The sequence below is a fragment of the Amycolatopsis sp. NPDC051071 genome (genome assembly GCF_040682875.1).
In the GTDB taxonomy this organism is placed as follows: Bacteria; Actinomycetota; Actinomycetes; order Mycobacteriales; family Pseudonocardiaceae; genus Amycolatopsis.
The window spans coordinates 1-56026 of sequence record NZ_JBFBBY010000038.1 but is presented as its reverse complement, the minus strand read 5'-3'; the positions used below and the strand labels follow the sequence as shown (position 1 = coordinate 56026).

Here is a 56026-nt window from a genome sequence, read left to right as displayed (position 1 = left end):
TCTGCTCCGGCGGCATCATCGGATCGGGCGTTGGCAGGAATGAGTCGCCGGTCCGCTGGCGTACCGCCGGCCGCATGGTGATCGCCTGGCTGTTCACCCTTCCGGCAGCGGCCATCGTCGGTGCCGCCGCCGGCCTCGTGACCTCGACAGGCACGGTAGGCACCGTCGGCGTCGGTGTCGCGGGCCTGGCGGTCGGCGTCGCGATCTACCTCCTTTCGCGGCGGAGCCCCGTCAACGCGGGCAGCTTCACCACTCCCGCACCAACCACTCCTGAACCCGAAGTCGGCAGGATCGCGGCCTAGCGATAGCAGGGGACCTTTGCTATCGCCAGGCGCCTGGCGATAGCAAAGGTCCCCTGCTCCCTTGCGCGTCCATCTGGTCACGGGTGCCAGGGCGACTACGGTGGAAGCCGATGGTTGAGCGCGCCAGGCCGACCGCTTCCGTGGCGAGGTACGGCTTCACCGATCCCCGAGCCGACGGGCAGCTGCGTGCTGCCGGTTGGTGGACCGAAGCCGGCCCGGATGCCTCCACTGCCGACGTGCTGTCAGCGCTTTCCCGGGCGGCTGATCCCGATCTCGCTTTGAGCGGGCTCGACCGGATCAGGGAGGCCGATCCGGTTGCCTGGATCGAGCTTGACCAGGCACTTCGCGCAAATCGAACCCTTCGTGGCCGGTTGCTCGGCGTCTTGGGTACGTCGAGCGCGCTCGCGGACTTTCTGGTGGCGAACACGGCCTGCTGGAAAACACTTCTGGGTGACAAGTGCACCGAGCCGGATCAGTACGCAAGCCGCCTTCTGGACTACCTCCGGCCGGAAAGTGAGGTGCTCACCGGCCTCGACTCAGAGCAGGCGCTCCGCGTCGCGTACCGCGAACTGCTTCTCGGAATCGCGGCTGCCGACCTCGGTCACCTCGTCGAACCCGGGCTGTACCAGCCCCCTTATGCCGAGATCGGCGCTCAGCTCACCACGCTGGCCGAAGCCGCGTTGACGGTCGGACTTCTGGTCGCCGAGGCGGAAGTGGGCGCCGGCGTCGAGGGCCGACTGGCCGTGATCGCGATGGGCAAGTGCGGCGGCCGAGAGCTGAACTATGTCAGTGACGTCGACGTCATCTTTGTCGGCGATGGCGATCTTTTGACCGCGACACGGCTTGCCAGCACGATGATGCGCGTAGTCGGCAAAGCCTGCTTCGAGGTCGACGCGGCGTTGCGCCCGGAGGGCAAAGCGGGCGCGTTGGTCCGGACTCTCGACGGACACGCCACCTACTACCAGAAGTGGGCCAAGACCTGGGAGTTCCAGGCTCTGCTCAAAGCGCGGCCGGTCGCCGGCGACGCCGAGCTCGGGCGCCAGTACGCGGAGATGGTCGCGCCCATGGTGTGGTCCGCGGCCGATCGGGACAACTTCGTCCCTGAGGTGCAGAAGATGCGGCGCCGCGTCGAAGGTCATGTGCCTACCGCGCACGCCGAGCGAGAACTGAAACTGGGACGTGGTGGCCTCCGCGACGTCGAGTTCGCGGTGCAGTTGCTGCAACTGGTCCATGGTCGGATCGACGCCGAGCTGCGTTCCCCGTCCACGATGGACGCGCTCGCCGCCTTGGGGGAGGGCGGATACGTCGGCCGCATGGATGCCGCGGAACTCGGGTCGTCGTACGAGTTTCTCAGGACCATCGAGCATCGGCTCCAGCTCCGGCGGCTACGGCGTACGCACCTGTTCCCGGCCGCTTCGGATGCGAGCGAGCTGCGCACCATCGCGAGGGCGAGCGGGGTGCGGCCTGCTCGGGGAAGGAGTGAGGGGGACGTACTGCTGGCGGAGTTCCGGCGTCACCTCCAGAGCATTCGACGGCTCCATCAAAAGCTCTTCTACCGGCCGCTGCTGCAGTCCGTCGCGAATGTGCCGACCGAGGCGCTGCGGCTGACGACGAAGCAGGCGGAAAGCCGTCTTGCCGCGCTCGGCTATGCCGCGCCGGATGGGGCGTTGCAGCACATCAAGGCCTTGACCGCGGGTATGTCGCGGCGGGCGGCCATTCAGCAGGCCCTGCTGCCGGTGCTGCTGGAACTTCTCGCCGACACGCCAGACCCGGACCGCGGGCTTCTGTCCTATCGCAAGGTCTCCGAGGCACTCGAAGAAACACCTTGGTACCTCAGGGTTCTTCGAGACGAAGGCGCTGTCGTCGAGCGGCTCGCCTTGTTGCTGGGGACGTCACGGCTGGTACCGGACCTGCTGTCCAGAGCGCCGGAAGTCCTGCAACTGCTCGGTGATCCCGCGCGGCTGGCCGGTCGCACCCCGGCCGAAGTCGCTACGTCGCTGCGGGCCGCCGTTCGCCGGCAGCCGGGTCTGAACGCGGCTGTCGCCGCCGCGAGATCGCTGCGCAGGCACGAGATGCTGAGGGTCGCATCAGCCGATCTGCTGGGGCTGCTCGACGTTCCGTCGGTGTGCGCGGCATTGTCGAGTGTGTGGGTCGCCGTGTTGCAGGGTGCGTTGGCCGCCGCATATCGCCAGCGGCAGGCGGAGCTCGGCCGGACGCCCGCGACGATCGCGGTCATCGGCATGGGTCGCCTCGGCGGCGCCGAACTCGGCTATGGGTCCGATGCGGACGTCTTGTTCGTATGTGAGCCCGCTGAAGGCGTGTCCGATTCCGATGCGGCGAAGTTCGCTTCTTCGGTCGCTGAGACCGTTCGCAAGATTCTCGGTGCGCCCAGCCCCGACCCAGCCTTGGTCGTCGACGCCGATCTCCGTCCAGAGGGGCGGAGCGGTCCGCTGGTCCGGACGCTGGAGTCTTACCGCAGCTACTACGGCCGATGGGCCGAGGTCTGGGAATCGCAGGCGCTGCTTCGGGCCCGGTTCATCGCCGGCGACGACGACCTCGGCGCGCGGTTCATCGAAATGATCGACCCCATTCGGTATCCGGAGGCCGGTCTCGACGCGGTTCGGGTGCGAGAGATCAGGCGGATCAAGGCACGGGTGGAGACGGAGCGGATGCCCAAGGGCGCGGACCCGACCCGGCACACGAAACTCGGACGAGGCGGGCTCGCCGACGTCGAGTGGACCGCGCAGCTCATGCAACTGCGTCACGGGCACAAAATACCGGGGCTCCGGACCACGTCGACGATCGAAGCCCTGAATGCCGCGGTGGAGGCGGGGCTCGCCGAGCCCGCCGAAATCGAGTCCCTCATCGAGGCGTGGCTGCTGGCGACGCGGGTCCGGAACGCCGGGATGCTGGTCAGGGGGAAGGCGGTCGACGAGATCCCCAGCTCTGGTCGAGATCTCGCCGCTGTCGCTCGTGTGCTCGGCTACTCCGCCGATGACGACCCTGGCGAGTTCCTCGACGCCTATCGTCGGACCACGCGCCGCGCGCATGCGGTGGTGGACACTCTCTTCTACCAGGACAAATCGCTCTGACCTGCGGGAAGGAAGCAAGGGACCTTTGCTATCGCCTGCTGCGCGTGGACGAGGGCAGTAGCAAAGGTCCCTTGCTACCGCCCGGCGTCGCGAGCGTTGAGCTGCCTTTACAGTGGACCGGTGACTGTGCGCGAGCCGTTTCGCACCCGGATCAAGGTGCGCCACTACGAGCTGGACACCCTGGGCCATCTCAACCATGCCATCTACCACTCGTACGGCGAGGTTTCCAGACTCGAGCTGATGGAGCTCGCCGGCGGCCTGAACTCGGGTCTGAAGGACGCGAACCTCGCCTTCGTGCTGCTCGAGTCCCACATCGTGTTCCGGCGTGAGCTGCGAGCCGGCGACGTCGTCGACGTGACCTGCGATACCAAGTTCGGTGCAGGCAAAACTTTCCACATGGACTCGAACATCTACAAGGCCGACGGCACGCTGTCCGCCGAGATCACTTGCACCTTGGGGCTGATGGATCTCGAGCGGCGCAAGCTGGTGGACGATCCGCGCGGCCGTGTCGAGCGCGCCGGCGTCGACCTGAAGGTTCTCTCCACTTCGGAGTAGCCGCACCGGCCGCTCCAACAGAAACGCCGGTGGTGAGGGCGTTTCCGCACCTCACCACCGGCGTGCTCTTGGTGTTACCGCCGCACGATCACACGTCGTAGTACAACGAGAACTCGTACGGGTGCGGGCGCAGCCGCAGCGGGTCGATCTCGTTCTCACGCTTGTAGGAGACCCACGTCTCGATCACGTCGGGGGTGAACACGCCACCCTCGAGCAGGTAGTCGTGGTCGGCCTCGAGCGTGTCGAGAACCGCGCCAAGGTCGCCAGGAACGAGCTTGACGTTCTTGGCCTCCTCGGGCGGGAGCTCGTAGAGGTCCTTGTCGATGGGCTCCGGCGGCTCGATCTTGTTCTTGATGCCGTCGAGACCGGCCATCATCATCGCCGAGAACGCCAGGTACGGGTTGCCGGACGAGTCCGGGCACCGGAACTCGGCACGCTTGGCCTTCGGGTTGTTGCCCGTGATGGGGATACGGACACAAGCCGAGCGGTTCCGCTGCGAGTACACCAGGCTGACCGGCGCCTCGAAGCCCGGAACGAGCCGGTGGTACGAGTTGACGGTCGGGTTGGTGAACGCGAGCAGGCTCGGCGCGTGCCTGAGCAGGCCGCCGATGTAGTGGCGGGCGGTGTCGGACAGCCCCGCGTAACCCGACTCGTCGTGGAACAGCGGCGTGCCGTCCTTCCACAGCGACTGGTGGCAGTGCATGCCCGAGCCGTTGTCGCCGGCGAGCGGCTTCGGCATGAAGGTCGCGGTCTTGCCGGCGGAGAACACGGTGTTCTTCACGATGTACTTGAACAACTGCAGGTCGTCAGCAGCGTGCAGCAGCGTGTTGTACTTGTAGTTGATCTCGGTCTGACCGGCGGTGCCCACCTCGTGGTGCGCGCGCTCGATCTCGAAGCCGGAGCCCTGCAGGTTGCGGACGATCTCGTCACGCAGGTCGGCGAAGTGGTCGACCGGCGGGACGGGGAAGTAGCCCCCCTTGAACTTCGTCTTGTAACCCTGGTTACCACCCGGGACGTCGGCGCCGGTGTTCCACCAGCCCTCGACGGAATCGATCTCGTGGAACGAGGCGTGCTCGGCGGAGTCGAACCGGATCGAGTCGAAGATGTAGAACTCGGCTTCCGGGCCGAAGAACACGTTGTCGGCGACGCCGTACTCGGAGATGTACTGCTCGGCCTTACGCGCGATGTTGCGCGGGTCGCGGCTGTACGCCTCACGGGTGAACGGGTCGTGCACGAAGAAGTTCAGCGAGAGCGTCTTCGCCTTGCGGAACGGGTCGATACGCGCAGTCTCAGGGTCCGGGAGGAGCAGCATGTCGGATTCGTGGATCGACTGGAATCCACGGACCGAGGAGCCATCGAAGGCCAAGCCTTCTTCGTATGCCTCTTCGTTGAACGCCTTCGCCGGAACGGTGAAGTGCTGCATAACGCCGGGCAGGTCGCAGAACCTGACGTCGACGACCTCTACGTTTTCGTCGGCGATAAGGCGCTGAATGTCGTCTGGAGTAGTGGGCACCCTCGGTGACTCCTTCTCGTTCGTTGCCGGCGGCAGTACTCTCTTCGGCTCACGCTAAGAGCGCGGTGTTGCCCGACCGTCACCCGTATGTTTCGCCGGTGTTAACGGGTCGGCGATATCGGGTAGTCGACCAGGGCGAATGTGGTCAGCGCCACCGGCATACCCTGGATGGGTGGCGAGATGGACCGGAGAATGGCTGCCCGGAGCCGGGGACGAGACGACGGCCGGTGGCGAGCGCACGCAGAGATGGCGTGGCGAGCGACTCGACTTGCCCGAATCGGGTGTCGGTTCGGTGGCAGGCGGCGGGCCGCGCCTCCTGGGATTGATCATCGACCTGGCCCTCGCCTCTTTGGTGACCACGCTCTTCGTGAAGCCCAGCCTTCAGGATCCGGCCGTCATGCAGACGTTCAACCTCTGGTCGGTGGGGGTCTGGGCGGTCATCACGATCATTCCCGCGGCGTTCTTCGGCTTCACCCCGGGCATGGGGGCGGTCGGAATCCGGGTGGCCAGGTTGGACGGCACGCAAATGGTCGGTGTGTGGCGCGCTGTCGTGCGGACGGTGCTGACTTCCGTGATCATCCCGGCCGCGATCCGGAACATCGACGGCCGAAGCTGGCTCGACCGGCTGACCGGCACCGTCGTGATCCGCATGCGGTGACTTGCCGGAGAGGTAGCAAGGGACCTTTGCTCTCTTCCCGGGCACCGGTTGCCGAACCGGCGGTGGTCAGGCAGCCGGTGCCGTAGGAGCGCCACCGAGTTGCGGAGGCGGCCGCTGGCGAGCGCGACGGTGAGCTTCCTGCAATTCCCGGATCACGACCAACGGCTGATCCCGTAGCTGCGCCGGACTTACCTCGACGACGATGAGGCCGGCGGCAACGAGGGCGGGCGTCGTGGGGACCTTGCCAGGTTCGAGAGCGACTTCGTCGTAGTGGATCTGCATGGCGACGCCGGCTTCCTGCCACCAGACCTCGGCTATGCCGACGACCTGCCCGTCCGGGGTTCGCAGCTCGGCTTTCCTCGTCGGCGTCGGCAAGCCGGTTTGCGCGAGCACGCCCTGCAGCCACTGCTCGACGGCACAGCTGATTCCGTCTTCAAGGGCGCCGACAACGAGGCGGGGCAGCGCAGAGCCGATCGTGCTGGCCTGTGCCAGCTCGTCTCGCAGTTCCTCCGGAGTGCAAAGCCTGCGGTGGACCGCATCGTGGATCATCGCTCGCACGGCCTTCAATTCGCTCATGCGCCGGGCGGCGTCGATCAAGGCCCGGGCGAGGGGTGCCACCGGCAGCCCCTCGATCTCCACTGGTTCCGGCAGGTGGATTGTTCGTTCGACGACGGCGAACCCCCAGGTGGCGACCTTGCTTTGATGGGGGATCAGAGTGTGGGCCCGACTTTCGGGCGGGAGTCTTCGGACTCCATATAGCCGGGCCGCCTGAACCCCGGTGAGCATCGCTTCCGGGCCGGCGTGGGTCAGGGCGGCCCTCAGGAGCTGGTGTCTGGTCGGCGTGGCGTCCGTCAGGAGGATCACGCCGGGAATCGGACGCCGCCACGGGCCGCTTTCACGACATTGGCGGGAGATCCAGGAGTGGGAGTGTCCGAGGGCGACAAGTTCCTCCCGGGCGGCCACGCCGTCCGGGTAAATCGCTGCCAGCGCCTTCTGCCGGGCGCTACTGGTTCCGTCCACAACAGTGATCATGCGACCACCCACCGACAGTTTTTCGTCGCGGAAAGCATCAGGGGTCCTTTGCTATCGCCTGGCGATAGCAAAGGACCCCTGATACCGGTTTTGGTCAGCGTCGGCGGATGGTGCGCTGGACGTTGCGCATCTTCGCGCCGGCGGGCATCGGGCCCTTGGGCATCGCGGCGCCGCGGCTGCCGAGAGCGGCCAGCTTCGCCTCCAGCGCGTCGACCTGGGCAGGCTTGAGGTTGCGGGGCAGCTTCATGAGGTAGCTCTGAAGCTTCTTCAGCGACACCTGATGCTCTTCGTTCCCGATGATCACGTCGTAGATCGGGACTTCACCGATCAAGCGGGCCACGCGCTTCTTCTCCTGCGCGAGCAGGGACTTCACACGGTGCGGCGCGCCCTCGGCGACAAGCACGACACCCGGTCCGCCCAGCACCCGGTGCACGGCGTCGAGCTGGGTCGTGGCCGCCACGGTCGGCGTCACCTTCCAGCGGCCCCGCATGTTCTCGAGCGCCCACGCCGCGGCACCCGGCTGTCCGTCGGCCTTCGAGTACACGGTCTTCTGGACCCGCCTGCCGAAGATGATCACGGCGGCGAGCGCGCCGAGCAGGATGCCCAGCGGCAGCACGACCCAATGGACGTCGAAGATGAACCCGATCCCGAACACCACACCGGTGATGACCAGGAGCGATCCGACCATCCAGGGGATGAGCGCCTTGTCTTCCTTGCGCTGCATCTTGAAGGCTTCGAAGATTTGCCCGCGGCGAGCCTTGCTCGCGGCGCGCTTCTCCTTCTTCGCCAGCTTGGCTGCTTCCTTGTCCTGCTTTCCCGCCATGTGACCAGGATACGGCCGCGTGCCCCGCGCCGATCCCGTCGGGCCCTCTGCGAGGATCGGGAGCGTGGTTAGCGCATCGTCCCCCAAGAGTCGTCCAGGCCTGCTCGATGGGCTCGACCCCGAGCAACGTGCCGCCGCCTGCGCGCCGAGGGGGCCGGTGTGCGTCCTCGCGGGTGCGGGGACCGGCAAGACGCGGACGATCACGCACCGCATCGCCCACCTCGTCCGGTCCGGGCATGTCGCCGCTGGTCAGGTCCTCGCCGTCACCTTCACCACTCGTGCCGCAGGCGAGATGCGCGCACGCCTTCGGGGCCTCGGTGTCGACGCCGCCCAGGCCCTCACCTTCCACGCCGCGGCTCGTCGGCAGCTTCGGTACTTCTGGCCTCAGGTGATCGGTGACCGGCCCTGGGATCTGCTCGAGAACAAGTTCCGCTACGTCAGCCAGGCCGCGAACAAGGCCGGGCTCGGCACCGAGACCGAGCTTCTGCGCGACCTCGCCAGTGAGATCGAGTGGAGCAAGGCCTCTTTGGTATCGCCGGACGACTACCCGGCTGTGGTATCGCGCACCCAGCGGGACACGCCGGCGCCCGCGTCGCAGGTCGCGGAGGTCTACCGCAACTACGAGAAGATCAAGAACACCGCGCAGGTCCTCGATTTCGATGACCTTCTCCTGCACACCACCGCCGTTCTGGAGGAGCACACGGTGGTCGCCCAGGAGTTCCGCGAGCGCTACCGCTGTTTCGTCGTCGACGAGTACCAGGACGTCACCCCTCTCCAGCAGCGGTTGCTCGACGCCTGGCTCGGCGGCCGCGACGACTTGACCGTGGTCGGCGACGCCAACCAGACGATCTATTCGTTCGGCGGCGCCTCGCCCCGGCCGCTGCTGGAGTTCACACGGAGGTTCCCCGACGCCACGGTCGTCCGGCTCGAGCGGGACTACCGCTCGACTCCCGAGGTCGTGGCGCTCGCCAACCAGGTGATCGGCGCCGCACGCGGACGCCCGGCTGGGTCGAGGCTGAAGCTCGTGGGGCAGCGTCCTTCGGGGCCCGTGCCGCGCTTCGCCGAGTACGACGACGAGACCGCCGAGGCCGCCGCTGTCGCACGCAGGATCCGTGACCTTCTCGACGGTGGTGTGGCGGCCAGTGAAATCGCGGTGCTCTACCGCGTCAACGCTCAATCCGAGGCTTACGAGCAGGCACTCGCCGAGCTGAGCATCCCGTACCTGGTCCGCGGCGGCGAGCGGTTCTTCGCCAGGACCGAGGTCCGGCAGGCGATGTCCGCGTTGCGGATGGCGTCGACCGACGCCGACACCGGCGAATTGGTGACGAGGGTCCGCTCAGTGCTCGCGAAGGTGGGACTCACCGATCAGCCGCCCGCCGGAGGCGCGGCGAAGGAGCGGTGGGACGCGCTCCTGTCGATCGTCGAGCTGGCCGAGGAGCTGGCGTCCGCTGTCGAGGACGCGGATCTGCCCAGGTTCGTCGCGGAGCTCGAACAGCGAGCGTCCGCACAGCATCCGCCGACCGTGGAGGGCATCACCTTGGCCTCACTCCACGCGGCGAAGGGCCTGGAGTGGGACGCCGTGTTCCTCGTGGGGCTCGCCGAGGGAACCGTGCCGATCCTCCACGCAGACGGAGACGACGCGGCCATCGAAGAGGAACGCCGTCTCTTCTACGTCGGCGTCACCCGTGCACGGGAGCACCTTTCGTTGTCGTGGGCCTTGGCCAGGACAACGGGTAACCGGCGCAACCGGCGGCGCAGCCGGTTCCTCTACGGCCTGATCCCCGAAGACCATCCGGCGGCGAGGGTCGCCCAGGCTCAGCGGCCCAAGCAGTCCGGTAGCAAGGCGCGATGCCGCGTATGCGGAGGGCCGCTGCTGGAGACCCTGGACATCAAACTGGGACGCTGCTCCCGCTGCCCGTCCAATGTGGATGAGCAGCTGCTCGAGAAGCTGAAAAGCTGGCGAGGGGAACGGTCTCGCGAACTCAAGGTGCCGGCCTTCGTCGTCTTCACGGACGCGACGCTGGTCGCCATCGCGGAACAGCGGCCGACCGATGACACAGCGTTGTGCGCCATCTCCGGGATCGGCGCGACGAAGCTCGAACGCTTCGGAGCGGAGGTTCTCGACGTTGTGCGGGCCTCGGTGGAGTCTTGACCGCGTCTCGGGCTTGATCTACGCGGCGAACCCGCTGCTCAGAGCCGATCTTCGTAGCTTCGACGGTTTTTCTGGAAAATAAGTTGCCCCGGTGTGGTCAGGGGCAATAACCTGCTGGTACCGGGCGGGAAGCGCCCGGCTGGGGAAGAACTTCTACAACACAGCGTAGACCGCAGGACGGTTCGCGCGCGACAGAGAAAGGTGGTGTCGGTGAAATGACGATCAACATGATGCTCACGAACCCGGGCACCCGTCTGTCTTGCGTCGTGGAAGTCCCGCAGGCTCAGCGCCAGGGCGCCTTTGCGCCCGTGAGCATCCTCGCCGCCCGCGGCACCTTGCGCCTCAACCGGCGCTGGGTCACCGCCGACGAAACCATCGCGCACGCCACCGCCTTCGGCGGCGGTTACTCGCTGGTTGCCGTCGATCTGCCGGTCATCAAGCAGTTCCGTGTTCCGTTGTCCATACGGGAGCGAAGTTCCTGACCTAGTCAGGACCAGAGGCTCACGAAGGCCGCGGAACCGGTAACCCGGATCCGCGGCCTTCGTGTTTTTGCTGCACAAAAACAAGTTGGCTGCACAACCTAATTGGGGTTCAGCGTTGTCCAGTTCCACCGTCAGTTCGAAAACCGTTACGGGACAAAGGAGTGCACGTATGTCATCGGCCATAGCTTTCGCGCCGGGGGAGGCTCTTCCCTTCGTCGACGCCGGCGTCGTCGACCTGCTCGACGCCATCGACTCGCCTGAGTCGATGCTTCCCTGCCGTTCGGGCGACGCGGACCTTTGGTTCGCCGAGTCTCCGGCTGAACTCGAGCGCGCGAAGGCGTTCTGCGCGGACTGCCCGGTCCGTTCCGCTTGCCTCGCGGGCGCACTCTCTCGGCGTGAGCCGTGGGGCGTCTGGGGTGGCGAGATCTTCGAGCGCGGCGTTGTCGTCGCACGGAAGCGGCCCCGTGGCCGCCCCCGCAAGAACCCGGTCGTCGAGCCCGCTGTCGAGGCTCGTCCCGCCGCGCGCAAGGTCGAGCGGAGCGCAGCGGCATGACCGTCGAACCCATCACCACCAGGGATTACGAAGCGCGATCGGGAAACCGGACACTCGCGCCCGCCAAGCTGAATGAGATCAAGGTCGAGGAGACCAGCGAAATGTTGCTTTATGAAGAACTGTCCAGAGCCCGAATACGAGACCTCGAGGAAGGAGTCCGCGCGCAGCGGGCTCGAAGCGGCGCACGCGCCGCGCGAAGGTGGAACAGGGTCGCCCGCTGGGCGAAACGGCGAGCCGAACGCTTGCAGGCCTGACCTATCGGGGGAGCAGGGGACCTTTGCTATCGCCACGCGATAGCAAAGGTCCCCTGCTTCCTTTTGGGTGTGGGTGCGGCGCGGGTGGTGTTCACTGGGGGAATGGCTGTATACGCGCATGACGACATCGACTGGGCGGAGCGCCTTCGATCGCTTCGCATGGCCGAGGCACTCGACGCCGAGCCGACGCGAGTGGCAGCTCGGCGGCTGTTGGAAGGGCTGCCGGAGGCTCCGACCATCGTCGACGTCGGCTGCGGCGCGGGCGGGATGGGCGTGCTCTTCGCCGAGGAGCTCGCTGTCGCCGGTGCCAAGTTCGTGCTGGTCGACGCGACCGAGCACCTGCTCACCGAGGCTCGACAAGTAGTCGTCGCTGCCGCGGGAGATAAGGCTATCGTCGAGACGGTTCATGCCGACGTCGCCGACAAAGGGCTGCCTGACAAGCTTCCTCCCGCGGATCTGGTCTGGGCGTCGCGCGTGGTTCATCACCTGCCCGACCAGCAGGCGGCTCTCGACACCCTCACCCGGCTCGCTCGCCCTGGCGGAATGGTCGCCATTGCCGAGGGTGGCTTGGACTTCAACTGTCTTCCCTGGGATCTCGGCATCGGCAGGCCAGGGCTCGAGGGGCGTCTGCTGGCGGGCCGAAGCGAGTGGTTCGCCGAGATGCGCGCGGGCCTTCCCGGCGCGGTCTCGATGCCCTACGGCTGGAACACCGGACTTCAGCAGGCAGGTCTCGACGCCGTCGATTCGTTCGGAGTGCTCATCCACCACCCGTCGCCCGGGCCGGAACTGCTGCGCGAGTTCGTCATCGAGCGCGTGAGCTGGTTCGCCGACGTGGCCGGTGACTGGTTGGCCTCCGACGATCGCGAAACCGTGGCCGCCCTGCTGGATCCGGCGAACCCCGCGTTCCTCGGCGCGCGTCAGGACCTGTTCCTGCTGGGCGTGAAGACCATCCATTGTGGACGCCGCCGTGAGTGATCAGGTGAGTTGCTCGTTATGTGGCAGGATCCGCGGCGCCGACGAGGAGCCCGCGCAGACCCTCGCCTGGGCTTCCACCCGGGACAAGGACATCGTGCGCTGGATGTGCCCCGCCTGCGCTCGCCGCCATACCCGCGACATCGAGGGAAGGCTTCCCGACGAGTACTGGTGAGCGCCTCCTCACGCGGCGCTGTCGATCCGGCTGATCGCGCGGACGTGCGGACGAGGCGTCCGGGCCGCTTCGGTGAACGCCGTGACGAGCTCGGCCGCGACCTCCATCGGAACCTTCTTCAGCTGATCGATGGTGCAGCGGACCAGCACCGTCCCGGTCGCGGTCAGCGCCAGCGGATGGAAGTTCGCGGTGCCCTGTTCCGGGGTGCGGAACTGCCACGCCAGCCCGATGTCGTCCCACCAGGCGTCGGCTGAGCCGATGGGCCGTCCCCGCCGGTCGCAGATCGACACGTTCCACGACGGCGAAGGCAGCGGGCAGCCCTCGACGACCTTCTTCGCCAGTCCGTGCGCATAGGTCTCTTCGGGATCGACCCGGCGTAGTGCCGAACGGACCGCGGCGGAACCTCGCCGGTTACCGGCGTCGAGTTCTTTGCTGAGGTCCTCGTGCGTGCAGAGACCCCAGTACAGCGGCAGCGAGATCAGCTCGTCGATCCGCGCCGGATCGAGTTCCTGCCGGGCCAGATCGAGCGCCGCGCGAGCGGGCGGGGCGAACGGGACGCCGTTGATCCAGGTGGCCGACGGCATCCGTGTGGTTCTTCGAGGCAGCATGCCCGGTTCCGCTGGCATCCGCCGATAGTCGGGGACCAGGAGGTGGACCTCCCGGGTCACCGGGCAGTCGACGCCACGCGCGCGAAGCGCGTCGGCACCCGTCACTGCCACATCCGGACCGAACCGCGCGACGGCGGCTTGCAAGAGCTGAAGCCGGGTGGGCGCGGAATCGCGCAACAGGATCACACCCGGCATGAGCCTTCGCCAGGGACCGCCAGGGCCACACAGCTTCGCGGCGTAACGGGCTGTCACGCCTGCCTTGCGAAGCTCGCGGCTGGTAATGATCCCGGACTCGCTGGTGTTACTGAGCGTCATGAGACGAGCGCTTCGTGTAATGTTCATAGATCGAGGATGACCGTTGGGCCGTCCGGGTGGAACCACTTCGGGCAAGTTGTGGATAACTCGCCCGAACGACCCTGTTTTCGGCTCAGTCCCCACGATCCCTGTGGATAGATTTTCAGGCGGCGAAGCCCGGTTGCCACCGTTCGACGATCGCGCGGGCAGGGATCTCCGCATCGAGCTGGCAGAGGATGCCGGTCGATCCGGCGGTCACCCGGTGGATCATCAGGTACTCGGGCGGCAGGTTGAGCGAACGGCCGATCCGGAAATCACGGCCGCGGGTGTCACCGACCCGGCCTGCCTGACGCTGCATCCAGCGGCGGGTGAAGTGGAACGTCTCGCCCGCCAGCGGCTCGGTGAACGGCGCCAGATAGGCGAGCACGTCGTCGGCCCGCAAGTCCGCGTCCCCCCGGATGAAACCGGACTCCCGAAGAAGCCGCATCAGCTTGGCGGACTCGCCGTCGAGTGCCAGCCTGGTCATCTCGCCCAGGTGCTGAGGAATGCCCTCGGGCAGCCGGGACACCCCGCCGAAGTCGATCACGCACAGCCTGCCGTCGGCGGTCAGCATGAAATTGCCGGGATGCGGGTCGGAATGCAGCAGCCGAGCCCGTTCCGGCGACGAGTAGTGGAACTCGGTGAGCAGGCTGCCGGCGCGGTCCCGGGCCTCCTTGTCGCCGTCGGCGATGATCTTCGACAGCGGGGTGCCGGTGACCCATTCCGTGACGACGACCTTGGGCGCGCTGGCGACCACTCGGGGGATCAGGAAGCCTGGGACGTCCTCGAACGCTTTGACGAAAGAACGCTGGTTCTGGGCTTCCGCCTGGTAGTCGAGCTCTTCGTTCATCCGCTCGGCGAGCTCGGCCAGGAGGGGTTTCACCTCGGTTCCCGGTACGAAGGCCTGGAACAACCTGCTGAAGCGTTGAAGCTGGCGAAGGTCGCTTCGCAGTGCGTCGTCCGCTCCGGGGTACTGCACCTTGACGGCGACTTCGCGGCCGTCGTGCCAGACCGCGCGGTGGACCTGGCCGATGCTCGCGGCCGCGGCCGGTTCGTCGTTGAATTCGGCGAAGCGCTGTGTCCAGGTGCGTCCCAGCTGCTCGGCGAGGACCCGGTGGGTCTGCCGGACGGGCATGGGAGGCGCCGCGGCCTGGAGCTTTGTCAGGGCCTCGCGGTAGGGCTTCGCCATCTCGTCCGGCACCGCGGCCTCGAAGACGCTGAGTGCCTGGCCGAACTTCATCGCGCCGCCCTTGAGGGTGCCGAGGACCTCGAAGAGCTGCTCCGCTGCCTTCGCGGACAAAGTCGCACTGACTTCTTCGGCGCTCTGCCCGGTCAACCGCTTGCCCCAGCCTCCGACGGCCCGGCCGGCTATGCCGAGCGGGATACTGGCCAGCTTCGCCGTTCGCGCGGCTCCTTTGCGGGGGATGGCGGCTTCACGGTCCTCGGCGCTGCGGGAGTCGGTCACCTCCGCGATTCTGCCTTGATTCGCTCCGCACGCGCAGCCTGTTGAGGGCGTGCGTGTGGGCTACGTCGCTCGCGGTATCAGCGTGCGCCGCATCCGCATGCGGGATGTGGCGGCCAGTCACGGTGGCGGATGGCCCCTGCGAAGAAGTCGATCTCCAGGGTGGCGTTCCACGCCGGCGGCGCCTGATCGCCGGGCGAGAGCAGCCGGAGCGCCTGTGCGGCGGCCAGCGCGGCGCAGGCGTGCACGGCGCCGAGATCCGGTCGTTGCACACGCCCCGCGAGCTGGCTCGCCACCCGGGGCCAGGTGTCGTCGGCGTTGACTCGGTGCAGATCCGCACAGCGCAGGCAACTGCTCCGGCCGGGCACCACCAGCGGCCCGACGATGCCGATCCCGTCCCGGACGCGCACCGGCAGATGGCTGATGCCGTTCTGGACGAGTTCGCCGACCACCTCCGGCGCGGGCACGACGGCATCGGTGAGCAGGACGAGTTCCGGCTGGTGGTCCGCGTAGAGCCGGGTGGTCGACGTGTCCCCTCCGGCACGGCGCACGACCTGTGCCATCGCGTCCCGGCGGAACATGCCGATCTCGGCCTCGGTGTAGCCCGAACCCAGATCGCGTGCGAGCACCGTGCCCGACGCCCGGACGTCGATATGCCCGATTCCGGCGTTGGCCAGCAGCACGGCGATGGCCACGGCCAGCCTGCCGTCACCGTGGACAGCCACCGCCGTGTGCTTGCGGCGAGCGGTGAGCGCCGCCTGGTGGTGACGGGCGCGGAGCGACCACAGTCCCGTCTCGGGCCTGGGTCTCGGATGTCGCCGACCCTGTCCCGCGTCGGTCACCAGCCCGCGGACCGTCAGGTCGGCCATCAGCTCCCGAAGCTGTTCATCGTGTTCGCTCTGCGCGAGCACGATGTCGTCGACGGCCCGCTTCCCGTCCAGTTTGCGGAGCGCACCGGCGACCTCAGTGGCCACGCCGCTGACCACGACGGCATGCGCGGGGTCAAGGCCGACCTGGATCTCGCCGTCGCCGCGTTCCAGCACATCGAGACCGGGAAGCAGGGCCGGGAAGGCAGGCAAGACGATCGACCGCAGATCCGGTTCGCGAAGGTTCATGATCGCAGGATCGCACCACCCCGCTAACCATCCGCTAAGAAAAACCCGAGTTATCCACAGGCGGGTCAGGTTGTGGACAACTCAAGGCTGTGACCTTTCGGCTCTCGGAGTTGTCGGTGACTGGCCTTACCGTGGTCGAGTGGTCGAAGCACGGATGCCCTCATTGAGGAGCCGGGACAATCCCCTGTCGGACACTCCCGAACACAAGGTCGAGGTACGGCGTAGCCAGCGCCGCCACCGGACCGTCACCGCGTACTGGGACGAGGACACCCTCGTCGTGCTGATCCCCGCCCGGATGACCCGGGCCGAGGAGAAGCACTGGGTCGCCGAGATGCAGCGCAAACTGCTGCGCACGGGCCCGCGGCGGGCCGCTCCGCCGAAGGCCTCGGACGAGGCGCTGCTGGCTCGCTGCGCCGTGCTCTCGGCGAAGTATCTGGACGGAAAGGCGATACCCGCGAGCGTTCGCTGGGTGCCGCCGATGCGGACGAGGTGGGCGTCCTGCACGCCGGTCGACGCGACGATCAGGGTCAGTGATCGCCTGCGCCGAGTGCCGGCGTGGGTGCTGGACTACGTCCTCGTGCACGAACTCGCACATTTGAAGGAACCAGGGCACAACGCGGCGTTCTGGGAACTCGTGCGCCGATATCCGAAGACCGAGCGCGCCATCGGCTACCTGGAGGGCCTGTCCTCCGCCGCCGGATGGGGCATCGCGGCGGAGGATTGACGTGCCTCAGTTCTTGTCGTCGTCGCCCTTGTCGGAGCCCTTGTCGTTCTCGGGCTTCTGCTTCTCGCGCTCGGTGCGCTCGATCTCGGCGATCGGGTCGATGCCTTCGAGAGTCGACTCGCCGTCGCCGAGGCGTTCGGCGAAGTCGAGTGGTTCGTCGAGGTCCTCGGCGGTCGGCATGAGGTCGGGGTGGGACCAGAGGCCGTCCCGCTTCTCGATGCCGTGCTGGTCGCCGACCAGCTTCCACAGCGCGGAAGCGGCCCGCATCCGCCTCGGCCGAAGCTCGAGCCCGACAAGGGTGGCGAAGGTCTGCTCGGCCGGGCCGCCGGTGGCCCGTCGGCGGCGCAACGTCTCCCGGAGCGCGTCCGCGCCAGGGAGGCGGTCGCCGATGGCCTCGGCGACCACGACGTCGACCCAGCCTTCGACCAGGGCGAGCAGGGTTTCAAGGCGGTTCAGCGCCGCCTTCTGCTCCGGTGAGGTCTGGGGCTCGAGCAGGCCGGACGACATGGCCTCTTCGATGCTGGCCGGGTTCGACGGGTCGATCTGCCCGGCGAGCTGCTCCAGCGCCGACGTGTCGACGGAGATGCCGCTCGCGAACTCCTCGACAGTGGCCAGCAGCCGCTGCCGCAGCCAGGGGACGTGGGCGAACAGCCGCTGGTGGGCGGCCTCGCGTGCGGCGATGAAGACCAGCACCTCGCTGCTCGGCAGCTCCAGGCCCTCGGTGAACTTCTCGATGTTCGCCGGCAGGAGCGCGGAGGTCGCCGCGGGGCCGAGCGGAAGGCCGACCTCGGTGGAGGTGAGCACTTCGGAAGCCAACTGAGCGAGGGCGTTGCCGAGCTGGGAGCCGAAGGCCATCCCGCCCATCTGACCCATCATCGAAAGCAGCGGGCCCGCGGCCTGCTTGGCCTCCTCGGGCAGGGCCTCGACCCAGGCGCCGGAGACCTGCTGGGCGACCGGGTCGCATAGGCGTTGCCACGTGGGGAGGGTCTTCTCGACCCAGGTGCGCGCGGACCAGGCGACGGTCGTCGAGGCGCCGGCGGGCAGGATCGTGGCCGCGTCGAGCCACAGCTCCGCGAGGTGGGCGGCGTCACGGACAGCCGTGCCGGAGTCGCCGCCCGCCGACGAAAAGCCGAGCTGGACGTCGGCGCTGTCGGTGCTGCTGAGGTTCTGCAACGCGATCTGTTTCGCCAGGTCGTAGTTGACCGGCCCGGTCGAGCTGCCGGCCTGGCTGAGCATCTGGCCCAGCTGGCTGAGCATCTGACCGAGTTGATTGAAGGCCTCGGCGCCCGAGGGCTGGCCGCCGGAGTCCGACGGCTCGTTCTCGCCTCGTTTGTCGGGATCGGGCGGTCCGAAGCCGAACGGGGGTTTGCTCATGGCACCACCGTACGCGGGTCGTGGGACCCAGAGCTCGTCAACTGGAGTGATGAGCGTGGCCTTCACCGAGAAGCGAACACCGTCACCGTACGCTGTCACGCGTGACAGAGCCCTCGGAGGAGACCACAGCAGCGCGGAGCCGTGCGGGGTCCGCGAGTGACCAGGACCGCTCTGAACGGCGGTTGACCCGACGGGGCTGGACACTGCTGGTCAGCGGCGCGTTGTTCGTGGCCTTCGCGCTGGTCGGATTCTTCATCCCGGTGCCGTATGTGGCGATCAGCCCCGGCCCGACCTACGACACGCTCGGCAAGGACGCCGCCGGACAGTCGGTGATCCAGGTCAACGGGCACGAGGTGTTCCAGACCTCCGGCGAGCTGCGGATGACGACGGTCTCGTTGCGCGATGGCGGGATCACGCTGTTCAACGCGCTCGGGCTGTGGGCGAGCGGCCGGTACGCGCTGGCGCCGCGCGAGGAGTACTTCAAGCCGGGCGAGACCAATGAGCAGGTCCGGCAGGAGAACATCCAGCAGCTGCAGGACTCGCAGACCGCGGCCCAAGTCGCCGCGCTGCGCCGCAAGTTCCCGGTGAAGGTGCTGACGAAGACCATCGTTTCAGGCAGTCCGGCGGACAAGGTCCTCGCGCCCGGGGACCGTCTCACGGTCGTCAACGGGAAGACGGTCGCCGAGGCGACCGATGTGCGGGCCGCGCTGAACGGCACCAAGCCCGGCCAGACCGTACAGATCACCTTCAAGTCCGACGGGCAGGCCGAACGCACCGTGCCGCTCACGCTCGCGCAGCGGCCCGACGGCCCCGAAGGCTTCATGGGCCTCACGGCGGTGGACCGCGCCGATGTCCCGTTCGATGTGAAGATCTCGCTGCAGGACGTCGGCGGCCCGTCCGCCGGTCTGATGTTCGCGCTCGCGATCGTCGACAAGATGGAACAGGGCGACCTCGCCGGCGGCAGGCACATCGCCGGGACGGGCGAGATCTCGGAGAAGGGCGTTGTCGGCGCGATCGGCGGCATCTCGTTCAAGGTGGTCGGCGCCCGCGAGGCAGGCGCGAGCGATTTCCTCGTGCCCGCGCACAACTGCGCCGAGGCGAAGACAGCCGCGCCCGACGGCCTGAACCTGATCAAGGTGTCCACGTTGGACGAGGCGATCGTGCAGCTCGAGAACCTGAAGGCGGGACGGCCGACCGCCTCCTGCTGATCGCGGGGGGAGCAAGGGACCTTTGCTATCGCCTGTGCACCTGAAGAGAGCAAGGGACCTTTGCTATCGCCTGTGCACCTGAAGAGAGCAAGGGACCTTTGCTATCACTGGCCGGGACGAGCGCCGGGCGATAGCAAAGGTCCCTTGCTCTCTTTTGCCAGGTCAGGGCTGCAGGGTCGCTTTGAGGGCCTCGAGCAGGTTGGGAGCCAGCTCCGGGTTTTCGATGATCTCGTCGACAGGGCCTTCGCCGCTTTCGCCAGGCTGCCCGGCTCCGCGAAGCCGCATGACGCAGGCTCCGGCGCCGTCACGCAGTACCGCGGCCACGAGCCGGGCTTCGGTGCGGCGCGGGTGGTCGGCGGCCGCCTGGCGCAGGCGTTCGGAATCGGTCTCGGGCACGACGGGGAGTTCGGCCTCGGCATCCGGCGGGAGCACGATGATCTCCTGTGCGAGCGCGCACCCCAGCACCAAATCCGGCCAAGCGATCTGCGCCAGCGCCTCACCGAGGTCACCGTCCGGCAACGACTCCTGGGCGACCGGCGTGAGCGGGGCCGTGGGGTCCAGTTGCCCGGCCAGTTCGGGCTGCTCGTCCAGCAGCGCGGCGGTCGGAACCAGCGCGAAAAGCTGCGGCGGCTGGTCCCATCCGCCGGAGGCGACGAACTCCTCTACTTCGCGGGCCAGGCCGGCCACGCCCTGCTGCTCACTCGGTGCCATGGGGTCATCGTTCCAGGCCACCTCGACCGCGTCCTTCCGAGTCCGGTTTGGGCGGGTTCCGGGAACTTCCGACGGCATCCGTAGAGTTAGAGCATCAGGGGCCGCACGCGGTACGCGCGCCTCCGCTAAAAGTTCACCAAACCAGGAGCGTGTGCAGTGGCCACTCGGCCCCCCGTGAGCCTGCCGAAGCTGTCCCGGCGCAGCCGGATCCTGCTCATCATCGCCGCCGTAGTCATCTTGGCGCTGCTGCTGGGCGCGAGACTGCTGGACACCTACGTCGATTGGCTGTGGTTCGGCGAGGTCGAAGCCCGGACGGTGTTCAGCACGGTGTTGATCACCAGGGTCGTGCTGTTCTTCGCCGTCGGCATCTTGGTAGGAGGTGCGCTCGCGGTCAGTTTGATGATCGCGTACCGCACCAGGCCTGTCTTCGTGCCGATCTCCGGCAATGACGACCCGCTCGCGCGCTACCGGTCCGCGATCGTCGGCCGCATCCGCCTGTTCGGCATCGGCATCCCGGTGCTGACCGGGCTCATCGCCGGCGCGTCCGCGCAGAGCGACTGGCAGGTCGTGCAGCTGTTCCTCAACGGCACGCCGTTCGGCCAGACCGATCCCGAGTTCGGCAACGACGTCGGCTTCTACGCCTTCGACCTGCCGTTCTACAACTGGCTACTGGGCTGGCTGTTCATCGCGGTCGTCATCGCGTTCTTCGGCGCGCTGATCTCGCACTACGTCTTCGGTGGCATCCGGCTCGCGGGCAAGGGCGGCCAGCTCGCCGGCCCGACCCGCGCGCAGCTCGCCATCACCATCGGCATCTTCGTGCTGCTGAAGGCGGTCGAGTACTTCTTCGACCGCTACAACCTGCTGCTCTCCGATCGAGGAGCGCCGCTGTTCGTCGGTGCGACCTACACCGACCTGAACGCGGTACTGCCCGCGAAGCTGATCCTCCTGTGCATCTCGGTGATCTGTGCCGTCGCGTTCTTCGCCGGCGCGTTCCTGCGCAACCTGCAGCTGCCCGCGATCGCACTGGTGCTGCTGATCCTGTCGAACGTGCTCGTCGGCGTCGCGTGGCCCGCGGTGCTCGACCAGTTCTCGGTGCGCCCGAACGCGAACGAGAAGGAATCCGCGTCGATCCAGCGCAACATGGACGCGACGCGCCAGGCGTTCGGACTCACCGACGTCGAGTACAAGGACTACACCGGCAAGTCCGAGGCGACCTCCGCGGAGATCAAGGCCGACAAGGGGACCGTCCCGAACATCCGGCTCCTCGACCCGAACGTCCTCAGCGACACCTTCACCCAGCGCGTCGGCCGTGAGAACTTCTACGGCTTCCCGTCCAAGCTCGACATCGACCGGTACACGCTCAACGGGGTCACGCAGGACTACATCGTCGCGGCGAAGGAAATCAAGACCGAGGGTCTCACCGGCAACCAGACGAACTGGATCAACAAGCACCTCGTCTACACGCACGGAAACGGCTTCGTCGCCGCGCCTGCCAACACGATCGACCGCGCGCTGAAGGACGCCAACTCCGACGGCGGCTACCCGATCGCCACCACCAGTGACACCCAGAACCCGACCGGCGCCGGCGCGACCGACCCTGGTAAGCCGGGCATCAAGGTCGACGAGCCCCGCATCTACTACGGCGAGCTCGCGACCGACGCCGCGTACGCGATCGTCGGCGGCAAGGCCGGTCAGGCGCCGGGCGAGTACGACACCGCCGTCGACCGCGCCTACATCTACAAGGGCTCCGGCGGCGTGTCGATCGACAACTGGTTCAACCGGCTGGTCTTCGCCGCCGAGTACGGGGAACGGAACATCCTGTTCTCCGACGCCATCGGCGACGGATCCAAGATCATGTTCAACCGCGAGCCGCGGGATCGTGTCGCCAAGGTCGCCCCGTGGCTGACCCTCGACGGCGACCCCTACCCGGCGGTCGTCAACGGGAAGATCATCTGGATCGTCGACGGCTACACGACGATGAACAATTTCCCGTACGCCCAGCAGACCCAGCTCGGGCAGGCCACCAACGACTCGCTCAGCGGTACCACCCGCCAGGCGAACTCCTCGATCAACTACATCCGCAACTCGGTCAAGGCCACCGTCGACGCGTTCGACGGCACCGTGAACCTGTACGGCGTCGAGGACAACGAGCCCGTGCTTAACGCCTGGAAGAAGGTTTTCCCGGGCCTGGTCAAGCCGAGTAGCGATATTTCGCCGGACCTGCGGTCGCACTTCCGCTACCCCGAAGACCTCTTCAAGGTGCAGCGGGAACTTCTTTCGAAGTACCACGTGAACAACCCGGCCGAGTTCTACGCCCAGCAGGCGTTCTGGAGCGTTCCGCAGGACCCGACGCAGGAAGGCGGCGTGAACGCGTCCGCGTCCGGCATCGCCAACCAGCCCGGCTACTACGTGCTGGCCACCGCGCCCGGCGACTCCAAGTCGCGGTTCCAGCTCACCAGTTCACTGACCGGTCTCCAACGGCAGTACCTGGCCGCCTGGATGTCGGTGTCCTCGGATCCCGAGGACTACGGGAAGATGCGGGTCCTCAGACTGCCGACAGGTGCGAGCGGCGCCACCCAGGTCGACGGCCCAGTCCAGGTCCAGAACAGATTCCAAAGTGACCCGCGGGTCGCGCAGGACCGGACCCTGTTCAACAACCCGAACGTCACGGTCACCTACGGAAACCTGATCACACTGCCCGTCGCCAACGGATTCCTCTACGTGGAACCGGTCTACATCCGGCAACGGAACCAGTTGAGCTATCCGCAGCTGGCTCGCGTCCTGGTCTCCTACGGCACCAAGATCGGCTTCGCGCCGACCCTGAACGAGGCCCTGGACCAGGTCTTCGGGGCAGGCACAGGTTCCGGCGTCACACCGCCTCAGTCCGGCGGCACCCCCGGGCCCACGACACCGCTACCGCCGGGACCGACGACAACGCAACCGCCCGCCAGCGGAAACCCGGCACTCGACAAGGCCTCCGGCGACATGCACGACGCCTGGCTCAAGTTCCGCGCCGCCCAGCAGGCCGGCAACTACGCCGACCAAGGAGCCGCCCTCGCCGCGCTCGAAGCCGCCTCCAAAGCCTACGAGTCGGCCAAGGCCAGCCCCCCGGCATCCAGCGCACCGCCGCCCACCGGACAGCCCGGAGGGTGACGTCGGTTACCAAAAGGGCACCTGCTTTGCGCCTGCCCGAAACGCAGGCGTAAGGTAGGTGTCACGACGCGGGGTGGAGCAGCTCGGTAGCTCGCTGGGCTCATAACCCAGAGGTCGCAGGTTCAAATCCTGTCCCCGCTACAGAGGTTGGAGGCGTGTGTCTGCGGAAATCGCAGACCACGCCTCCTTCGCATTTCACCGGGGGTCGAACCCCCGGACCCCCGCCAGGGAGGGCTTCGCCCCCTGGACCCCCCAAGTGGTCGGGTTGCGTAGGTGGCTGAGGCTGCGGACGGAGGGAGCAAGGGACCTTTGCTATCGCCGGGGGGAGCAGGGGACCTTTGCTATCGCCGGGGGAGCAGGGGACCTTTGCTATCGCGTGGGGGCGGTCCAGCAGCAGTAGCCATCGGGGCGGTACAGGACGGCTTCGGTCGCGGGCCAGGGTAGGGCGGTGACCAGTTGCGTCGTCAGGCCCGGCGACCAGGCGCGAGCGGCGTCGATGTGGGCCGGTGTGGTCGTCAGGAGCACGAAGTCGCCCGTGCGGAACAGAGTGCTCGGGCGCAGGGGGCCGGCGTCGGTCGCGATGTCCTGGTCCGTCAGACGCGTCCCCAGGGCGGGGTGCGACGTGCCGTAGGTCGCGTAGCGGATCCCGAGGCCGGAAACCATGCCTGACAGGTGCCGATTCACCTCCGGCAGCGCGGCGAGGTCGGTGAAGACGGCGCGTAGCGCGCGAGTCTCGCGAGACCGCGGCGTCAGGCCCAGCTGCGCGGCGACGTTGTGCAGCACTTCCGCGCCGACAGGGTGCCGCTCGGCCTCATAGGTGTCCAGCAGTTCGTCACCGGCCCTGCCGTGTACGACCGCGGCCAGCTTCCAGCCGAGGTTCATCGCGTCCTGCACGCCCAGGTTCAACCCCTGGCCGCCCGCGGGGAAGTGGATGTGCGCGGCATCGCCCGCCAGCAGGACCCGTCCGTCGCGGTAGTGCGCCGCTTGTCGCGCGGCGTCGGAAAAGCGTGACACCCAGCGAATTTCCGACTTTGTCGCCGACTCGCCGTAGCACTCGAGCAAAGCCTGCCGTACTTCGTCGACCGTGACGGCGGACCGCATGTCCGCGGGCCGCGAGGCCCGGTCGCCGTAGATGAAGCGGTAGAGACCCGGTTCTCCCAACGGGATCAGGCCCTTGAACGTCGTCGCACCGGTCGGCTCACCGACGTTCCGCATCGTTCGCCACTGCTTTTGCGCACCGTCGGGTGCTTTGTCGAACAGGACGTCCGCGACGACTCCGAAACCTTCACCGTCCACACCGGGAAAGTCCACATCGAGTCCTTTGCGTACAACGCTTCGCGCGCCGTCGCAGCCCACGAGGAACCTTGCTGTCAGCCGGTTTTCGCCACTGTCTGTTCGGTACCGGACAGACACGGAGTCTTTGTCCTGTACGAAATCGATTACTTCGGCGCCGCGCAGCACCTTTGTCCCTTGTGCGGCAAGCCGTTCCTCCAGGAAGCCTTCGACCTCCGCCTGCGGAATCCCCAGCTGGAACGGGAAACGAGTGTCCCAACCGTGGTAGTCGATTGGGATCATCGCGAAATGCCCGTCCTGCACGGTCGCGAACGAACGCTCCTCGGCGCCGTCCAGAAGTCCGCGCAGCTCCAGCATTTCCGCGGTGCGCGGCTGCAGGTTCAGTGCTTTGGACAGTCCTGTCCGCTCGGCGAGCCGTTCCAGTACCACGACATCGGCGCCGGCGAGCGCGAGTTCGTACGCGAGCATCAGCCCCGTCGGCCCCGCCCCGACCACGATGACGTCCGTCCCCAGGTTGTTCATACCACTCCTTAACAACGTTAAATTGACCTGCGCCCAGCGTGCCCTTAACATCGTTAAACTGTCAAGGCCGTAGTTCGGGGAAGAGGTTCAAAAGTGGGTCTGACCAGGCAGGACATCGTCCGCGCCGGGCTTCGGCTGCTCAACGACGTCGGGCTCAACGGGCTCACGCTCCGCCTCATCGCGCAGGAGCTCGGGGTCAAGGCGCCGGCGCTGTACTGGCATATGAAGAACAAACAGGAGCTGCTCGACGAGATGGCGACACAGATGTACGCCGACGCGATGCCGGGCCGTACTCCGGAAGGTATGGGGGAGCGGGAGTCCCTTGAGCTGGCGGCACAACAGATGCGCCGGATGATGCTCGCTTACCGTGACGGCGCGAAGGTCTTCTCGGGGACTTTTCTGACCGATGACACCCTGCTCACCGACAACCCGCTCCGCGGGCGGGTCGAGGCGGGGCTGGAAATGTACCTGGCTGGACGAGCGCTGTTCACCGTCTACAGCTACGTCGTCGGCTTCACCATCGAAGAACAGGCCGTTTATCCGATTCCGGGCGAACGGGACCCGCGTTATGACCTGACGCCCACGGTGTGGGTCTTCGATGAGGACGTCGAGGGCAGATTCGGTGACGGGCTGACCATGGTGCTCAACGGCGTCTTCGCGTGGCTGGATGACAAAGCCGTAACATAAAGCCAGGTCAGCGGCCCTGCGGGAAGTTAAGGGTACCCGCCTGAAACCCCGTTCCGGCCCCATGTAATCTATTAACACAACGACGCGGGGTGGAGCAGCTCGGTAGCTCGCTGGGCTCATAACCCAGAGGTCGCAGGTTCAAATCCTGTCCCCGCTACAGAGAAAACGAAGCGCGTGTCTGCGGAAATCGCAGGCACGCGCTTCTTCTATTTCCGGTTCCGCGGCCGTTCGCCCTCCGGGTCGATCACCGGTCTTCGTTGGGCGGGGCGGGGGACACGTACCGCTGTCCGTGGCCGACGCCGGTTGCGCAGCGTGTTCGGTCCATTGTGGACGGGCGTAGCGCGTTGGGCCGAATGAGCGCATATCACTAGCCACAATGGACAGATGCGCTGACCACAGTGGACACAGGTTCCGAAAAGTGGGACCGTAGATGACGTGTCCGAATTGAATGCAACAGCCGCCGCACTGCTCGGTCTTCTCCACGACGGTCCCGCCACGGGCGGGCAACTGGTCGCGGGGGCGGGTGAGCGTTTCGGCGCCTTCTTCAGCGTGACCCGCAGCCAGGTGTACCGGGAGCTCCCCGCCTTGTCGAAGGAGGGGCTCGTCCGCCTCGGCAAGCAGGGCCCGCGGTCGAGCCAGCAGTACCTCATCACCCCGGCGGGCAAGAAGGCGTTCAAGACGTGGCTGTCCTCCGAAGCCGGTCCTGACCACCTCCGCAGCCCGCTGATCCTGCGTCTCGTGCACGCCGGTTCGTTGACGGTGAAGCAGCGCTCGAGCCTGCTCGAATCGGCTCGCACCAGCTACACGCAGCAGCTCGACGAGGCCAAGGGTGCCACCAAGGCCGCCGACGGGCCGTACGCCAAGGCCGTCGCCGAGTTCGCGCAGGCTCAGGCCAAAGCCGCACTGAAACTGCTGGATTCGATCCCCCAGTCCTGACCCGGACAGGTGCCCACGACCGGTTACCCGCAACCGGTCGTGGGTTTTGCCGTAACCTTGGCCGACGTGAGTGATGAGTTCGATGCGGCACTGAAGGACCTGGCCGGCAAGCTGACGCAGATCGAGTCGGTGATGGACCTGGACGCGTTGCGCGCCCAGGTGGCCGAACTGGAGGAACAGGCGTCCAGCCCGAACCTCTGGGACGACCCTGAAGCGGCGCAGAAGGTCACCAGCCAGCTGTCCCACCGGCAGAGTGAGCTGCGACGCATCTCCGAGCTGCGGCAGCGGCTCGACGACCTGGGCGTCCTCTACGAACTGGCCGAGGCCGAGGGCGACTCCGCCAGCATGGCCGAGTCCGAGTCGGAGCTGTCCGCGCTCACCAAGGACATCGACGGCCTCGAGGTCCGCACACTGCTGTCGGGTGAATACGACCAGCGCAACGCCGTGGTCACCATCCGGTCCGAAGCCGGTGGCGTCGACGCCGCCGACTGGGCCGAGATGCTGCTGCGGATGTACCTGCGCTGGGCGGAGCGGCACGGCTACCCGACGGACGTCTACGACATCTCCTACGCCGAAGAGGCGGGCATCAAGTCCGCGACGTTCAAGGTGACGGCCCCCTACGTCTACGGCACGCTCTCGGTCGAGCAGGGCACGCACCGGCTGGTGCGCATCTCGCCGTTCGACAACCAGAGCCGCCGCCAGACCTCCTTCGCGCATGTCGAGGTGATGCCCGAGGTCGAGGAGGTCGACCACGTCGACATCCCGGAGAAGGACATCCGCGTCGACGTGTACCGCTCGTCCGGTCCCGGTGGACAGAGCGTCAACACGACCGACTCGGCGGTGCGCATCACGCATATCCCGACCGGCGTGGTCGTCTCGTGCCAGAACGAGAAGTCGCAGCTGCAGAACAAGGCGGCCGCGATGAAGGTGCTCCAGGCGCGGCTGCTGCTGCGGAAGAAGGAAGAGGAGCGCGCCGAGATGGACGCGCTCAAGGACGGCGGCTCCAGCTGGGGCAACCAGATGCGCTCCTACGTGCTGCACCCGTACCAGATGGTCAAGGACCTGCGGACCGAGTTCGAGGTCGGCAACCCGTCGTCGGTGCTCGACGGCGAGATCGACGGTTTCCTCGAGGCGGGCATCCGCTGGCGCAAGCAGTCCGGAGCCGCGTAACAACCCTGCGTGAGACAGCAAGGGACCTTTGCTATCACTTTCCGGAAGAGAGTGATAGCAAAGGTCCCTTGCTCGCTTGGCCGCCGGGACCGGGCTACCCGGGCTTAACGGGCGGCATGGGTAGTATGCCGAACCGTGATCCGGCTCGAAGAGGTTTCCAAGGTCTACAAGACCTCGACCCGTCCCGCCCTCGAAAGGGTGTCGGTCGAGATCGACAAAGGTGAGTTCGTCTTCCTGATCGGTCCCTCGGGATCCGGGAAGTCGACGTTCCTGCGTCTCCTGCTGCGCGAAGAGGTTCCGAGCAAGGGCCGCGTGATGGTCTCCAACTTCGACGTCGCCAAGCTCGCCCGCCGCCGGGTGCCGCGTCTGCGGCAGACCATCGGCTGCGTCTTCCAGGACTTCCGGCTGCTGTCGAACAAGACCGTCGCCGAGAACGTCGCCTTCGCGCTCGAAGTCATCGGCAAGCCACGCCCCACGATCCGCAAGGTCGTGCCCGAGGTGCTCGAACTCGTCGGCCTCGACGGTAAGGCCGACCGTCTCCCCAACGAACTGTCCGGTGGTGAGCAGCAGCGCGTCGCGATCGCCCGCGCGTTCGTGAACCGCCCGCTCGTGCTGCTCGCCGACGAACCGACGGGAAACCTGGACCCCGACACCAGCCAGGACATCATGTTGCTGCTGGAGCGGATCAACCGCACCGGCACGACGGTGCTGATGGCCACCCACGACCATTCGATCGTGGACTCGATGCGGCGAAGGGTCGTCGAGCTTCAGCTCGGCAAGGTCATCCGTGACGACGCCCGAGGCGTCTACGGCATCGGCCGCTGACCGGCCCCGCCCTCCTCCGATACCCACGACTTCCAAGGGACATCAACCCCGATGCGCGCCAGTTTCGTCTTCAGCGAGGTAGTCACCGGCTTGCGCCGGAACATCACGATGACCATCGCGATGATCCTCACCACCGCGGTCTCCCTCGCCATGCTCGGCTTCGGTCTGCTTGCCGTCGGAACGATCGACAAGATGAAGGCCAACTTCCTCGCCGACGTCGAGGTTTCGGTCTATCTGGTCAACGACATCAGCGCGGGTGACCCGAACTGCTCGCAGTCGGCGTGCCAGTCGCTGCGCCAGGACCTGCAGGGCAACGACGGCGTCGAGTCGGTCGTGTTCGAGAACCGCGAGCAGTCCTTCGAGCGGTTCAAGAAGATGTTCGAGAGCCAGCCGGAACTGCTTCAGCTGACCGGGCCGGAGGCGCTGCCCGCGTCGCTGCACGTGAAGCTGAAGAACCCGGAGCGCAGCCAGGCGATCATCCAGGAGTACACCGGCAAACCCGGCGTCAGCAAGGTCGACGACCAGCAGAAGGCACTGGACCGCGTGTTCAACGCGCTCAACGGTGTCCGGAACCTGGCCTTCGGTGCCGCGTTGATCATGGCGATCGCCGCGCTGATGCTGATCGCCAACACGATCCAGGTGTCGGCGTTCACCCGCCGCACCGAGGTCGGCATCATGCGGCTGGTCGGCGCGACCCGCTGGTACACCCAGCTGCCGTTCCTGCTGGAGGCGGTGGTCGCCGGCCTTGTCGGTGCGCTCATCGGCATTGTCTTCCTGGTGCTCACCAAGGTGTTCCTGCTCGACCTGGTGCTCACCGGTGACGTGTTCCCGGCGGTCGGCATGCTCGAGTTGCTGTTCCCGGTGGCGCCGATCCTGCTCGCCGTGTCGATGGTCATTTCGGCCATCACCGGCTATGTGACGCTGCGTCTGTACGTGCGCCACTAGCCTGCCCGATAACCACCTGCTCACGCACAGAAACTCACGTAGAGTCGCCACATGCCCAAAGAACGTGGTCAGAAGGTGATCGTGTCGAACCGCAAGGCTCGGCACGACTACTCCATCCTCGATACCTACGAAGCCGGTCTCGTGCTCGTCGGTACCGAGGTGAAGAGCCTGCGTGAGGGACGGGCATCACTGGCCGACGCGTTCGCCACGGTGGACGACGGCGAGGTGTGGCTGCGCAACGTCCACATCCCGGAGTACGTGCAGGGCACCTGGACGAACCACACGCCGCGGCGCACCCGGAAACTGCTGCTGCACCGCAAGGAGATCGAGCGGCTCATCGGCAAGACCAAGGAGAGCGGCCTTTCCCTGGTGCCGTTGTCGATGTACTTCAAGGACGGCAAGGTCAAGGTCGAGATCGCGCTGGCCAAGGGTAAGAAGTCCTACGACAAACGCCAGGACCTCGCCAAACGGGACGCGGAGCGCACGATCAGCCGAGCCATGGGCCGGGCGCTGAAGGGCCGGTACAGCGAGTGATCCACGGGCCCGCGTCCGATGCCGAGATCCCCGGCTGGATCTCCTCGCTGGGCCTCGACGGGCTCGTGGACCTGCACCTGCATTTCCTGCCGAAGCAGGTCATGGACAAGGTGTGGGACTATTTCGACCAGGCCGAAGAGCACTACGGCATGGCCTGGCCGGTGCATTACCGCACTTCGGAAGAGGAGCGGGTCGAAACGCTGCGTTCGCTAGGCGTGCGCAAATTCGCGCCGCTGGTCTATCCGCACAAGCCCGGGATGGCCGAATGGCTGACGTCCTGGGCGCTGGAGTTCGCGGAGCGGGTCCCGGACGCCGTCCCGACGGGAACGTTCTATCCGGAGCCGTCCGCGGTGTCCGGTGTGGACGGAGCCCTGCGCGCGGGCGCGCGTTGCTTCAAGGCGCACGTCCAGATCGGTGGCTACGACCCGCGTGACGAGCTGCTGGACGGCGTCTGGGGCATGCTCGCGGACGCCGGTGTCCCGGTGGTGGTCCACTGTGGACACGGTCCGCTGCGGGGTAGGTACACCGGTCTGCGGCTGTTCGAAGAGATCCTGGTGCGGCATCCGAACCTGACGCTGGTGCTCGCGCACGCCGGGATGCCCGAGATGGCCTTCGCGTTCGAGCTGGCCCGCAAGTATCCGCGGGTGTACCTCGACACCACGATGGTCGGGGTGGAGTTCACGCGGCGCGGCAACCCGTTGCCGCCGGACTGGACCGACCTGCTGGCGGAGTTCCCCGATCGCGTCGTGCTCGGTACCGACTTCCCGAACATCCCGTACCCCTACGCCACACAGCTGCAGGCGATCGCCGGCTGGGCTGCCGACGATCGCCTGGGCGAGCCGTTCCTGCGGGCGGTGCTGCACGACACCCCCGCGAAGCTGCTCAGCGTTTGAGCTGCGCCATTTCGGTGACCGAGACCGCGCGGCCGAGCAGCCGCACGCTCAGCTCCGAAACCGGGATTCGCTTGCCTGCCAGGAAGTAGCCGCCCATGGCCAGCGCCACCCACGGCACCGGGCCTTGCGTGATGCCGTCGCTCAGCGGGGCGAAGCCGTGCGCCGCCAGTCCCAGCAGGCCGCCGGAGATCAGCAGTCCGGCCAGGACGAGCTGAGGCGTGAGCGCGGTGGGCGCCGGGCCGGAACTTTGCGTCTCGAAGCGGTCGAACAGCCGCAGGAGGCCGAAGAGCACGAGCCCGCAGGCACCGAGCCACGCCGGGACCATCGTGAGCCACAGCACCGAACCCGGTTCGGGAGTCTCGTAACCCAGGCCGTAGACCGTGACACCGGCGACGACGATCAGTGCCGGCATATGCCACAGGTAGACGCTCATGAACCGCGGGCCGATCCACTTCAGCGCGGCGTCGAGGTTCGGGCGGGCGGCCAAGGCGTTCAGCTTCGGCTTGAAGGCGAGCAGGAGACCGATCTGGCCGATCGCGAGGAAGGCCAGCAGCACGGTCGGCGGGCTCATATTCGACACCGGGGCGCCCGGCATGCCGATCATGCTGGCGGGGTACGGGCCGAAGGCGACCATCAGCGCGGTGATGCCGAAGCCCGCGGCGGACATGCCCAGCGCGGCGTTGCGGCCCATCGAGCCAAGACGGCCTTGCGTGTAGTGGAAACCGAGCTGGTGCACGGCCATCCAGACGAAGATCGCGTTCGCGAAACCGATCAGGCCGAGGTCGTTGAAGCGGGCGACGTCGACGAGGACGGCGGCGGCGAGCATCGCGAGCGGGACCTTGAGGCCCCAGCGGCGGTGTGCGGCGGCCAGCAGCGGGGTGAGCAGCACGGTGAGCACGTAGACGGCAAGGAACCACAGCAACTGCGCGGCGATCGCGCCGCCGACCTGCAGCGGCTGCTCCGGGATGCCCATACCGCGCAGGATGTCCGGGACGAACAGCCAGACGCCCACGAGCGGCAGCACCGGCACCATCAGCCGCTTGAGGCGGGCCGCGAGCCAGGAGCGCGAACTTTCCGCGCGGTTGAGCGAGATCAGGTTCGCCGCGCCACCGGCGAAGAAAACGAGTGGCATCACTTGCGAAGCCCAGGTGAGCACCCACCAGCCGGGGGTCGCGAGTGCGTTGCCGGTGGCGAGGTGACCGTCGGAGTAGGAGAGCACCGGCATACCCCAGTGCTGAACGACGACCGCGAGGATCGCGACCGCTCGGACGATGTCGAGGAACCGGTCCCGGCCCGGCTTCTGGCTCGTGTGCATGGAAAGAAGCCTGGTACTTCAGGACTGGTGAAACAGCGGTGCGGGCCGCCGTATCCGTCTTCTTGTTTTCGCCCGTCGAAGGTGAGGTTTTCCCTACCCCACACCGTCGGTCTCGGGTTCCGGCCGAGGCGCGGGCTCCGGAACCGGAGCGGCGCACAGCCGGAACTCCCAGCAGTCGTCCTCGGCGAGGCCGAGTTCGTAACGGGTTTCGATCTTCGGGCCGTCGTGCAGATGGACATGCTTGAGCACGGTGCCCGCGATCGGTTCGGTGTCACCGAGTTCCTGGACACGCCCGTCGAGGGGGCCGCCGAAGAAACGCGCGTGATGGGAGGGCCGGTCGGTCATGGGTCCTCCTCGGCTCGGCTGGTCGCTCACCAACAGTCTGCCAATGTTAGGTGAGTGACCGCTTCGCCACCAAGAGCTACTTCGGTGCCGGTACCGGGGCGGGCCGGGAGGCGATAGCAAAGGTCCCTTGCTCTCTTCCCCCAGGTCAGCGTCCTAAGTAGGTGAGGACCGCGCGGACCCGGCGGTGTTCCACGGAGCTCGCTTCGAGGCCGAGTTTCGAGAAGATGTTGCCGATGTGCTTCTCGACGGCGCCGTGGGAGACGACGAGCGACTTCGCGATCGCGGTGTTCGACAGGCCCTGCGCCATGAGCCCCAGCACCTCGGACTCGCGGGCGGTGAGCGCGTCGAGCGGGTTCTTGCGGCCACGCGCCATCAGTTGCGCGATGACGTCCGGGTCGATGGCCGTCCCGCCGCCGGCGACCCGCTTCACCGCGTCGAGGAAGTCCCCGACGTCCGCGACGCGCTCCTTGAGCAGGTAGCCGACACCGCCGGCGCCACCGGACAGCAGCTCGACGGCGTAACTTTCCTCCACGTACTGGGAAAGCACCAGGACGGGGAGGCCGGGGATGGCGTCACGGGCGCCGAGCGCGGCACGCAGGCCCTCGTCGGTGAAGGTGGGTGGCATCCGCACGTCGACGATCGCGAGATCCGGCCGGTGCTCCTTGACCGCGCCCAGGAGGTCTTCGCCGTTGTCCACGGCCGCGACGGTCTCGATGTTCTCGTCGGCGAGCAGGCGGATCACGCCTTCGCGCAACAGAACCGCGTCTTCGGCGATGACAACCCGCATGCTGCCCCCAGCGTCGTGAGTGAATGGCAGAGCCTATTCACTCACGAGCGGGTCACCACTGGCAGGGCAGGTCCGCCCGAATCACCGTCGGGCCGCCTAACGGGCTGACGACGGTGATCACGCCGTCGATCGTGGCCGCCCGGTCGGCGAGCCCGGCGAGACCGCCACCGGGGCGCACTTCGGCGCCGCCGTGCCCGTTGTCGGTGATCTCGACGATCACCATCGAGTCGGTACGCGACACCTTCACGCCCGCTTCGGTCGCTCCGGAGTGCTTCGCGATGTTCGTCAGCGTCTCGCCGACGATGAAGTACGCCGTTGTCTCCACCGCGGCCGGCGGGCGCGGTTCGACGTCCACCTTCACGTCGACGTGGATCGGCGACTTCGCGGCCTGCGCGGACAGCGCCGCGTCGAGCCCGCGGTCGCCGAGCACGGCGGGGTAGATGCCGCGGGCGAGGTCGCGCAGTTCGGACACCGCGAGTTTGGCGTCGAGATGCGCCTCGTCGATCAGTTCGCGGACGGCGTCCGGGTCGTGGTCGAACTTCGACTTCGCGCGGCCGAGACTCATCGCGACGGCGACCAGGCGCTGCTGGGCGCCATCGTGCAGGTCACGCTCGATGCGGCGGCGTTCGGCCTCGGCCGCGTCGACACCGCGGGCCCGTGACGCCTGCAGGTGCTCCGCCTTCTGCTCCAGTTTCTGGGTGCGGTTCGGGCCGAGCAGCGAGTACGCCAGGTTGCCGTGCAGCCACCCGACCCACGGGGTCACCCAGATCGCCATGGGCAGCAGCACGATCGACGCGATCGCGATCGGGAACTCCACGCAGGCCAGCGGGAACGCCACCATCAGGTAGGCGAGGTCGCGCCACGTCGTCGGGTCGGTCAGCCGGGTCAGCCAGCGTTTGACCAGCGAAAGTCCCTCGACGGGGAGGCGCTCGATCGGCTCTAGCGGAGTTTCGAGCATCTTCCGCGCCCAGCCCCGCTCCCGGTCGGCGGACCAGCGGATGAAGTTGGTCGTGACCATGAGGATCGGGAAGCCGATCCACACCACCGCCGTCGCGATGCCGACCGACAGGCCGACGATGATCAAAATGAACTGGAGCAGCCGGAAGACGAAGCTGACGAACATGTACGCGATCGACCGCATCGGACGCGGCCGCGGTATCCCTGCCTGCTGCACTTGCTGGTCGATCGTCATCCGTTCACCGTGCTCATCGTCGGAACCCCGCTCCAAGAATCTTCCAGACGGCGGCGCTGGGCGTGAGTGGGCCCGAGCAACGCCGTCGCCAGCCGGGCGTGTGCTCCCGCCAACGCCTTCGTCAACGCTACCGAGAGGGCGACGCAGAGCACCCCGAGAGCCGCCCAGGGCAGCGCCGAGATCGTCGAGTCGACCGTGAACCAGGGAACGTCCCAGCTGGGGAAGCGGTAGACGCCGTCCGGCAGGAAGCGGTAGTAGATCGGCAGGCCCGCGAGGCCGAGACTGGTCGACCAGAACGCCGTGACCAGCACGAACTCGATGATCCCGACCGGGAACAAGACGAAGAAGTAACCGAGGTCGCGCCAGGTCGACCGGTCCTTCAGGCGTGCCTTCCAGCGCACGGACTGGCCGGCGACGGGCAGCGGGAGGTACGGCAGGTCGATGTAGCGGTCCAGCAGCGCGTACACCCGGGCGCGTTCCATCCGGGCCGCCCCGCGGACCGACAGGATCACCAGCGCGAGGATCGGGAGCCCGATCCAGACGACCGCCGTGCCGATGCCCAGCCAGATGAACGACATCAGGAGGGCGAACGCGAGGATGCCCATCGGCAGGTTCATCAGCAGGTAGACCAGCGAGCCGCCGAACGACGGATCGGACCTGCTCAGCTCCCGCTCGGCCGCTAGCGAACTCATGGTCGTGCTCCTCTCCGGTTCGATGAGACAAGCATCGCGCCAGGGAGAGGCAGGCGACATGGTGCCCGCGGGCATCTCCCAGGTGGGGTTAGCCCCACCTGCGGGATTAACCCGGTTGCCGTCCGCGTTATGCTGTAGAGGTTGTGTCCCACCAAGGGGGTGAACGGTTTCGACTTTGGACGTTGAATCAGGAGAAGCGTGCCGGTGCAGGCGAGAGACCACCGTAAGCGTCATCGCAAACCAATAAGCGCCGAGCCTAAGAGCCAGCGCGAGTTCGCTCTTGCTGCCTAAGCAGTAGAGCAACTCTGTCGGTCCGGGGTTGCCTCCGACCCGGTCACCGGCATCAGCTAGGAGGCTTACCGTCACATTCGGCTACGGTGTGTGATTGGGAATCAAACAGTGGCTGGGCTCGTCACTTCAGCTTGTTCGCGTGACTGAAGGGGCCAAGTAGAGACATAGCGGACTGCGCACGGAGAAGCCCTGATGATACGCCAGAGGACCCGGGTTCAATTCCCGGCACCTCCACCAGCGCGGTCTTACTTGAACCGTGGTCCGCAAGGACCACGGAGAGTAGTTCCGCGTCGGTAAGCAAGATCAAAAGCACCTTCATCCTCACCGAGGTTGGAGGTGCTTTTGTTATCACCGCGTCTGGAAGGCGTTGGACAGGCGCACGGTGCCCAGGTGGCGCTCGACGGCAGCCTCCAGTTTGGCGATGCTGAGATATGGCAGGTCGCAGAGGTGTTTCTGACGGCCGCGACAGAAGAAGTAAAAGTACTCGCCACCGTTGCCCTTGCCTCGGGTGATCACCATCCGAGCCCAGATCACCCGACCCCGTGGTGCCACGAATGAACCCCATCGGTCAGCCGGGGCGTCGACCAGGCCAAGGCCGGTCGACTCATCCACGTGGCAGTGATCGGGTAGAACGAGCGCTTCATCGTGCGCGTCGGTGACCTCGAAGACGATGTATCGCCGGTAACCGAGCATTCGCAAGGTGATCGGTTGAGCTCGGTGAGGTCTGACCAGCTCGTCCCTGCGGCCGGTCCGGTTGCCGCGACGGCGAGGGACACCAGCTCGGCGGCCACGGCTTCCATATGCTCTTCGATGAACAGGGCGTGCCAGCGGTGCAGGGTGTCGGCGATGAACATGCGGGCAACGGGGACGGCTGTGGGGAGCGCTACCAGGTCGAGTGAGGCATGAAACCGGGGCTCTTCACGCATCCGGGGAACGTTGGCTGGCGCGGGCAGTTGACTGCTCAGTTGTGCGAGCGCGTTCACTGCTCAAGCGCTCCAGTCTGCTCTGGACTCCACGATGAACGCGTAGGTGTCATCGAGGACGCGGGCGGCGCTGACGTTCGTTCGATTGAAGACGAAGACGGCGTCGGTGTACTGCTGACGGCTGTAGCTTCCGGCGATTGCAACGGGTCCATCGTTCCTCGGTGACGGAGTCGTTCATCAGCTAAGCACCTCGTTCGGTGCGAGGAGAGCTGTCAGTCGATTGCGGATGAGCGCCGCGGACTGCTCTGGCGGGCGACTGCTGCAGTCCACCCGCATGACGTCGAAACCTGCCTCGATCAGGGTGTCGGTGGCTTCGCGGTAGAACTTGACCTCGGCGTGGCTACTGTCGGGCGCGAGCTGGAAGCGGTTGTGCGGCCCTCGTTCGCTCAGCCGCTCGGTGATGACGTTCGGGTCGGCCTCGAGGATGACGGTGAGGTCTGGTCGTTCGACCTCTTCGTTGAGTTGCCAGAGGAAGACGGGGTCAACGCCGTCGAAGCGCTGAACGACTTGCCCGGAGGCAAGGTAACGGTCGGAGATGACGATGTTGCCCGCCCGTAGGAGCGGCCTAATCTCGGTCTCGACGTGGTGGTAGCGGTCGGCAGCGTAGAGGCAGGCCAGCGCGTGGCCGGTGACGGTCGGCGTCAGCTCGTAGGCCAGCTGTCCAATGGTTTTGGTGGACGGCTCCGCGGTGACGTGTACGTGTGCACCGTGGGCCACAAGCATTTGAGCCAAGTGGCGAACGATCGTGGTCTTCCCCGCACCGCCTGGTCCGTCGACGCTGACGAACAAGCCGTGCTTGCGGTCAGAAGAGAACCGAGGCGTCATCAGGGCTCCCTCCAGTTGGTTGGTCGCGCAGTTCTTCCAGCGTCCGCCGGTCTGCCAGATGAACGAAGAGCCTTGCCGCCACCACGGCGTCGTACTTGGCCCGGTGCGGTTGGTCCTCAGCTTCCAGCCCGCTTGCAAGGTCGAACTCTTCGACCAGCGAGCCGAGCTTGTAGGTCTTGCGTCCAGGGAGCAGGCGCCGAGCCAGCTTGAGCGTGTCGAATACCTCGGGGCACTCCCAGTCGCCGAGCTTGCGTTGAAGCACGCCCACATCAACATGCGCGTTGTGGGCGATGAGGGCCGAAGCGTCCAACGCCTTGAGCACATCGGCCTCGATGTAGGCGAACACAGGGGAGTCGGTCAACTGCTCGTTGGTAATCCCATGGATCTTCCGAGCGAAGTAGGTGATGGGAAGGTCAGGGCGAACCAACCAGCTTGCAGGCTCCCCGATGATCCCGTCGACTATCGGCACCGCGGCCAGCTCGACCAAGTCGGGCGGCTGTGTGCCGTTGCCCTCGACATCGACAACCACGTAGTTCAACTTGGTCCAGTCGGTCATGATGACTTCCCCTTCCATCCGATATCCGCGCGACCATGCCGGTTCGCGTGGTGCGGGTGTTGTTGGTCGTGTACCTGGAAGCCGAGCGTGTGCTGAAGGAAGTAGCGCGGCTGCTCGACGGCCAGGCCGGACACGATTGCCGCCCGTTCAGAGATGTCTACGACGTGAAGCTCGTCGGCTTCCGGCAACACGCGGGCAACTTGGTGTATGTCTTCGGCGGACGGGACACGGTGAGCCTCGGCGCAGAGTTCGAGCTGACTTAACGGGCAGATGTCGCACAGCTCCCGTATGCCGTAGTGGCCGCTGTAGTCAGGAAGGCCATGGGCGTAGGAGACGGCGCACGAGGTCTTGCGGAACAAGGTCGACGAGTTCGAGAAGGCGTCGAGTACGCGACGTTCCAAGGTCTCAGGCACGATCTTGCGGCGGGCGGTGTCCTCATAGGGCTCGGGGAGCTTGTTGGCCTTGTAGTATTCGGCTATCTGGTCCCGGTAGAAGAGCCCGGTAAACACAGTGGCGTCGGCGTGCTTGCTCAGCTCGTGCGCGGCGGCCAGGTGCTCGTCGGTGTCGTTCAAGCCGGCGACCAATGGACGCCAGTACAAGACCGTGCGGTACGTGCGGATAGCCGGGGCGCTCATGCGCTTCAGGGAGTCGGCCGCAACGTGCGACGGGTACGGCTCGACGTCCTTGTTGTCGATACCGGAATAGGTGAACAGCAACGTCACCTTGAGGTTGTGGAACTGGTTGAGTCGGTCGATGTCGTCAAGCTTGAGCTGGTGCCGGGTAATGACAAGCACGTGGTTGGTCAGCTCGCGGGCGTCCAGCTCTTCAAGGACAGCAAAGGTGTGTGGCCGAACCTTCGGCAAGAACGGCTCAGTCGCCCGGTTGAACAGCTGAATCGGCGTGACGTGCGGCTGGAAGTAGCGGTGGCTGACCAGCTCCTCGACGGCCTGGGCGTCGCTCATGAGCGCGACAGGTTTGTTCTCGTCCCATAGGCCGTAGGTGTGCCGGATGCAGTAGGCGCACCCGAGCGAACAACCTTGGATGTGATTGAGGCTCAGACCGCTCTTGCGGTACTCGACCACCTCCCGGGCACGCTCGGGCAAGCGGGCAATCTGGTCAGCGTCGAGCAAGGGCACGGACGTGATCACAGGGCGTTCTCCCAGGTCAGCGGATGGTGTTCCTGGAGAGTAAGCAAGCCGCTACCCGTCTGGACAGCGGGTTGCTCGCAATTGCTCGCAACGGCAAAACTGGCCGATGAGCTGGGCAATCCGCCGCTATTCCGCAGGAAGCTGCTGTGCCAGGTCGTCGATGACACGGGTGATAATGGCTCGAGCGGATCGACCGTAGCTAGCGACGGCGGAGAGCTCGTTAAACACGCTGCTGTACAGCTCGATCTCTTGCGGCTGGGCAAGGTTCAGCTCAGCAGAGAACGTTTCAACCATCACCCGCTCGTCGTCCAGCAACCAGAAGCCGTGGGCGGGTGCGACGACGTAGGCCGTGTCAAAACCGATGACGCCGAGCTTCACGTTCGGAAGTGACGTCATGGAGACGAGCCGGTCGAGCTGGCCGAGCATGACCTCCGGTGAACAGAGCCGGTAGCGAAGCGCAGCTTCGGTGAGAACGAAGTGGAATCGCTTCTCCGGTCGGTACAGCGCGTCCTGACGCTGCATGCGCGCTCGCACCGCTTCGTTAATGTCGTTACGCACCTTGAAGACGGTGATGCTTTGTGCAAAACGTGAGCGAGCGTACTCGGCGGTCTGCAGCAGGCCGGGAATGTAGGTGGACTCGAACACCCGGAAGAGGCGTGTCCGCGCGTTGATCTCGGCAATCTCGTTTTGGTGAGGCTTCAGGCCAGTTCTAAGCTGCCGTTGCCACTCGGCGTGCTGAACTTCGAGCGTGTGGAGCGAAGCGAGGAGGTCGGCCCGCTCCGACTCACCATCAGTCGCTCCTGTCCACGCAACGATGTCGTCATCACTAGGAGTCTGCTTGCCGTTCTCTATCTTCGAGATCTTCGACGCTTGCCAGGACAAGGACTCCGCGAGCTGCCTGCCGGTCATGTCGGCCCGCTGGCGAAGCTCGCGGAGTCGGGTTCCTAGTGCGATGCGTGCCTCGTGAACGTTGGACACACCCGATGCCCTACTCTGCGGCAAAATCATCCCGTCGCACTGCCTTGTGCCAGGCAGCATCACGCCAGTAGTTGTGGTCAACGATGGTGGCTGGGTCATCTATGACTTCGGCACCGAGGAAGTTCTCCTCGTCGTCGAAGAGCATCTTGACCAGCTTGCACGAGTCGAACAGCCAGAAGTCATAGTCCGGCAAGTCGCCGGCTTGGTCTCTGACGAGATAGCGTATGTCTTCACCGGCCGCGTTGGTGTACTCCGAGCAGAAGATGCCGAAGCGGCTGTAGTCGGTCAGCGGCGTGCTCACCACTCGAACGCGACTGAAGCGGCGACCCTCTTGCGTTGCCTCACTGATCATCGCCAACCAGTTGGAGAACCAGCGCATGTCCACGGGCTCACCGGCGACGAACTGGCGCAAGGCGTCAGCTTCGTTACCCGACTTGTACTGATCTTTCGTCTCCAAGCGGAACGCGGTGTGCTCGAAGGTGCGGAAGAGCTGGCCGAACTCAGGGCCGGGCTCTATGAGCCTGGTCAGCGGTCTTCTCCCTCCTGCAAGTAGCGCTTAGCGTAGAACTTCAGCACACCTTCGGGGATCTCGATCAGCGTCTCGTGGTCGGGTACGGGGCCGACGTCGGCGAGAGCCTGAGGGTCGGTCACCTTCCACCCCTGCGCGATGTACGTGGCGCGATCGGTTCGGTCAGTGGCGAACAGGGTCGGCGACTGCCCTTCCTGCGATTCGGGGTCTTTGCCGAGGAACGTGGCGCGCATGATGCCTCCTTGCGAGCAACTTGCCGGATGTTGCTTCGATCTCGTCCATGGTGACGGAGGGTGGCGCGCCCGTCAATGGGAGCGGCGCCGGAGTTGGTGATCATGGTTTTGACGTGCGGAAATGATGTCATCGCACTGCTGGGCGGTCAGTGCCCGAAATTGTTCTCGGCTGGATTACTCAGCGGTTACGGCTTGAGATAGTCGGCCACGCGCTTCTGCGACGACAAATGCCTGGTCAAAGGCATGGAGACAAGTTGAGGCTCATCGCCACCTGATTGGAGCAGTGGCGGTGCGTCACGGCGCCCAGCTTAGGCCACTAAGGTGGTCAAGATCGCTAGATGGTCACCGCGAGGCTTAGGGCACTGACGGAGGTTCGGAATGATCGACATGTCGACCTGGAAAGAGCTGGTTGTCGACGTCGTCGATGAACTGGAGCTCGATCCTTACAACGTCCGGCTCGAGCTATCTGACGGCGTGACCGAAAGTGACATCATCCAGGACCTGTTTAGTAATGAGGGTGTTCTCACGTTAGTCGACGGTATCGCTAAAGTTGGCTACCTGACTCATGAGATCCCGATCGTCGTTCGAAGAAAGAAGAAGCTCGTCGTAGTAGAGGGCAACCGGCGAGTCGCCGCCCTGAAGTCTATTCAGAATCCGTATATAGCTCCGCACTTCCAGTCGCAAGTAACCCGGATTGCGTCGAATATCCCCAACCGCGGCTCGCTTAAGAAGATTAGTGTCAAGCTTGCGCCGAGCGAGGACGAAGCTCTGCAGCTGGTCGGAGCGATCCACACTGGAAGTCAGCGTCGAGCTTGGTCGCCGAATAGGCAAGCGGCCTTCTTTAAAGCGCAGCTTGTTGGCGGTAAGTCGCCGAAAGATTTGATTGAGCAGTATCCCACGGTGGACGTCAAGAAGTTTGTGCTTCGCAGTGGCTTTCTGGATGTATTCGCTTCTGCTGACTTCGACGATCTAGAGCTAAAGAACTACGTCGCAAGCCGGAAATTTACGGTGTCCACGCTAGAGCGGCTGTACCCAAACAACGATTTTTTGCGGATTATGGGTCTCGTGGTCGATCAGGATTACAGGGTAACTACGAGCTTGCCTCGGCAGGTATTTGGTAAGCTTGCAGAAAAAGTCGTGCGTGATATTAAAACCAAATACACCGATACGCGTAAATTAAACAAGGCGGATAGCGAATTCTATAAGGCATACCTTGAGGAACTTCGGGTTCTCCTTGATGAGGCTGACGCCGCCTCCTTGGAAGACTCAAGTCTTGATGATCGGCCTGGTACCGCTGGTGGCGATCCGGGTACACGGCAGACGCCAAGTGGTGGATTCAAGGGGCATGAGCCAAAGGACGATACGCCGAAAGTCAAGCCGGAAAACAAGCCCGCCGACGATGGCGCGCAACCTGCTGAAGTAAAAGCCAAGCAACGGGTCAGAAAGCCGGTGCATCTGAATACCGCCGAACTGACCGTTCCTGCAAGCTATCCACCTAGCATCGGCTTGATTCTCGGGGAAGTTGCCCGGATAAACATCGAGTTCTACCCGAACGCAACGATGGACCTGTTGAGGACTTTCCTTGAGAAGTCGATTAAGGCGTATGCTGAGGAGTTGGGGGTAAACTTGCGCCCTCATGGTTCAAACGGTTTCGTTTACCTCTCGCATTGTTTTGCGTGGTTGGAAGGGCATCTCCGTGCGAAGGGTAACCGAGGGCTGGCTCAGGTTGTCAAGAAACTCGCTTCCGACAAAATCGGTGGGTACTACAACGTTTCCCTTGATGCACTAAATGCGGTCAACCACAACTTTAAGTTTCATGCAATTCCTGACGATGTTCGTAACTGCTGGCACTCGATCTACGAACTGATGAAAGTGATCCTCGCGCCATGAGTAGTACCAAGAGTGAGTACTCCGGTAAGAGCCTGCAGCGACGGGTGACAATCTCACCTCTTCGTTACCCTGGCGGTAAGGGATCGCTCTATTCCAAGTTGAAGCTGCTCGTGCGAGCCAACAGTCTGACCCAGGGAACATACGTCGAACCGTATGCCGGCGGCGCGGGAGCTGCACTTGCCCTACTCGTGACTGGGCAAGTTCAGAGGATCGTTATCAACGACCTTGACCCCGCCGTGCATGCATTCTGGACATCGTTGGTATCTGAGCCGGATCGGTTTAGTGAGCGTGTTCAGAAGGCTGACCTTACCGTCAAGGAGTGGTCTCGCCAGAAAGAAATCTACCTGGGCAGTGCGGCGGATTCCTTCGAGCTTGGATTTGCAACTTTTTATCTCAATAGGACTAACCGTTCTGGCGTTCTCAACGGTGGTCCTATTGGTGGGATGGATCAGACTGGAAACTATAAGATTGACGCGCGATTTAACAAGGAGGCGCTGACGGAGCGGATGCGCGTGATCGGTCTGCACGCCCGTCGAATAAGTGTCACGAACGACGATGGCATGAAAGTAATTAGAAAGTATGCACGCCGATCCAACTCGTTTATTTACGCTGACCCCCCTTACTTCGATAAGGCCGGGTCGCTGTACTTGAACTCCTTTGGTGCCAGCGATCACGCGAAACTTGCCGAGTGTCTTAACGGCTACGCGGATACCAAATGGGTACTGACTTACGACAATGTTCCTCAAGTGCACGCACTATACTCCGAGCGGAGAAACGCCCTTTTTTCTCTGAATTATTCGGCTCATCGCGTAGTCAAAGCGCAAGAGGTTATGGTTTTCTCGGACCAGCTGACTGTTCCGTCGAACCTCGACGATCATTAAGCACATTGCCGCCTCGGGAAAGTGAGCCGGCCCGTTATTCTCTGGACGGGTTCGACGTGTGGTGGCAAGTTACAGTTTTTTCGGTCCTTCTCGGCTGTCATGATTTTGCGTTCGGTCAAGCATGACATAAACTAATACTATGCCCCTTGTGTTCGACGCCATGTTTCTTTTTGCCCAACAAGCAGCAGATATTCCGTCCGATTGGCAAATTCTCGCAGATATAGGAACGTTCGTTGCCGCGTTGGCGAACATTGGTTTAGTGTCCTTTGCTGTCGTGCAGCTTATGTTACTCAGAAGGCAGGTTCATCTTGCTTCTGATCAAACAAAGGCAGCTAGAGAAACGGTCGATGTTGCACGCGAATCGGCTGAGGTTGCCCGAAACGCTGTGCTTGAAGCCGGCAGAATCCGAGTGGACGAACAGGCTCCGCGAGTAATTGCCTTGATGGAGGAGCCTGCATGGCCTCCTCTCGTTGATCAAACCCGCTCCGGGATGCCCGGCGGCGGTGAGCTGCCACTTCTGCACCATCGGTCGCTTGCTGCGAGCTGGGACGCGACTTCAGCCAAGCCTTTCGTTTTCGATGGTCAGCGTGGCTGGTTCATGTGGTTTAAGATGCGAGGCGTCCTCGTCAATGAGGGTCATGGTACGGCGCGGGTGCGGCTAGATGGCGATGCGCAGTTTATCGAAGGCCGGTCCTCGCTGCTGCCGAATCAGACACGTAACACGCCTGTTCCTCCAGCTGTCGGTACAGTCGACAGGAATGAGTATCTTCTTCGTCCAGGTGAGTCGGCAATTTTCGAGTGGGGCTATGGGCACACCTTGAGCGAGTGGGCGGATGCGTTTGAGAATCCGAACCCTCCGAATCCGAACGGAAGCTGCAAGCTTGGTGTGACAGTATTCGACTATTTTGACCATGGCGTGATCGACCATATCTTCATCGAGATGGCAGCCCGGCCAATCAAGCCGGTTCCTGGAGCGCATGGGCAGTGGACTGTTCCGCATGAGCGTTCGGAGGCAGAACTGGGGATGACTGTCTACCCGCTTCATCGAACCTATCGCTCTGAGGGCTGGAAGGGTGTCGAACCGCCTTGGACGCCGATCTATAAGGACTGGTATGACCAGCGGCAGTCGAACTAGAACGTTCGTGGTACTCCAAACTCCCTCAACTTGTTCTTGATCGTTGAGGTGTGTATGCTGTACGGCTCAGCCAGCACCTTCGCGGTAGCGTCTGAGCAAATAGGCCTCGATCATGTTGGTGATGTCCTGCTCCGTGAGGATCTGCCGCACGTAGTCAGAAGAGGCTGTCCTGCCCCGCAATGCTCGTTATCGAATCGTGACGGTCATCGGTGGGGTTGTTGATCTCCCGTAGAGCCCCGACCAGCGGTCCGAGCAAGTCGGAGCGGTTGGAGTAACGGCGTAGAAGCCCCACTGTTCGGATGGCGAGCGCTCGTTGAGAGCGCTCGCCATTTGTCGTTATAGGGCGTGAGCGGACGCTTGGGTGCGCGGCCGGGTTGCGGCGAAGGCTAGGTTGTGTTCAAAAATATACGCATGTTCAGTACGAATGAACATGATGGCTCGCTGAACGCGATGGACTGGTCCGCCGACGCCCGCGCCCGGCTCCAGGAGTTGGGCTTCAGGGTAGAAGTGCTCGGTACCGCCGGGGGAGATCTCGGTGATCCGCAGAGGCATCAGATGGATGTCCTCGTGAGGCTCACCACGGGGTCTGGCGCTGCCCGGACGTACGGTGTCGAAATCAAGCGGCGGATGACCGTGGAGCTGGCCACGGCGGTCCATTTCCCAACGACCCCTCCACCGCTCCTGTTCACCACGCACCTCAGCGAACCGATCGCCGAGCGGCTGCGTGCCCGGGGGATCGATTATGTGGACGCCGCGGGCAACGCGCACCTCGCCTGGGATGACGTCCTGATCGACGTCCGGGGCCGCCGCAAGCCCACCACGCTTGCCGGACGAGCCTCGTCGCGAGGTGCGGGGGCCTTCGGGAGGGCGGGTCTTCAAGTCCTGTTCATCCTGCTCAGCTGGCCGGAGACAGCCACCTTCCCGTACCGCTCGTTGGCCGCGCTGAGCGGTGTGTCGCTCGGCACGGTCAAGACGGTCATCGAAGAGCTCACCGGAGCCGGCTACCTGTATGAGCGTGGGAACGAGCGACGGCTTGCCCGCGGAGCGGAGCCGCTTGACCGGTGGTCGGAGGCGTACTCGATCAGCCTGGATGTCGCGCTGGCCCTCGGCGAGTTCACCGCGTCCGACCTTTCGTGGTGGCGCGATGCGGAAGCCGAACTGGTTTCCCTGGGGGTCCAGGTGGGTGGGGAAGCCGGGGCGAGCCTCATCGACCCACATCTGCGGCCGGCCTCGCTCACGCTCTACGCCACCCAGTTGCCGGTACAGCTCATCGGCCGGCATCGCCTGGCTCGGGCGGAAAACGACGGCAACGTGCACGTCCGGACCCGGTTCTGGAAGGAGCCGTTTCCGAAGCGGCAGCCCTGGATCGTGCCGTCCACGCTGATCTACGCCGACCTGCTGGCCTCCGGGGATCCGCGCCAGCGTGAGCACGGAGACCGGATTCGGGGCGGTGATGATCGACTTAAGCGCATCGACCGAACCTGATCTCCTACTTGCCGCGAGAGTGCTGGCTCGGGTGGACGCTATCGCCCGCGCCGCGGCGGTCGACTACCTCGTGGTCGGGGCGACGGCACGCACGATCCTCTCGATCGGACTGGTCGGTGGCCCGCCAGAACGGGCCACTCGAGACATCGACATCGCCGCCGCGATGGGTACCTGGGACGACTTCGAACAATTCGTGAGTCGCCTGGAACGGAACGGCCGGAGCGTGCATTCGTTTCTCGTGGAGGGCGTCGAGGTCGACGCGGTGCCTTATGGCGGCATCGAGGAGGAAGACCGAACCATCCTCTGGCCCGACGATCACCGTATGAACGTCCGCGGGCTGAGCGAAGCCGTGGCAACGGCCGAACTGGTGCTCCTGCCCGGTGGACTCGCCATCAAGGTTCCGGCGGTGCCCGCGCTGGCGCTGCTCAAGCTTCTGACTTGGTGTGATCGGCGTGCCAGTACCACGCGCGACGCCATCGACCTCGGGACCATGATCGGCTGGTACGCATCGGGGCCGTACCTGGATCGGCTCTATGACAAGGAACTCATAGCCCTGGACCGGCAGGGCTATGACCCTGCGCTCGCGGGAGCTTGGCTACTGGGTTCGCAGATGCCTGGTCTGCTCGATCCTGAGGGTGTCGCGGTACTGCTCGATATCGTCGGTGACGACGATGTAGTGGCCCGGTTGGCCAACGACGTTCGTCTTCTCCGAGGGACGGACCTCGTTTCAGCGCTTACCGAGGGCATCTTGGCGAATTCCCGATCGGTCGAATTCGGCTCGTGCGACGCCATATCCTCAAAGCATGCGGCTTCATGTGCATCAGTGGGGCTCAGGCCCGCGTGTCGTGCTCGTCCACGGGGTGCTGCTCGGCGGCCGGGAGGCGTGGCGGGCGCAACGGCCGCTGACCGAACGGTGGACGTTGCTCGCGCCGGACCGGCTCGGCCATGGGAAGTCGCCCGACGGTGTGCAGGACTTCGAGGTCGACGCCGGGTTGATCGCTGACCAGGTGCTCGACGAGCCCGCGCATCTGGTCGGACTGTCCTATGGCGCGATCGTCGCGATGCTGGCGGCCGCCACACGGCCCGAGATGGTCCGGACGCTCACCGTGGTCGAGCCGCCTGCGGCGGGGGTCGTCCGAGGTGACGAGGTCGTCGACGCGTGGGACGCCGAGCTGCGGAGGTTCCTCGCCGGTCCGCTGGAGGATCCCCGCGAGGTCTTCGAGGCGTTCTTTCCGCTCGCCGGCGTGCCACTGTCCATCCCGGATCCGGTCCCGGAAACGTTGCGGCGCGGCGCCCGCGCCTTGATCGGGATGCGGCCGCCCGGCGATGCCGAATTGCCGCTCGATGTGCTGGCCTCAACGGATTTCCCGATGCTCGTGGTCACCGGCGATCATCGGCCGGAGTACGAAATCATCGCCGACGAGATCGCGAACCGGACCGGAGCGCGCCGCGACGTCGTAGCGGGGATGGGGCATTTGGTGCCCGACACGGGTGCGCCGTTCAATGCTCGGCTTGAGGCCTTTTTGGATCACGGAGAGTAGCAAAATCAAGGTCATTTTCGTCTCAATTCACCCGCGCCGGGAGCAGTCGCGGCGTGGGATGTCATGCTAAGTGTCCGACCATGGCCCTCTTTCGAAACGACCCCGTGTCGCCGGAGGGCCGGAAGAAGGTAGCAGATGACCTGGGCTAGGCATTCCAGTCGTCCCGACCCCGCTGAAGACCAGAGCCGGATGGCCGGTGTGCGAGCGGAGGAAGAAGTCCGCCTCACCCTGCAGAACGGCAGAGCCGCGAGGACCGTCGCCGGGCACGCTTCCGATGCCCTCGACTGTGCGGAACTGCTGGCGATGCTCGGGCTCGAGGGAGTCCAGAAGAAGCACGCTCAGCGCATCTGACCCCCGATCCGGGTGGTCAGTTCGGCCGCGGTCAGACGGACCTCTTCGGCGAGGTCCGGCCAAGTTGCCTCGCAGCCTTCAGTCCCTGGGCAAAGGTGGCGGAGGGTCACACTGATCGCGGCCATCGGCCGGCCGCCGTGATCGAAGACCGGGCAGGCCACCGAGGCGAAACCCTCGGTGACGTGGCCGTCTTCGACCGCCCAGCCGAGTCTGGCCTCCGCGTTCAGTGTGCGGCGCAGTTCGGCAAGGGTGCGCGGGCCACGGCCGGTGCGCAGGACGAACGCCGACGCGGCCGGGAAGAGCGCACGCACATGTGGCGACGGCAGGTGGCGCAAAATCGCCCTTCCTGACGCCGTGAGCTGGCCTGGCAGGCGTACACCCACTTCGGTGACCAGCGTTTCCGGACGCGTGGGGCGTTCCTTGACCAGGTAGAGCGACTCGTTGCCGTGCAGCACGCCGAGATGCGCGGTGTGGCCGACCCGGTCGGCGAGTTTGCGCAGCAGCGGGGCGGCGAGCCGTTCCAGCGGGTCGTGCCGCAGGTAGGCGGACCCGAGTTCGAACGCGGCGATGCCGAGCCCGTAGCGGCGCTCGGACGGCAGGTGCGTCACGAAACCGGCGACCTCCAGTTCGGCGAGCAGGTGGTACGTCGTCGAGCGCGGCAGATCCAGGTCGCGCGCGATCGCGGCCGCGGACACCGGGCCCGGCCTGGCGGCAAGGGCGCGAAGGATGCTCAGGCCGCGCCGCAGCGCAGGCACTTCGCTGCTCTCACCCATCTCGACCTCCTGCTCGCTCGGCGCCGGGGGAGCAAGGGACCTTTGCTATCACTTCTCTCAACGTCGCGAGAAGTGATAGCAAAGGTCCCTTGCTCTCTTCCGCTCCGTCTTGGATACCAGACACAACCACCGGTTGGGGTCGCCCACCAGCGGGCATGGCGTTGTCCAATGGGGCTATGCCGGAAACCGTACTTCTGGGGTCCGAACCGCTTCGGCCCGAACAGGTCGTCGCGGTCGCCCGTGACCACTCGCCCGTCGCGGTCAGCGAAGCGGCCGAGAAGAAACTCGCCGCGACGCGCCAGCACATCGACAACCTCGCCCACGCCGAGACGCCGACGTACGGCGTTTCGACGGGCTTCGGTGCGCTCGCCACCAGGCACATCCCACTCGAGAGCCGTACGGCGCTTCAGCGGTCGCTGATCCGCTCGCACGCGGCGGGCGCGGGCCCGGTCGTCGAGACCGAGGTCGTGCGCGCGTTGATGTTGCTGCGTCTCCGCACCCTCACCAGCGGCTACACCGGAGTCCGCCCGGGTACCGCGCAAGCGCTTGCGGACCTGCTCAACGCCGGGATCACCCCGCTCGTCCACGAGTACGGCTCGCTTGGTTGCTCCGGTGACCTCGCGCCTCTCGCCGCCGTCGCGCTCGCGCTGATGGGAGAGGGCGAAGTCGCGTACAACGGCGAAGTCGTCCCGGCCGGCGAAGCGCTGAAGCACGCTGGGATCGAGCCGGTTGTTCTCGCGGAGAAGGAGGGTCTCGCCCTCACCAACGGGACCGACGGCATGCTCGGCATGCTGCTGCTCGCCGCGGCCGACCTCCGCAAGCTCTTCGACACCGCCGACATCACCGCGGCGATGAGCGTCGAAGCGCTCCTCGGCACCGACCGTGCCTTCGCCGCCGACCTTCAGGCGCTGCGCCCGCACCCCGGGCAGGCGCTGAGCGCGCAGCGGATGTGGAACGCGCTTCAGGACTCGAAGATCGTCGAGAGCCACCGCGGCCCGGACTGCAACCGCGTCCAGGACGCCTACTCGCTCCGCTGCTCGCCCCAGGTGCACGGCGGCGCACGCGACAGCCTCACGCACGCCGAACTCGTCGCCGAGCGTGAACTCCACTCCGCGGTGGACAACCCGGTCGTGCTGTCCGACGGCCGCGTCGAGTCGAACGGCAACTTCCACGGCGCCCCGATCGCGTACGTGCTCGACTTCCTCGCCATCCCGCTCGCGGACGTCGCCAGTATCGCCGAGCGCCGCACCGACCGGATGCTCGACAAGACCCGCTCACACGGTCTGCCGCCGTTCCTCGCCTTCGATCCTGGCGTCGACTCCGGCCATATGATCGCCCAGTACACGCAGGCCGCCGTGGTCAGCGAGCTCAAGCGCCTCGCCGTGCCGGCGTCGGTCGACTCGATCCCGAGCAGCGCCATGCAAGAAGACCACGTCTCGATGGGCTGGTCCGCCGCGCGCAAGCTGCGCAAGGCCGTCGACGGCCTCAACACGGTCCTCGCCATCGAACTGCTCACCGCCGCGCGGGCACTCGACATGCGCGCGCCCCTTGTCCCGTCGCCGGTCACCGGCCGGGTCCGGGATCTGCTCCGTACCAAGGTCGAGGGCCCCGGCCCCGACCGTCACCTGGCGCCGGAGATCGCCGCCGCCGAAGAACTCGTCGCGTCGGGCGCCGTCCTCGCCGCGGCCCAACTGGAGGTCTGAGCCCATGTCCCGCACGGTCCGTGCCGCCCGAGGCACCACGCTCACCGCGAAGAACTGGCAGACCGAAGCCGCACTACGGATGTTCCACAACAACCTCGACCCCGACGTCGCCGAACGTCCCGAGGACCTGGTCGTCTACGGCGGCACCGGCAAGGCCGCCCGCAACTGGGCCAGCTTCGACGCGATCACCCGCGAACTGACCACTTTGGACAGTGACGAGACGCTGCTTGTCCAGTCCGGCAAGCCGGTCGGGGTGTTCCGCACGCATGAATGGGCGCCGCGTGTGCTCATCGCGAACTCCAACCTCGTCGGCGACTGGGCGACCTGGCCGGAATTCCGCCGCCTGGAAGCACAGGGCCTGACGATGTACGGCCAGATGACCGCGGGGTCCTGGATCTACATCGGCACGCAGGGAATCCTGCAAGGCACCTACGAGACTTTCGCCGCTGTCGCCAAGAAGCGGTTCGGCGGCAGCCTCAAGGGCACTCTGACCGTCACCGCCGGCCTCGGCGGCATGGGTGGTGCGCAGCCGCTGGCCGTCACGATGAACGACGGTGTCGCGCTCGTCATCGAATGCGACCCGCAGCGTGCCCGCCGTCGCGTCGAAACCCGGTACCTCGACGAGGTCGCCGACGATCTGGACGACGCGATCCGCCGCGTGGAAGCCGCGAAGAAGGAGAAGCGCGCGCTGTCCGTCGGCGTCGTCGGCAACGCCGCCGAGGTGCTGCCGGAGTTGCTGCGCCGCGGCGTCGAGGTCGACATCGTCACCGACCAGACCTCCGCACACGACCCGCTTTCCTACTTGCCCAAGGGAATCGGCGTCGACGAGTGGCAGGACTACGCGGACAAGAAGCCCGACGAGTTCACCGAGCGCGCCCGCGAGTCGATGGCCGAGCACGTCGAAGCGATGCTCGGTTTCCTCGACAAGGGCGCGGAGGTGTTCGACTACGGCAACTCGCTGCGCGGCGAGGCGAAGCTCGGCGGCTGCGAGCGCGCGTTCGACTTCCCGGGTTTCGTGCCCGCCTATATCCGCCCGCTGTTCTGCGAGGGCAACGGCCCGTTCCGCTGGGCGGCGCTGTCCGGTGACGCGCAAGATATCGCGGCGACCGACCGCGCGATGCTGGAACTGTTCCCGGAGAACGAATCCCTCGCGCGCTGGATCAAGCTGGCCGGTGAACGCGTCGCCTTCCAAGGACTTCCGTCGCGGATCTGCTGGCTCGGCTACGGCGAACGGCACCTCGCGGGCCTGCGGTTCAACGAGATGGTCGCCAGCGGCGAGCTGAAGGCGCCGGTCGTCATCGGCCGCGACCACCTCGACTCGGGCAGCGTCGCCTCGCCGTACCGCGAGACCGAGGGCATGGCCGACGGCTCCGACGCCATCGCCGACTGGCCGCTGCTGAACGCGCTGGTCAACACCTCCTCCGGCGCGACTTGGGTGTCGATCCACCACGGCGGCGGCGTCGGTATGGGCCGTTCGATCCACGCCGGCCAGGTCAGCGTGGCCGACGGGACCCTGCTGGCCGCGCAGAAACTCGAACGTGTGCTCACCAACGACCCCGGCATGGGCGTCATCCGCCACGTCGACGCCGGCTACGACAGCGCTGCCGCCGTCGCCGACGAGCGCGGCGTCCGCGTGCCGATGCGGGACGCCGAGTGACCGCGTCCTCGCTGCTGGCGGAGATCTCGGACGTCGGCCGCGACCCGAAGCGCGGCGGCTACTCCCGCCACGCCTTCGACGCGGCCGAAACCGACCTGCGCGCGTGGTTCGTGGAGCGCGCGGGGCGGCTGGGGCTGGGCGTCGAGACCGACCGCAACGGCAACATCTGGGCCTGGTGGGGCACACCCGGCCCGGACGCCGTCGTCACCGGGAGCCACCTCGACTCGGTGCCCGGCGGCGGTGCCTTCGACGGCCCGCTCGGGGTCGCGAGCGCGCTCGATGCGGTGGAAATCCTGCAGGCCAAGGGGTTCCGTCCGGTCAAGCCGTTCGCGGTCGTGGTCTTCGCCGAGGAGGAGGGCGGCCGCTTCGGTGTGCCGTGCCTGGGCTCGCGGCTGCTGACCGGGACCATCGACGCGGACAAGGCACGTGGCCTGCGTGACCCCGACGGCGTCACGTTCGCCGAAGCGGCGGCGAAATCCGGCCTCGATCCCGAACGCGTCGGCCGTGATCCGGAGCGGCTGGGCCTGATCGGGCGGTTCCTCGAACTGCACGTCGAACAGGGGCGCGGGCTGATCGACCTCGGCTCGCCGGTCGCCGTCGGCAACACGGTGATCGCGCACGGCCGCTGGCGATTCTCCTTCCAGGGCCAGGGAAACCACGCCGGTGCGACGCTGATCGGCGATCGTCGTGACCCGATGATCCCGGCGGCCGAGACCGTCCTCGCCGTGCGGAAGCTGGCGAGAGCGACGGCGGACGCGCGGGCAACGGTCGGCAGGCTCGTGCCGGTACCGGGCGGGACCAACGTCATCGCGTCCACTGTGGACCTGTGGCTGGACGCGCGGGTGCCGGGCACGGTCACACCCGAACTGGTCGCGGAGATCGCGAAACTGGCCGAGGAAGCGGCGGCACAGGAGGGTTGCCGCGTCGAGGTCACCCGGGAGTCGTACTCGGACGACGTGATCTTCGACGACGCGCTGCGCCGCGACCTCGGCACCTGGCTGGGCGCGCCACCGGAACTGCCGACCGGAGCCGGGCACGACGCGGCGATCCTGGCCGGGTTCGTCCCGTCCGGGATGCTCTACGTACGCAATCCCACCGGTATCAGCCATTCCCCGGAGGAGTTCTCGGAGGCGGAGGACGTCGACCACGGCGCGCGCGCCCTCGCGAACGTCCTGGAGAATTTGTCGACATGACGACATATTGGTGTGAGCGGGCTTGGTTACCCGACGGGATCGCCGAGGCCGTCCGGATCGAGGTCGACGGCGGGAAGATCGTTTCCGTGGCGGCGAACGCGGCCCGCACGGGAACCGTCCTTGACGGACTGACGGTGCCCGGGTTCGCGAACGGGCACTCGCACGCGTTTCATCGCGCGCTGCGGGGGCGGACGCACCACGACCGCGGCACGTTCTGGACCTGGCGTGAGCGCATGTACTCACTCGCGTCCAGGCTCGATCCGGACGCGTACTACCGGCTGGCGCGAGGTGTCTACGCCGAGATGGTGCTGGCCGGGTACACGAGTGTCGGCGAATTCCACTACCTGCACCACGCACCGGGTGGGAAGCCGTACGCCGAGCCGAACGCGATGGGGGAGTCGCTACGGCAGGCGGCCGAGGACGCCGGGATCCGGCTCACCCTGCTCGACACCTGTTACCTCGCGGGCGGTATCGGTGTCGAACCCGACGAGGTGCAGCGGCGGTTCTCCGACGGCTCGGCCGGGAAGTGGGCGCAACGAGTCGGCGAATTGCGGGAGAAGGAGACCTTCCGGGTCGGGGGCGCGATTCATTCGGTGCGCGCGGTTCCCGAAGATCAGCTGTCCGAAGTGGACAATGGAACGCCCGAGGATCGCCCACTGCACATCCATCTTTCCGAGCAGCGGGCCGAGAACGAGCAGTGCATGGCGGCTTATCACTGGACTCCGACGGGGCTGCTCTGGGAGAACGGAGTGCTCAGCGAGCGGCTCACCGCGGTGCACGCGACGCATCTGACACCGGGCGACATCAAATGGCTCGGCGATGGTGGGAGCCGTGCCTGCTTCTGCCCGACGACCGAACGGGATCTCGGTGACGGCATCGGCCCCGCGCGGACGTTGCTGGACGCGGGAGTGCGGCTCTGCGTCGGCAGCGACAGCAACGCCGTCGTCGACGCGTTCGAGGAGACCAGGGCGCTGGAGCTGAACGAGCGGCTCGCCAGCGAGAAACGCGGCCGGTTCACCGCGGACGAACTGCTCGCGGCGGCGACCGATCACGGCGCGATCGGCTGGGACGAGGTCGGCGAACTGGTCGCCGGTGCGGGTGCGGACTTCGTCACCGTGGGCCTCGGCTCGGTGCGGACGGCGGGGATCGAGCCGTCCGGGGTGGTCTTCGCCGCCTCCGGGGTGGACGTCCAGGATGTCGTCGTGGCCGGGCGGGAGATCGTCCGCGGCGGCACGCATCAGCTGATCGACCGGCCGGAAACGGTCTTGGCCAAGGAGATCGAGGCATTGTGGCAGTACTGATCACGGGTATCGGCGAGCTCACCACGAACGACGGCGAACTGGGCAAACTCCACGACGCGGCCGTTGTCGTCGAGGGCGAGAAGATCGCCTGGGTCGGCGCGGCGGCCGACGCACCCGACGCGGACGAGCGGGTCGACGTCGACGGCCGCGCGGTGCTGCCCGGGTGGGTGGACAGCCACACGCACCTCGTCTTCGCCGGGGACCGCACGGCCGAGTTCGAAGCGCGGATGGCAGGGAAGGCGTACAGCGCCGGAGGCATCGCGGTCACCGTCAACGCGACGCGGTCGGCGTCCGATGAGGAACTGGCGGCGAACCTGCGGCGTCACGTCGACGAAGCGGCGAAGCAAGGCACGACCTGTCTGGAGACGAAGACCGGCTACGGGCTCAACGTCGAAGATGAGCTGCGTTCGGCCCGGATCGCCGCCGAAGTGGCCGACGAGGTCACGTTCCTCGGCGCGCATCTGGTGCCACCGGGTGCCGATGCCGAGTCCTACCTGGACCTGGTGTGCGGCGACATGCTCGACGCCGTCGCGCCGCTGGTGCGGTGGGCGGACGTGTTCTGCGAGACCGGCGCGTTCGACGAGGCGCAGTCCGGGCGGGTGCTGAAGGCGGCGCGGGAGCGCGGGCTCGGGCTGCGGGTGCACGGGAACCAGCTGGGGGAGGGGCCGGGCGTGCGGCTCGCGGTCGAGCTGGGCGCGGCGAGTGTCGACCACTGCACGTACCTGAGCGAAGCGGACGTAGAGGCTCTCGCTGCTTCGGACACCGTCGCGACCTTGCTGCCCGCGTGCGACCTGTCGACACGGCAGCCGCTGGCACCGGCGCGGCGGCTGCTGGACTCGGGCGCGACGATCGCGCTGGCCAGCAACGCGAACCCGGGGAGCTCGTACACGACGTCGATGGCGTTCTGCGTCACGACGGCGGTGCTGCAGATGCGGATGACGATCGACGAGGCCGTGTGGTCGGCGACGGCGGGTGGTGCTCGGGCGCTTCGGCGCGACGACGTCGGCTTCGTGCGGCCGGGCGCCCGAGCCGACCTTCAGGTGCTTGAAGCGCCTTCGGTCACTCACCTCGCGTACAGGCCCGGAGTGCCGCTGACGGCTGGTGTTTGGCGGCGTGGGGTGCGGCTGACCAGCGGAAAGTAGCAAGGGACCTTTGCTATCACTCTCTTTTGGAAAGTGATAGCAAA

Annotated in this window: 54 protein-coding genes, 2 tRNA genes, 1 other RNA gene and 1 pseudogene (1 of these 58 cut by a window edge); 35 read left to right on the top strand and 23 right to left on the bottom strand. The window is 66.0% G+C overall.

The window, feature by feature from the left end; all coding sequences use genetic code 11:
* From AB0M65_RS15425 to AB0M65_RS15415, 3 genes are all read left to right on the top strand, one after another.
* Nucleotides 1-302 carry the final stretch of an inorganic phosphate transporter gene (locus tag AB0M65_RS15425; protein ID WP_364027311.1) on the top strand. Its footprint begins 829 nt before the window's first position, so the window shows 302 of its 1131 coding nt (coding positions 830-1131); its start codon lies off the left edge, out of view; the stop codon is at nucleotides 300-302.
* 110 nt (nucleotides 303-412) lie between these two features.
* A complete protein-coding gene (locus AB0M65_RS15420) occupies nucleotides 413-3394 on the top strand; it encodes a bifunctional [glutamine synthetase] adenylyltransferase/[glutamine synthetase]-adenylyl-L-tyrosine phosphorylase (RefSeq protein ID WP_364027308.1) in 2982 nt (993 codons plus the stop codon).
* Between the two features lie 120 nt (nucleotides 3395-3514).
* On the top strand, nucleotides 3515-3949 hold the full coding sequence (locus tag AB0M65_RS15415) for an acyl-CoA thioesterase (RefSeq protein WP_364027305.1): 435 nt from the start codon (nucleotides 3515-3517) through the stop codon (nucleotides 3947-3949).
* 88 nt (nucleotides 3950-4037) lie between these two features.
* Here AB0M65_RS15415 and glnA read toward each other — a convergent pair whose 3' ends face one another.
* Complete coding sequence (gene glnA, locus AB0M65_RS15410) at nucleotides 4038-5462, bottom strand: type I glutamate--ammonia ligase (protein WP_364027302.1); 1425 nt, start codon at nucleotides 5460-5462, stop codon at nucleotides 4038-4040.
* A gap of 172 nt (nucleotides 5463-5634) precedes the next feature.
* Between glnA and AB0M65_RS15405 the strand changes: the two genes are divergently transcribed.
* Nucleotides 5635-6120: an RDD family protein gene (locus AB0M65_RS15405; protein WP_364027299.1), complete on the top strand. Its 486-nt coding sequence runs from the start codon at nucleotides 5635-5637 to the stop codon at nucleotides 6118-6120.
* A gap of 66 nt (nucleotides 6121-6186) precedes the next feature.
* Here AB0M65_RS15405 and AB0M65_RS15400 read toward each other — a convergent pair whose 3' ends face one another.
* Together AB0M65_RS15400 and AB0M65_RS15395 are read right to left on the bottom strand one after the other, a co-directional pair.
* Nucleotides 6187-7152: a hypothetical protein gene (locus AB0M65_RS15400; protein WP_364027296.1), complete on the bottom strand. Its 966-nt coding sequence runs from the start codon at nucleotides 7150-7152 to the stop codon at nucleotides 6187-6189.
* 94 nt (nucleotides 7153-7246) lie between these two features.
* The gene (locus AB0M65_RS15395) at nucleotides 7247-7975 is read right to left on the bottom strand and encodes a DUF4191 domain-containing protein (protein ID WP_364027293.1); all 729 of its coding nucleotides are present in this window, start codon (nucleotides 7973-7975) and stop codon (nucleotides 7247-7249) included.
* A gap of 64 nt (nucleotides 7976-8039) precedes the next feature.
* On the opposite strand from AB0M65_RS15395, the gene AB0M65_RS15390 reads away from it, so the two are divergent.
* The 6 genes from AB0M65_RS15390 (at nucleotide 8040) to AB0M65_RS15365 (ending at nucleotide 12563) form a co-directional block, all read left to right on the top strand.
* Entirely contained in the window at nucleotides 8040-10127 is a 2088-nt protein-coding gene (locus AB0M65_RS15390) for an ATP-dependent DNA helicase UvrD2 (protein ID WP_364027290.1), read from the top strand.
* 215 nt (nucleotides 10128-10342) lie between these two features.
* Nucleotides 10343-10609 (top strand): hypothetical protein, encoded by a 267-nt coding sequence (locus AB0M65_RS15385; RefSeq protein ID WP_364027287.1) that lies wholly within the window; start codon nucleotides 10343-10345, stop codon nucleotides 10607-10609.
* Between the two features lie 169 nt (nucleotides 10610-10778).
* On the top strand, nucleotides 10779-11162 hold the full coding sequence (locus AB0M65_RS15380; RefSeq protein WP_364027284.1) for a WhiB family transcriptional regulator: 384 nt from the start codon (nucleotides 10779-10781) through the stop codon (nucleotides 11160-11162).
* Nucleotides 11159-11416: a hypothetical protein gene (locus AB0M65_RS15375; protein WP_364027281.1), complete on the top strand. Its 258-nt coding sequence runs from the start codon at nucleotides 11159-11161 to the stop codon at nucleotides 11414-11416. Before AB0M65_RS15380 ends, AB0M65_RS15375 begins: the two co-directional genes overlap by 4 nt.
* A gap of 102 nt (nucleotides 11417-11518) precedes the next feature.
* Nucleotides 11519-12391 (top strand): class I SAM-dependent methyltransferase, encoded by an 873-nt coding sequence (locus tag AB0M65_RS15370; RefSeq protein ID WP_364027278.1) that lies wholly within the window; start codon nucleotides 11519-11521, stop codon nucleotides 12389-12391.
* The gene (locus tag AB0M65_RS15365; RefSeq protein ID WP_364027275.1) at nucleotides 12384-12563 is read left to right on the top strand and encodes a hypothetical protein; all 180 of its coding nucleotides are present in this window, start codon (nucleotides 12384-12386) and stop codon (nucleotides 12561-12563) included. The genes AB0M65_RS15370 and AB0M65_RS15365 overlap by 8 nt, the downstream gene beginning before the upstream one ends.
* Nucleotides 12564-12571: 8 nt before the next feature.
* Here the strand turns inward: AB0M65_RS15365 and AB0M65_RS15360 are convergent, their stop codons facing one another.
* The 3 genes from AB0M65_RS15360 to AB0M65_RS15350 form a co-directional block, all read right to left on the bottom strand.
* Entirely contained in the window at nucleotides 12572-13486 is a 915-nt protein-coding gene (locus tag AB0M65_RS15360) for a hypothetical protein (RefSeq protein WP_364027272.1), read from the bottom strand.
* A 142-nt stretch (nucleotides 13487-13628) separates the two neighbouring features.
* A complete protein-coding gene (locus AB0M65_RS15355; protein ID WP_364027269.1) occupies nucleotides 13629-14969 on the bottom strand; it encodes an AarF/ABC1/UbiB kinase family protein in 1341 nt (446 codons plus the stop codon).
* A gap of 77 nt (nucleotides 14970-15046) precedes the next feature.
* Nucleotides 15047-16081, bottom strand: a complete 1035-nt coding sequence (locus tag AB0M65_RS15350) for a TOMM precursor leader peptide-binding protein (protein WP_364027266.1) — start codon at nucleotides 16079-16081, stop codon at nucleotides 15047-15049.
* 163 nt (nucleotides 16082-16244) lie between these two features.
* Between AB0M65_RS15350 and AB0M65_RS15345 the strand changes: the two genes are divergently transcribed.
* Nucleotides 16245-16805 (top strand): M48 family metallopeptidase, encoded by a 561-nt coding sequence (locus AB0M65_RS15345; protein WP_076168951.1) that lies wholly within the window; start codon nucleotides 16245-16247, stop codon nucleotides 16803-16805.
* Nucleotides 16806-16811: 6 nt separating this feature from the next.
* On the opposite strand, the gene AB0M65_RS15340 is transcribed toward AB0M65_RS15345, so the two are convergent.
* Nucleotides 16812-18179: a zinc-dependent metalloprotease gene (locus tag AB0M65_RS15340; protein WP_364027263.1), complete on the bottom strand. Its 1368-nt coding sequence runs from the start codon at nucleotides 18177-18179 to the stop codon at nucleotides 16812-16814.
* 101 nt (nucleotides 18180-18280) lie between these two features.
* Between AB0M65_RS15340 and AB0M65_RS15335 the strand changes: the two genes are divergently transcribed.
* Entirely contained in the window at nucleotides 18281-19387 is a 1107-nt protein-coding gene (locus AB0M65_RS15335; RefSeq protein WP_364027261.1) for a PDZ domain-containing protein, read from the top strand.
* Between the two features lie 162 nt (nucleotides 19388-19549).
* On the opposite strand, the gene AB0M65_RS15330 is transcribed toward AB0M65_RS15335, so the two are convergent.
* Nucleotides 19550-20098 (bottom strand): PPA1309 family protein, encoded by a 549-nt coding sequence (locus AB0M65_RS15330; protein ID WP_364027258.1) that lies wholly within the window; start codon nucleotides 20096-20098, stop codon nucleotides 19550-19552.
* Between the two features lie 156 nt (nucleotides 20099-20254).
* Between AB0M65_RS15330 and AB0M65_RS15325 the strand changes: the two genes are divergently transcribed.
* Together AB0M65_RS15325 and AB0M65_RS15320 are read left to right on the top strand one after the other, a co-directional pair.
* Nucleotides 20255-23251 (top strand): UPF0182 family protein, encoded by a 2997-nt coding sequence (locus tag AB0M65_RS15325; protein WP_364027255.1) that lies wholly within the window; start codon nucleotides 20255-20257, stop codon nucleotides 23249-23251.
* A 67-nt stretch (nucleotides 23252-23318) separates the two neighbouring features.
* A tRNA-Met gene (locus tag AB0M65_RS15320) sits at nucleotides 23319-23392 on the top strand.
* A 228-nt stretch (nucleotides 23393-23620) separates the two neighbouring features.
* Here AB0M65_RS15320 and AB0M65_RS15315 read toward each other — a convergent pair.
* The gene (locus AB0M65_RS15315) at nucleotides 23621-25066 is read right to left on the bottom strand and encodes an FAD-dependent oxidoreductase (protein WP_364027252.1); all 1446 of its coding nucleotides are present in this window, start codon (nucleotides 25064-25066) and stop codon (nucleotides 23621-23623) included.
* 93 nt (nucleotides 25067-25159) lie between these two features.
* Here AB0M65_RS15315 and AB0M65_RS15310 point away from each other — a divergent pair, with 93 nt between their 5' ends.
* The 8 genes from AB0M65_RS15310 to AB0M65_RS15275 all read left to right on the top strand — a co-directional run bounded on the left by AB0M65_RS15310 (nucleotide 25160) and on the right by AB0M65_RS15275 (nucleotide 31056).
* Nucleotides 25160-25753 carry a TetR/AcrR family transcriptional regulator C-terminal domain-containing protein gene (locus tag AB0M65_RS15310; RefSeq protein ID WP_364027249.1) on the top strand — a complete coding sequence of 198 codons (594 nt, stop codon included), beginning with the start codon at nucleotides 25160-25162 and terminating at the stop codon, nucleotides 25751-25753.
* Between the two features lie 83 nt (nucleotides 25754-25836).
* Nucleotides 25837-25910, top strand: a tRNA-Met gene (locus AB0M65_RS15305).
* A gap of 278 nt (nucleotides 25911-26188) precedes the next feature.
* Complete coding sequence (locus AB0M65_RS15300) at nucleotides 26189-26689, top strand: helix-turn-helix transcriptional regulator (RefSeq protein ID WP_364027246.1); 501 nt, start codon at nucleotides 26189-26191, stop codon at nucleotides 26687-26689.
* Nucleotides 26690-26755: 66 nt separating this feature from the next.
* Complete coding sequence (gene prfB, locus AB0M65_RS15295) at nucleotides 26756-27859, top strand: peptide chain release factor 2 (RefSeq protein ID WP_364027243.1); 1104 nt, start codon at nucleotides 26756-26758, stop codon at nucleotides 27857-27859.
* Nucleotides 27860-27994: 135 nt separating this feature from the next.
* Nucleotides 27995-28684, top strand: a complete 690-nt coding sequence (gene ftsE / locus AB0M65_RS15290) for a cell division ATP-binding protein FtsE (protein ID WP_005168409.1) — start codon at nucleotides 27995-27997, stop codon at nucleotides 28682-28684.
* A gap of 51 nt (nucleotides 28685-28735) precedes the next feature.
* On the top strand, nucleotides 28736-29629 hold the full coding sequence (ftsX, locus tag AB0M65_RS15285) for a permease-like cell division protein FtsX (protein ID WP_364027239.1): 894 nt from the start codon (nucleotides 28736-28738) through the stop codon (nucleotides 29627-29629).
* Between the two features lie 51 nt (nucleotides 29630-29680).
* On the top strand, nucleotides 29681-30163 hold the full coding sequence (gene smpB, locus AB0M65_RS15280; protein WP_364027236.1) for an SsrA-binding protein SmpB: 483 nt from the start codon (nucleotides 29681-29683) through the stop codon (nucleotides 30161-30163).
* Nucleotides 30160-31056, top strand: a complete 897-nt coding sequence (locus AB0M65_RS15275) for an amidohydrolase family protein (RefSeq protein ID WP_364027233.1) — start codon at nucleotides 30160-30162, stop codon at nucleotides 31054-31056. Before smpB ends, AB0M65_RS15275 begins: the two co-directional genes overlap by 4 nt.
* On the opposite strand, the gene AB0M65_RS15270 is transcribed toward AB0M65_RS15275, so the two are convergent.
* The 5 genes from AB0M65_RS15270 to AB0M65_RS15250 form a co-directional block, all read right to left on the bottom strand.
* Complete coding sequence (locus AB0M65_RS15270) at nucleotides 31046-32371, bottom strand: acyltransferase (protein WP_364027230.1); 1326 nt, start codon at nucleotides 32369-32371, stop codon at nucleotides 31046-31048. The genes AB0M65_RS15275 and AB0M65_RS15270 overlap by 11 nt on opposite strands.
* Before the next feature lie 93 nt (nucleotides 32372-32464).
* Nucleotides 32465-32716, bottom strand: a complete 252-nt coding sequence (locus tag AB0M65_RS15265; protein ID WP_364027227.1) for a hypothetical protein — start codon at nucleotides 32714-32716, stop codon at nucleotides 32465-32467.
* 145 nt (nucleotides 32717-32861) lie between these two features.
* On the bottom strand, nucleotides 32862-33503 hold the full coding sequence (locus AB0M65_RS15260) for a response regulator transcription factor (protein WP_364027224.1): 642 nt from the start codon (nucleotides 33501-33503) through the stop codon (nucleotides 32862-32864).
* Nucleotides 33504-33555: 52 nt separating this feature from the next.
* Nucleotides 33556-34695, bottom strand: coding sequence for a sensor domain-containing protein (locus AB0M65_RS15255; RefSeq protein ID WP_364027221.1), 1140 nt, complete (start codon nucleotides 34693-34695; stop codon nucleotides 33556-33558).
* Complete coding sequence (locus AB0M65_RS15250; protein ID WP_364027218.1) at nucleotides 34692-35387, bottom strand: sensor domain-containing protein; 696 nt, start codon at nucleotides 35385-35387, stop codon at nucleotides 34692-34694. Before AB0M65_RS15250 ends, AB0M65_RS15255 begins: the two co-directional genes overlap by 4 nt.
* Before the next feature lie 155 nt (nucleotides 35388-35542).
* On the opposite strand from AB0M65_RS15250, the gene ssrA reads away from it, so the two are divergent.
* Nucleotides 35543-35915, top strand: a transfer-messenger RNA (tmRNA) gene (ssrA, locus tag AB0M65_RS15245).
* Between the two features lie 111 nt (nucleotides 35916-36026).
* Here the strand turns inward: ssrA and AB0M65_RS15240 are convergent.
* From AB0M65_RS15240 to AB0M65_RS15205, 8 genes are all read right to left on the bottom strand, one after another.
* Nucleotides 36027-36197: a hypothetical protein gene (locus AB0M65_RS15240; protein ID WP_364027215.1), complete on the bottom strand. Its 171-nt coding sequence runs from the start codon at nucleotides 36195-36197 to the stop codon at nucleotides 36027-36029.
* 11 nt (nucleotides 36198-36208) lie between these two features.
* A complete protein-coding gene (locus tag AB0M65_RS15235; protein WP_364027212.1) occupies nucleotides 36209-36604 on the bottom strand; it encodes a hypothetical protein in 396 nt (131 codons plus the stop codon).
* A gap of 234 nt (nucleotides 36605-36838) precedes the next feature.
* On the bottom strand, nucleotides 36839-37486 hold the full coding sequence (gene tmk, locus AB0M65_RS15230; RefSeq protein ID WP_364027209.1) for a dTMP kinase: 648 nt from the start codon (nucleotides 37484-37486) through the stop codon (nucleotides 36839-36841).
* Nucleotides 37464-38042, bottom strand: coding sequence for a 3'-5' exonuclease (locus AB0M65_RS15225; RefSeq protein ID WP_364027206.1), 579 nt, complete (start codon nucleotides 38040-38042; stop codon nucleotides 37464-37466). Before AB0M65_RS15225 ends, tmk begins: the two co-directional genes overlap by 23 nt.
* Nucleotides 38039-39178: a radical SAM protein gene (locus tag AB0M65_RS15220; RefSeq protein WP_364027203.1), complete on the bottom strand. Its 1140-nt coding sequence runs from the start codon at nucleotides 39176-39178 to the stop codon at nucleotides 38039-38041. Before AB0M65_RS15220 ends, AB0M65_RS15225 begins: the two co-directional genes overlap by 4 nt.
* Nucleotides 39179-39316: 138 nt before the next feature.
* Nucleotides 39317-40198, bottom strand: coding sequence for a helix-turn-helix transcriptional regulator (locus AB0M65_RS15215; RefSeq protein WP_364027201.1), 882 nt, complete (start codon nucleotides 40196-40198; stop codon nucleotides 39317-39319).
* Nucleotides 40179-40685, bottom strand: a complete 507-nt coding sequence (locus tag AB0M65_RS15210; RefSeq protein WP_364027323.1) for a DUF6879 family protein — start codon at nucleotides 40683-40685, stop codon at nucleotides 40179-40181. The genes AB0M65_RS15215 and AB0M65_RS15210 overlap by 20 nt, the downstream gene beginning before the upstream one ends.
* An 8-nt stretch (nucleotides 40686-40693) precedes the next feature.
* Nucleotides 40694-40930 carry a hypothetical protein gene (locus AB0M65_RS15205; protein WP_364027198.1) on the bottom strand — a complete coding sequence of 79 codons (237 nt, stop codon included), beginning with the start codon at nucleotides 40928-40930 and terminating at the stop codon, nucleotides 40694-40696.
* Between the two features lie 378 nt (nucleotides 40931-41308).
* On the opposite strand from AB0M65_RS15205, the gene AB0M65_RS15200 reads away from it, so the two are divergent.
* The 7 genes and pseudogenes from AB0M65_RS15200 to AB0M65_RS15170 all read left to right on the top strand — a co-directional run bounded on the left by AB0M65_RS15200 (nucleotide 41309) and on the right by AB0M65_RS15170 (nucleotide 48213).
* Nucleotides 41309-42820 carry a hypothetical protein gene (locus AB0M65_RS15200; protein WP_364027196.1) on the top strand — a complete coding sequence of 504 codons (1512 nt, stop codon included), beginning with the start codon at nucleotides 41309-41311 and terminating at the stop codon, nucleotides 42818-42820.
* Nucleotides 42817-43701 carry a DNA adenine methylase gene (locus AB0M65_RS15195; protein WP_364027193.1) on the top strand — a complete coding sequence of 295 codons (885 nt, stop codon included), beginning with the start codon at nucleotides 42817-42819 and terminating at the stop codon, nucleotides 43699-43701. The genes AB0M65_RS15200 and AB0M65_RS15195 overlap by 4 nt, the downstream gene beginning before the upstream one ends.
* A gap of 148 nt (nucleotides 43702-43849) precedes the next feature.
* A complete protein-coding gene (locus AB0M65_RS15190) occupies nucleotides 43850-44836 on the top strand; it encodes a hypothetical protein (RefSeq protein ID WP_364027190.1) in 987 nt (328 codons plus the stop codon).
* A 450-nt stretch (nucleotides 44837-45286) separates the two neighbouring features.
* Nucleotides 45287-46321 carry a type IV toxin-antitoxin system AbiEi family antitoxin gene (locus AB0M65_RS15185; protein ID WP_364027187.1) on the top strand — a complete coding sequence of 345 codons (1035 nt, stop codon included), beginning with the start codon at nucleotides 45287-45289 and terminating at the stop codon, nucleotides 46319-46321.
* A pseudogene (locus AB0M65_RS15180) lies at nucleotides 46290-46820 on the top strand (nucleotidyl transferase AbiEii/AbiGii toxin family protein); the annotation flags it as partial. The gene AB0M65_RS15185 and the pseudogene AB0M65_RS15180, both read left to right, overlap by 32 nt.
* 304 nt (nucleotides 46821-47124) lie before the next feature.
* The gene (locus AB0M65_RS15175; RefSeq protein WP_364027184.1) at nucleotides 47125-47862 is read left to right on the top strand and encodes an alpha/beta hydrolase; all 738 of its coding nucleotides are present in this window, start codon (nucleotides 47125-47127) and stop codon (nucleotides 47860-47862) included.
* Nucleotides 47863-47997: 135 nt separating this feature from the next.
* Nucleotides 47998-48213: a hypothetical protein gene (locus tag AB0M65_RS15170; protein ID WP_125680489.1), complete on the top strand. Its 216-nt coding sequence runs from the start codon at nucleotides 47998-48000 to the stop codon at nucleotides 48211-48213.
* On the opposite strand, the gene AB0M65_RS15165 is transcribed toward AB0M65_RS15170, so the two are convergent.
* Nucleotides 48201-48986 (bottom strand): IclR family transcriptional regulator, encoded by a 786-nt coding sequence (locus tag AB0M65_RS15165; protein WP_364027180.1) that lies wholly within the window; start codon nucleotides 48984-48986, stop codon nucleotides 48201-48203. The two genes, AB0M65_RS15170 and AB0M65_RS15165, sit on opposite strands and share 13 nt — an antisense overlap.
* Nucleotides 48987-49162: 176 nt before the next feature.
* Here AB0M65_RS15165 and hutH point away from each other — a divergent pair, with 176 nt between their 5' ends.
* Genes hutH through hutI form a run of 5 tightly spaced genes read left to right on the top strand, consistent with a single transcriptional unit; the run spans nucleotide 49163 to nucleotide 55982 of the window.
* A complete protein-coding gene (gene hutH, locus AB0M65_RS15160; RefSeq protein ID WP_364027177.1) occupies nucleotides 49163-50689 on the top strand; it encodes a histidine ammonia-lyase in 1527 nt (508 codons plus the stop codon).
* Between the two features lie 4 nt (nucleotides 50690-50693).
* The gene (gene hutU / locus AB0M65_RS15155; protein WP_364027174.1) at nucleotides 50694-52346 is read left to right on the top strand and encodes a urocanate hydratase; all 1653 of its coding nucleotides are present in this window, start codon (nucleotides 50694-50696) and stop codon (nucleotides 52344-52346) included.
* The gene (locus AB0M65_RS15150) at nucleotides 52343-53539 is read left to right on the top strand and encodes an allantoate amidohydrolase (RefSeq protein ID WP_364027171.1); all 1197 of its coding nucleotides are present in this window, start codon (nucleotides 52343-52345) and stop codon (nucleotides 53537-53539) included. Before hutU ends, AB0M65_RS15150 begins: the two co-directional genes overlap by 4 nt.
* Complete coding sequence (locus tag AB0M65_RS15145) at nucleotides 53536-54840, top strand: formimidoylglutamate deiminase (RefSeq protein ID WP_364027168.1); 1305 nt, start codon at nucleotides 53536-53538, stop codon at nucleotides 54838-54840. The genes AB0M65_RS15150 and AB0M65_RS15145 overlap by 4 nt, the downstream gene beginning before the upstream one ends.
* Nucleotides 54828-55982, top strand: coding sequence for an imidazolonepropionase (gene hutI / locus AB0M65_RS15140; RefSeq protein ID WP_364027165.1), 1155 nt, complete (start codon nucleotides 54828-54830; stop codon nucleotides 55980-55982). The genes AB0M65_RS15145 and hutI overlap by 13 nt, the downstream gene beginning before the upstream one ends.
* Nucleotides 55983-56026: the final 44 nt, after the last annotated feature.

What these genes read in the sequence shown, in the direction of transcription:
- AB0M65_RS15420 (WP_364027308.1), top strand. Translation starts at nt 413, where the DNA reads ATGGTTGAGCGCGCCAGGCCGACCGCTTCCGTGGCGAGGTACGGCTTC.
- AB0M65_RS15400 (WP_364027296.1), bottom strand. Translation starts at nt 7,152, where the DNA reads ATGATCACTGTTGTGGACGGAACCAGTAGCGCCCGGCAGAAGGCGCTG.
- AB0M65_RS15395 (WP_364027293.1), bottom strand. Translation starts at nt 7,975, where the DNA reads ATGGCGGGAAAGCAGGACAAGGAAGCAGCCAAGCTGGCGAAGAAGGAG.
- AB0M65_RS15385 (WP_364027287.1), top strand. Translation starts at nt 10,343, where the DNA reads ATGACGATCAACATGATGCTCACGAACCCGGGCACCCGTCTGTCTTGC.
- AB0M65_RS15380 (WP_364027284.1), top strand. Translation starts at nt 10,779, where the DNA reads ATGTCATCGGCCATAGCTTTCGCGCCGGGGGAGGCTCTTCCCTTCGTC.
- AB0M65_RS15375 (WP_364027281.1), top strand. Translation starts at nt 11,159, where the DNA reads ATGACCGTCGAACCCATCACCACCAGGGATTACGAAGCGCGATCGGGA.
- AB0M65_RS15370 (WP_364027278.1), top strand. Translation starts at nt 11,519, where the DNA reads ATGGCTGTATACGCGCATGACGACATCGACTGGGCGGAGCGCCTTCGA.
- AB0M65_RS15360 (WP_364027272.1), bottom strand. Translation starts at nt 13,486, where the DNA reads ATGACGCTCAGTAACACCAGCGAGTCCGGGATCATTACCAGCCGCGAG.
- AB0M65_RS15350 (WP_364027266.1), bottom strand. Translation starts at nt 16,081, where the DNA reads ATGAACCTTCGCGAACCGGATCTGCGGTCGATCGTCTTGCCTGCCTTC.
- AB0M65_RS15340 (WP_364027263.1), bottom strand. Translation starts at nt 18,179, where the DNA reads ATGAGCAAACCCCCGTTCGGCTTCGGACCGCCCGATCCCGACAAACGA.
- AB0M65_RS15330 (WP_364027258.1), bottom strand. Translation starts at nt 20,098, where the DNA reads ATGGCACCGAGTGAGCAGCAGGGCGTGGCCGGCCTGGCCCGCGAAGTA.
- AB0M65_RS15315 (WP_364027252.1), bottom strand. Translation starts at nt 25,066, where the DNA reads ATGAACAACCTGGGGACGGACGTCATCGTGGTCGGGGCGGGGCCGACG.
- ftsX (WP_364027239.1), top strand. Translation starts at nt 28,736, where the DNA reads ATGCGCGCCAGTTTCGTCTTCAGCGAGGTAGTCACCGGCTTGCGCCGG.
- smpB (WP_364027236.1), top strand. Translation starts at nt 29,681, where the DNA reads ATGCCCAAAGAACGTGGTCAGAAGGTGATCGTGTCGAACCGCAAGGCT.
- AB0M65_RS15270 (WP_364027230.1), bottom strand. Translation starts at nt 32,371, where the DNA reads ATGCACACGAGCCAGAAGCCGGGCCGGGACCGGTTCCTCGACATCGTC.
- AB0M65_RS15265 (WP_364027227.1), bottom strand. Translation starts at nt 32,716, where the DNA reads ATGACCGACCGGCCCTCCCATCACGCGCGTTTCTTCGGCGGCCCCCTC.
- AB0M65_RS15260 (WP_364027224.1), bottom strand. Translation starts at nt 33,503, where the DNA reads ATGCGGGTTGTCATCGCCGAAGACGCGGTTCTGTTGCGCGAAGGCGTG.
- AB0M65_RS15255 (WP_364027221.1), bottom strand. Translation starts at nt 34,695, where the DNA reads ATGACGATCGACCAGCAAGTGCAGCAGGCAGGGATACCGCGGCCGCGT.
- AB0M65_RS15250 (WP_364027218.1), bottom strand. Translation starts at nt 35,387, where the DNA reads ATGAGTTCGCTAGCGGCCGAGCGGGAGCTGAGCAGGTCCGATCCGTCG.
- AB0M65_RS15240 (WP_364027215.1), bottom strand. Translation starts at nt 36,197, where the DNA reads ATGGTGATCACCCGAGGCAAGGGCAACGGTGGCGAGTACTTTTACTTC.
- AB0M65_RS15235 (WP_364027212.1), bottom strand. Translation starts at nt 36,604, where the DNA reads ATGCGTGAAGAGCCCCGGTTTCATGCCTCACTCGACCTGGTAGCGCTC.
- tmk (WP_364027209.1), bottom strand. Translation starts at nt 37,486, where the DNA reads ATGACGCCTCGGTTCTCTTCTGACCGCAAGCACGGCTTGTTCGTCAGC.
- AB0M65_RS15225 (WP_364027206.1), bottom strand. Translation starts at nt 38,042, where the DNA reads ATGACCGACTGGACCAAGTTGAACTACGTGGTTGTCGATGTCGAGGGC.
- AB0M65_RS15215 (WP_364027201.1), bottom strand. Translation starts at nt 40,198, where the DNA reads ATGATTTTGCCGCAGAGTAGGGCATCGGGTGTGTCCAACGTTCACGAG.
- AB0M65_RS15205 (WP_364027198.1), bottom strand. Translation starts at nt 40,930, where the DNA reads ATGCGCGCCACGTTCCTCGGCAAAGACCCCGAATCGCAGGAAGGGCAG.
- AB0M65_RS15200 (WP_364027196.1), top strand. Translation starts at nt 41,309, where the DNA reads ATGATCGACATGTCGACCTGGAAAGAGCTGGTTGTCGACGTCGTCGAT.
- AB0M65_RS15195 (WP_364027193.1), top strand. Translation starts at nt 42,817, where the DNA reads ATGAGTAGTACCAAGAGTGAGTACTCCGGTAAGAGCCTGCAGCGACGG.
- AB0M65_RS15185 (WP_364027187.1), top strand. Translation starts at nt 45,287, where the DNA reads ATGGACTGGTCCGCCGACGCCCGCGCCCGGCTCCAGGAGTTGGGCTTC.
- AB0M65_RS15175 (WP_364027184.1), top strand. Translation starts at nt 47,125, where the DNA reads ATGCGGCTTCATGTGCATCAGTGGGGCTCAGGCCCGCGTGTCGTGCTC.
- AB0M65_RS15170 (WP_125680489.1), top strand. Translation starts at nt 47,998, where the DNA reads ATGACCTGGGCTAGGCATTCCAGTCGTCCCGACCCCGCTGAAGACCAG.
- AB0M65_RS15165 (WP_364027180.1), bottom strand. Translation starts at nt 48,986, where the DNA reads ATGGGTGAGAGCAGCGAAGTGCCTGCGCTGCGGCGCGGCCTGAGCATC.
- hutH (WP_364027177.1), top strand. Translation starts at nt 49,163, where the DNA reads ATGCCGGAAACCGTACTTCTGGGGTCCGAACCGCTTCGGCCCGAACAG.
- hutU (WP_364027174.1), top strand. Translation starts at nt 50,694, where the DNA reads ATGTCCCGCACGGTCCGTGCCGCCCGAGGCACCACGCTCACCGCGAAG.
- AB0M65_RS15145 (WP_364027168.1), top strand. Translation starts at nt 53,536, where the DNA reads ATGACGACATATTGGTGTGAGCGGGCTTGGTTACCCGACGGGATCGCC.